The sequence below is a fragment of the Streptomyces sp. NPDC047869 genome (assembly GCF_040704065.1).
GTDB lineage: Bacteria > Actinomycetota > Actinomycetes > Streptomycetales > Streptomycetaceae > Streptomyces.
The window spans coordinates 1-56,765 of record NZ_JBEYRK010000020.1 but is presented as its reverse complement, the minus strand read 5'-3'; the positions used below and the strand labels follow the sequence as shown (position 1 = coordinate 56,765).

Sequence of the window (56,765 nt, the reverse complement as noted above, 5' to 3'; positions counted from 1 at the left end):
GGGCGTGTGCGGCCCGGCGGCGACGCCGGTTTGGCCGTTCGGGGCGGGGGTACTCCGCCGCACACCGGGGCCGGGGTGCCGCGGTCGCGCGGTTGCGTGAGAATCGAGGAACGCCGACGGGAGGAGCGAGTCGTGGGCGTACGCACCTGGATCGACTCCTGGCCGGTCTACCGCCAGCTCACGGGCCCGGACCCGCTGGGCCGGGGGGCCGCCGCCAAGAGCGGGCGCAGCGCGCGGCTGGAGCCCCGGGTGGCCTCGGCGGACCGGGTGGTGAAGTCCGTCTGCCCGTACTGCGCGGTGGGCTGCGGGCAGAACGTGTACGTCCAGGACGAGAAGGTCACCCAGATCGAGGGCGACCCGGACTCCCCCATCTCGCGCGGGCGGCTCTGCCCCAAGGGCTCCGCCAGTCTGCAGCTGACCACCGGGAGCGCGCGCGAGCATCACGTGCTGTACCGGCGGCCGCACGGCACCGAGTGGGAGCGGCTGGACCTGGACACGGCGATGGACATGATCGCCGACCGGGTCGTCGAGGCGCGGCGGGCCGGCTGGCAGTGGGAGGCCGACGGGAAGCGCACCCGGCGCACCCTCGGCATCGCGAGCCTCGGCGGAGCGACGCTCGACAACGAAGAGAACTACCTGATCAAGAAGCTGTTCACCGCGCTGGGAGCGATCCAGATCGAGAACCAGGCGCGTGTTTGACACTCCTCCACCGTTCCCAGTCTGGGAACCTCGTTCGGACGCGGCGGCGCGACCACCTTCCAGCAGGACCTGCAGAACTCGGACTGCATCGTCATCCAGGGCTCGAACATGGCCGAGTGCCATCCGGTCGGGTTCCAGTGGGTGATGGAGGCGAAGGCGCGCGGCGCGAAGGTGATCCATGTCGACCCGCGGTTCACCCGGACCAGCGCGCTGGCCGACATGCACGTGCCGCTGCGCGCGGGCTCGGACATCGCGTTCCTCGGCGGGATCATCAACCACGTCCTGCGGGAGGAGAAGTACTTCCGGGACTACGTGCTGGCGTACAGCAACGCCTCGGTGATCCTTCGGGAGGACTTCCGGGACACCGAGGACCTGGACGGCGTCTTCTCGGGCCTGGACACCGACAGCCGCTCCTACGACAACACCAGCTGGCAGTACGAGGGCATCGAGGTGCAGGCGGCCTCGGGCCAGCGCGACCAGGAGTACGACAAGCGCACCGGCGGCAAGGGCTCCGGCCAGAACTCCGTCATCGAGGCGGCGACCGGTGAGGCCCACGGCTCCGGCGGGGCGGTGATCCCCGAGGGCGAGCCCGAGCGGGACGAGACGCTCACCCATCCGCGCTGTGTCCTGCAGGTGCTCAAGCGGCACTACGCCCGCTACACGCCGGAGCTGGTCGAGGAGGTCTGCGGGGTGCCGCGGGACCTGTTCCGGCAGGTGTGCGAGCTGGTCACGGAGAACTCCGGACGGGACCGCACCACGGCGTTCGCCTACGCGGTCGGCTGGACCCAGCACACGGTCGGCGCGCAGTACATCCGGGCGGCCGCCGTGCTGCAGACGCTGCTCGGCAACATCGGCCGCCCGGGCGGCGGCATCCTCGCGCTGCGCGGGCACGCCTCCATCCAGGGCTCCACGGACATCCCGACCCTGTACAACCTGCTGCCCGGCTACATCCCGATGCCGCACGCCCACGAGAACCAGGACCTGGACGCGTTCGCGGAGGCGGAGGCAGCACACAAGGGCTACTGGGCCAACATGCGGTCCTACCTGGTGAGCCTGCTCAAGTCCTACTGGGGCGACGCGGCGACGCAGGAGAACGACTTCTGCTTCGACTACCTGCCGCGGCTGACCGGCGACCACTCCGCCTACGAGACGGCCATGGCGCAGATCGACGGTGTGTGCAAGGGCTACTTCCTGGTCGGGGAGAACCCGGCGGTCGGCAACGCCAACGCCAAGGTGATGCGCATGGGCATGGCCAACCTGGACTGGCTGGTGGTGCGGGACTTCTCCCTCATCGAATCGGCCACCTGGTGGAAGGACGGCCCGGAGATCGAGACCGGGGAACTGCGCACCGAGGACATCGGCACCGAGGTGTTCTTCCTGCCGGCCGCCGCGCACACCGAGAAGGACGGCAGCTTCACCAACACCCAGCGGCTGCTGCAGTGGCACCACCTGGCCGTGGAGCCGCCCGGCGAGGCGCGCAGCGACCTGTGGTTCACGTACCACCTGGGGCGGCTCGTCCGGCAGAAGCTGGCCGGGTCCACCGACGAGATGGACCGGCCCGTGCTCGACCTGGCCTGGGACTACCCGACGAAGGGCCCCATCGCCGAGCCGGACGCGGAGGCCGTGCTGGCCGAGATCAACGGCTTCGACGCCGACGGAGATCCGCTCTCCTCCTACGAGCAACTGAAGGACGACGGATCCACCTCCTGCGGCTGCTGGATCTACTGCGGGGTGTACGCGGACGGCGTCAACCAGGCCGCGCGCCGCAAGCCGGGCCGGGAGCAGGACTGGGTGGCGGCCGAATGGGCGTGGGCCTGGCCGGCCAACCGGCGCATCCTGTACAACCGCGCCTCGGCGGACCCGGAAGGCAGGCCGTGGAGCGAGCGGAAGGCGCTGGTGTGGTGGGACCCGGACAAGGGTGAGCGGGGCGAGTGGTCCGGGCACGACGTGCCCGACTTCAAGAAGGACATGGCGCCCGATCACGAGCCGCCCGAGGGCGCGACCGGACCGGAGGCGCTGTCCGGCCGGGACCCGTTCATCATGCAGGCCGACGGCAAGGCGTGGCTGTACGTGCCGTCGGGGCTCACCGACGGGCCGCTGCCCACGCACTACGAGCCGCAGGACTCCCCGTTCCCGAACCTGCTCTACGGCCAGCAGCGCAATCCGGTGCGGCAGTTGATGCCGACGCTGCCGGACAACCGCTACCAGCCGAGCGGCAACGAGCCGGGCTCGCAGGTGTTCCCCTACGTGGCCACCACCTACCGGCTCACCGAGCACCACACGGCGGGCGGCATGTCCCGCTGGCAGCCGTATCTCGCGGAACTCCAGCCGGAGTTCTTCTGCGAGGTGTCCCCGGAGCTGGCCGCCGAGCGGGGTCTCGGGCACACCGGCTGGGCGACGATCGTCAGCGCGCGCGGGGTGATCGAGGCCCGGGTGCTCGTGACCGACCGGATGGCGCCGCTGCGGGTGCAGGGCCGGACCCTGCACCAGGTGGGCCTGCCCTACCACTGGGGCCCGAACGGCTACAGCACCGGGGACGCGGCCAACGAGCTGCTGCACCTGTCCCTGGACCCGAACACGCACATCCAGGAGGCGAAGGCGTTCGCCGTGGACATTCGTCCGGGGCGCCGTCCGCGGGGTCCGGCGTCGCTGGAGCTGGTGCGGTCCTACCGGGCCCGGGCGGGGGTCGACGAGCACACCGGAACGGAGCCGTAGCGGCGGCTCACCCGGGGCCGCGGAAGGCCGCTCAGCGGAGCACGATCGAGTGGTCCCCGCGGGGCATCAGTTCCCCCACGACCGGGGCTCCGGGCACCTCGCCGGCGACGAGCAGCCCGCCCGAGGTCTGCGCGTCCGCCAGCAGCAGCCGGGTGTCCGCGTCCGTGGCACCGAAGTCGGTGTACGGCGCGACCCACTCCAGGTTGCGCCGGGTGCCGCCGCTGACGTAGCCGTCCCGGACGGCCTCCCGGGCGCCGTCCAGGTACGGCACCGCGGCGGTGTCGAGCACGGCGGTGACGTCCGAGGCCCGGGCCAGCTTGTGCAGATGGCCGAGGAGCCCGAAGCCGGTGACGTCGGTGGCGCAGGTGGCGCCGGCGGCCAGTGCGGCGGCGGAGGCGTCCCGGTTGAGGGCCGTCATCGTGGTGATCGCCTGCTCGAACCGCTCCCCCGTGGCCTTGTGCCGGTTGTTCAGCACGCCGAGGCCGAGCGGCTTGGTGAGCGACAGCGGCAGGCCGGGGCGGCCCGTGTCGTTGCGGAGCAGCCGTGCGGGGTCGGCGAGTCCGGTGACGGCCATGCCGTACTTGGGTTCCGGGTCGTCCACGCTGTGCCCGCCGCCGATGTGGCAGCCCGCCTCGGTGGCGATGTCCAGGCCGCCGCGCAGCACCTCGCGGGCCAGCTCGAAGGGGAGCCGGTCGCGGGGCCAGGCGAGCAGGTTGACGGCGAGGACGGGCCGGCCGCCCATGGCGTAGACGTCGGACAGCGCGTTGGCGGCGGCGATGCGCCCCCAGTCGTAGGGGTCGTCGACGACCGGGGTGAAGAAGTCGGCGGTGCACACCATGGCGGTGTCCTGCCCGGGAAGCGTGACGACGGCCGCGTCGTCCCCGGTGGCGAGGCCGACGAGCAGCGGGCTGTCGCCGCCGGTCAGCGGCGCGCCGAGGCCGCTGACCACCTCCTCCAGCTCACCGGGCGGGATCTTGCAGGCGCAGCCGCCGCCGTGGGCGAACTGCGTGAGGCGTACGGACGCTTGGCGGGTCGGTGTCATGCGTGTCTCCCGGGGCACTAGCCTGGTCGAGCGGTGGAGGCGTGTGGGTGCCTGGTGGCCCTCCCGGTCTTCAAAACCGAGGTGCCCGAGGATCTCGGGCAGGCGGGTTCGATTCCCGTCCGCCTCCGCTCCGCGGCCCGGGCCGGCAGCGCCGTCGCTGGTCGTCGACGCGTTCCGTGTACCCCTGGGCGTCCAGGTACTCCAGCAGCGGCACGGCCACCCGGCGCGTGGTGTCCAGGGCCCGCCGGGCCTCGCTCAGCGTGAACGGCTGCGGCAGCCGGCGCAGTACGGCCGCGGCCTCGGTGTCCGCGCCGGGCAGCAGCACGATGCCGTCGGCGATCCGCAGCAGGGCGCCCGCGGCCACGGCGGCGGCCAACTGCTTTCCGTTCAGGCCGAGTCGGGTCAGCCGGTCGGCCTCGGGCGCGCGGAAGGGCGCCCGGTTCAGATCCCCGCGCACGGCGTCCACGGCCGCCCGTACGGGCGGCGGCAGGGCGGGCCGGGCGGCGTCGGCGTCGTACAACCGGCCCTGCCGGTCCCGGAGCCGGGGTGCGGCCCGGACGAGGGCGTCCACCAGGGCGCGGTCGGGCAGGCCCAGCAGCCGGCGGGCCGCCTCGGCGGGGAGGCCGGGTTCCAGCGGGTGCGCCGCGGCGTACCGGCCGACCTCGGCGGCCAGCCGGTCCCCGAGGTCCGTCCAGTGCGCCTCGTCGGCCAGCCAGTCCCCGGCCACGGGTCCGGCCGGCGGCGGGGCGCCCATGGCGAGCAGGTCGGGGCGCCGGATCAGACCCCGGCGGCGCAGTTCCGCGGCGCCGTCCGGCTGCCCGGTCATCCCGGCGAGTTCGGCGGCGCGGCTACGGCCGGCGCCGCGCCGGGTCAGCCGGGGCGGGCGTACGTCGAGGACGGTGACGCCGCAGGGGGTGCGGCTGCCGCCGGGTTCGCGGAGCACCGCCCGGTCGCCGATCCGCAGGGGCAGTTCACGGTGCAGGGTGAGCCGAGCGGTGTCCTCGCCCAGGGGGCGGACGGTCACCGGGACGGCGGCCGTGCCGATGTGCAGGACGACCGAGCGGGGCAGGTCGCGGACGGTCTCGCCGGTGACCCGGACGTCGGCGGTGCCGGTCGTCAGCCAGCGGTCCGGGGTCAGCAGCGTCTGGCCGCGCCGCAGTGCGCCGGCTGCCGGGCCGTGCACGTTGACGGCGACCCGGGCCACCGCCCCGGCCTCCGTCCGCTCCTCGTGCAGGGTCTGCAGGCCGCGCACCCGCAGAACGTGACCGTCCCCGGTGACGAGCCGGTCGCCGACGCGCAGGGTGCCCGCGCCGAGCGTGCCGGTGACCACGGTGCCGTGGCCACGCACGGTGAACGCCCGGTCCAGCCACAGGCGTACGTCGGCCCCGGTGTCGGGCACGGGCAACGCGGCGGTCAGCCGGGCGAGTTCGGCGCGCAGATCGTCCAGTCCGGCCCCGGTGACCGCGCTGACCGCCACGGACGGCACCTTGCCGAGGGAGGTGGCGGCGAGCCGTTCCACGGCGTCCGCGCGCACCGGTTCGGGGTCGGCGAGGTCGCAGCGGGTCACCGCGAGGACGGCGTGCCGGACGCCGAGCGCGTCGAGGATCGCCAGGTGCTCCTGCGACTGGGGCTGCCAGCCCTGGTCGGCGGCGACGACGAACAGCACGGCGGGCACCGGGCCGGCACCGGCGAGCATGGTCGCGACGAAGCGCTCGTGCCCGGGTACGTCGACGAAGGCGAGGTGCTCCCCGTCCGGTTCGAGCCGCGTCCACACGAAGCCGAGGTCGAGGGTCAGGCCCCGGCGGCGCTCCTCCTCGTAGCGGTCCGGTTCCATGCCGGTGAGCGCCCGCAGCAGGGTGGACTTGCCGTGGTCGACGTGGCCGGCGGTGGCGAGGACGTGCATGCCGCCTACCCCTCCGCGGCCGGGCGGGCCGCCCGTACGGCCCCGGCCAGCCGGTCGTCGTCCTCCGGCGGCACGGCCCGCAGGTCGAGCAGGCAGCGCCCGGCCTCCAGCCGGCCGACCACCGGGACGCGGCCGGTGCGCAGTGCCACGGCGTACGGCTCGGGCAGCGAAAGCGCGGCGCTGGGCAGGGTGACGCCGGGCGCTCCTCCCCCGCCGACGGTGGCGGCGCCGGCGACGGCCCGGGCGTCGATCCCGTCGGCGCCGAGAGTCGCGGCGAGCCGGTCGGCGCGGTCCCGCAGGCCGGCCGGGTCGGCGGTGAGGGCGGTGGCGGTCGGGGTGGGCGGTCCGGTGAGCGTGGCCTCCAGGGCGGCCAGCGTGAGCTTGTCGACCCGCAGGGCACGGGCCAGCGGGTGCCTGGCCAGGGTGCGCACGAGGTCGGCCCGGCCCAGCAGCAGCCCGCACTGGGGGCCGCCGAGCAGCTTGTCGCCGCTGGCGGTGACGAGGGCGGCTCCGGCGCGCAGGGCCGTGGCGGCGTCCGGTTCCTCGGGCAGGTCCGGGTGCGGGGCGAGCAGTCCGGAGCCGATGTCGACGACGACGGGCGCCGCGAGCGCGGCCAGTTCACCGATCTCCGCGCCGCGGGTGAACCCGGTGATGCGGAAGTTGGAGGGGTGCACCTTGAGGATGAAGCCGGTCCCGGGTCCGACGGCGGCGGCATAGTCGGCGGCGGTGGTGCGGTTGGTGGTGCCGACCTCGCGGAGCCGGGCACCGGTCGAGACGAGCAGGTCGGGAAGGCGGAAGCCGTCGCCGATCTCCACCATCTCGCCCCGGCTGATGACGATCTCCCGGCCGGCCGCGAGGGCGGTGGCGGCCAGCACGAGCGCGGCGGCCCCGTTGTTGACGACGTGCACGCCGCCGGCGGCGGGGACGCGGTCGGCGAGCGCGGCCAGGGCGGAGCGGCCGCGCCGGGCCCGTACCCCCGTCGCCAGGTCGAGTTCGACGTCCGTGGGCCCGGCGGCCGCCGCCACCGCCTGCCGGGCCGCCGCCGACAGCGGCGCCCGGCCGAGGTTGGTGTGCAGCAGGACTCCGGTCGCGTTGATCACCGGCCGGAGCCCGCCGGCCGTGCCGGGGAGCAGGGCGACGGCGGTGTCACGGACCTGTTCCGGGGTGATGCCGCCCGCACGCGCCCGGTCCTGCGCTCCCCGTACCGCCCTCTTGACCACGTCCTCCCCGAGCCGCCGCGCGGCCCCGGCCAGCCAGGGGTCGCGCAGCAGCGCGTCGGTCCGCGGAATCCGGCGCCGCGCGTCGCCGCCGTCGCCGGGACGCGTGGCCGCCGGCTCCGACGGCCCGGGGGCGCCTGCCGTGTCCGGAGGGCTGCCCGGAGTACCGGAGCCTGATCCGGGCCCCGCCGTGCCGCCGGGGCCGCCTCCGGTGGTTCCCGGGTTCCGGTCGTCCCTGCCGGGTGCCACCCGCTGTTCCATGCCGCCCCTGTTCCTCCGGCCCTGCCGTGCCCGCGCGGGCATCGCTCATCGTCTCCCAGTGCCCTGGCCCGGCCGTTCGACACGCCGGGTGCGACCGGCCGTGTCACGGGCCGCCGCCGGGTTCCCGCGGCCGGTCGCGGGATCGCGGGGGCGGCCGGGGCGGGGGTGCCTCGCCCGCGGTGAGGTGCGCCAGCACCTCCACCAGTTCCTTGCAGGCCTGTTCCACGGAGCGCCGGGTGTTGCGCTGCTCGGTGATCACGGCGGACAGCAGCAGCGCGGTGAGCGCCATCGCCCCGTTGAAGGCCTGGAGTTTCGCCATGACCTCGATCCGGTTCAGCCCGGCGAAGGCGCCGACGGCGTCCGTCGCCGCGATGGTGGCCAGCACGGACGTCAGCAGGGCGCAGAGCATGCTGCCCGCGAGCTGGAAGCGCAGCGCGGCCCAGATGATCAGCGGATAGACGAGGAAGAGCAGGCTGATCGAGCTGTAGGCGGCCAGCGGCACGATGGCGCAGGCGACGACGGCCAGCGCGGCGGCCTCCTTCCAGCGCCTCAGCGGCGGGGGCCAGCGAGTGCGTCGCAGCAGCAGGAGGACCGGGGTGACGAGCAGGACGCCCATGGCGTCGCCCACCCACCAGGCCAGCCAGACGGTCCAGAAGGCGTGCGGCGCCAGTTTGTCGGTGAGGACGAGGACGCCGACGCCGAAGGTCGCGCTGATCGTCGTGGCCGCCAGCGCGCCGAGGAACACCAGGGCGAGCCCGTCGCGCAGCCGGCTGATCTCGGGGCGGAAGCCGGACCGGCGCAGCAGCAGTACCGCGACCACCGGTGCCACCGTCTGGCCGAAGAGGATGCCGACCACGTCCGGGCCGGGGGTGCCGAGGGACCAGGTGGCGAGGAGCGCGCCGACCGTGATGGCGGGCCAGCAGCCGAGACCGAAGAACAGCAGGGCGGCCACGGCCACTCCGGTGGGCGGCCAGATCGGGGTGACGACAGCGCCCTCGACGGCCAGTTCGCGCATGAGTCCGAGGCGCGCCGACCCGTAGTAGCAGGCGGCGACGGCCAGAAGCTGGACGGCGTAGCCGCCCGGCCGGCGCAGATCCTGGTAAGGCACCACAGCAGCCATCTCACACCGGCGGCCCTCCGTGTGCGAGGCGAAAGGCGTCCGGTCCCGCTCTATGGCTGAACGCCGGGCCGCCGCCGGGACCCCCCGCCCACCGCGTCCCGCCAGTGCGGTCCGGGCCCGTCGAGGCCCACCACCAGGACGGCGGCGTCGTCCTCGTGCCCCACGCTCTCGGCGCCCTTGATCACCGCGGCGGCCAGCGCGTACGCCTCCAGCCCGGCGACGGCGGCGATGCCGGCGAGCCGGACCACCTGGTCGAGGCCGTCCTCGATGTTCAGCGAGGGTCCCTCCACCACGCCGTCGGTGAGCAGTACGAACACGCCGCCGGTGGTGAGCCGGTGCGTGGTCACGGGGTACGTCGCACCCTGCTGGATGCCGAGCGGCGGGCCTCCCTCGTCGTCCGCGACGCCGGATTTGCCGTCCGCGGTGGCCCAGACGAAGGGTATGTGCCCGGCCCGTGCGCTCTCCATGACGCCCGTGGCGGGGTCGAGCCGCATGAAGGTGCAGGTGGCGAACAGTTCGATGCCCAGCGAGAGCAGCAGCTCGTTGGTCCGGGCGAGGACCTCGCCCGGCTCGGTGCTGACGGAGGCGAGCGCCCGCAGCGCGGTCCGCACCTGGCCCATGAAGGCGGCGGCCTCGATGTTGTGGCCCTGCACGTCCCCGATGGACATCCCGATGCGGCCGTCGGGCAGGGTGAAGGCGTCGTACCAGTCGCCGCCCACGTTGAGGCCGTGGCAGGCGGGTGTGTAGCGCACCGCCAGGTGCAGGCCGGGCGCGGTGGGGAGGTCCGGCGGGAGCATGCCGCGCTGCAGGGCGATGGCCAGTTCGACCTGGGTGCGCTGCAGCTCGGCGCGCTCGCGTGCCTGGGCGGTGAGCATCCCGAGCCGGATCAGCAGCTCGTCGCCATCGTCCGTGGTGCGCTTGCGGGGCATCGATCACATCCGGCTGGGCGGCAGCCTTTCAGGCTAAACGCCTAGATTTTACCCATTCGCGGCGATTCTCCCCAGAGCAAGGGCCACACGATCCGTGCGTCCCCCGCGATCCGCGCGATCAGCGGACCTCCGAGTCGATACCCGTCACGAACGCGGGGCCCAGCGGCGCCGTCCGCTCGTCCAGCCCGGCGCCGCGCAGCGCGGAGTCCGCGAGCCGGCGGGCCTCCTCCTCGGCGTGCGGGCCGGTGTCCGCCTCGACGGTCAGGCGGAGGGTGAAGGTGTTGTCCTCGTTGACGTTGAGTACGTCCAGGTCCTCGGTGCTGCCCATCCGCGTGGTGTGCGGATCGGCGGGCCGCAGCGCCCGGCTCAGCCGAGCACGGGCCTCGTCCCCGACTCCCGTCGTGAAGGTACCGGGCACGGTGATGACGTAGGTCGTCATGACGATCCTTTCCTCGGACTTTCCCCGCCTACCCCGTTTCCCGGCCTTCGCACGGGCGCGCCACGGCGCCCCCGCCCTGCCGGTTCAGACCCATCCGTCCAGCGCGGTCATGAACCCCTCGAAGTCGTCCCGGTAGAGAGTGTGACCGGCGTCCGGCACCCTGCGCACCTCGAAGCCCCGCCGCGCCAGCTCGTCGGCCATGGCGGGTGGTACGAGACTGTTCGCGCCGGGCAGCACCACCAGTGACGGCACCACCGGGCGCGCCGGGGTCCGGCTGACCGCGTAGGTGTCGGCGAGGGCCAGGGCGGTCGCCGCGTCCCAGTCGGCGATGGTCGCCAGCTCCACGTCCACGTCGGCCTCCTCCCAGCGCGGGTTGAAGCCCCGGATCACCGTGCGGGTGACGTGCTTGAAGTCGGCGAAGCCGGCGGCGGCCGACACCGCGTGCCCGGGCAGTTCCCACGCCGGGTCGCAGTAGACGGCCCGCTTCGGTGCCAGCCGCTCCACCGCGAGGGCGAGGGCCATGCCGCCGAGCGAGTGACCGATCGCCAGCTCGGGGCCGTCCGGCACGGTCTCCACGAGATCGTCCGCCCAGCTGTCGGCACCGTACTCGCCCCGGCCGCTCGCGCCGTGGCCGCGCAGGTCGACGCCGATGACCCGGTAGCCCCGGTCGGCGAGCACCGGCGCGACCCGGCGCCAGGTCCGGTGGTCGGACATGATCCCGTGGATCAGCACCGCGACCCGCTCTCCGGTCCCCCACTCTCGGGTGTGCAGCTTCATCGGCTCGCCTTTCTCGTCCGGGCGCCGCAGGATCCTGCCACCGAAGCGGCGGCCGATCCACCGGGGGCCACCGGGGGCCACCGGGAATCCACCGGTCCACGGGGCACCGGGGCGTCCATCGGGTGCGGCCGGTACTGCCGGTACTGCCGGTACGGCTCACAGCGGGGAGTGGGCCACCACGGTCACGTAGGCGCCGTAGAGCAGGGACACGACGGCCAGGGCACCGCCGACGAGCAGGGCCTGGGCCGGCCGCACCCGCCAGGTGCGGGCGAGTGCGCGGGCCGGCGGGATCAGCAGCGGGAAGACCGGCAGCAGGAAGCGGGGCTTGGACGAGAAGGAACCCGAGCCGCCCAGCACCAGCAGCACCAGCACCCCCGCGAACACCACCAGGGCCAGCGGGGCGCGGTCCAGGCAGAGCAGCCCGAACAGGACCACGCCGACCAGGACGAGCAGCAGCGCGGTGGGGTAGACGACACCACCGCCGTACAGGAACAGCAGCCGGAGGAAGCGCACGGCGCCGGCGCCGAAGTCGAAGCGCGACTCCCAGGCGCTCTGGACCGTGAAGTAGCCCCGGAACAGGTCACCGGTCCGGGCGCCCACCCACAGCACATAGCCGAGCCAGCCCAATGGGGCGAGGAGGACACCGGCCCACAGGGCGGCGGGCGCCCGGCCGCGCCGGCGCAGCAGTTCTTGCGCGGCGGCCACCCCGAGGGCCGCGGCGACGGCGAACCCGGTCGGCCGGGACAGTCCGGCCAGCGCGGCGAGCGAACCGGCCCACAGCCAGCGGCCCTTGAGCAGGCAGTACAGGGACCAGACCGCGAGCGCGGCGAACAGGGACTCGGTGTAGGCGATGGTCAGCTCGACGGAGTGCGGCAGGACGGCCCACAGGGCGACCAGGGCGGTGGCGGCGGCCCGGCCGTACAGGTGGTGGCCGATGAGGTAGAGGCCGTACGCGGCCACGCCCGCGGCGGCCCAGGCGACCAGCAGCCCGGCCTGTCCGGGAGTGCACGGGAGCACCGTCAGCACGACCCGGACGAGCCCGGGATACAGGGGGAAGAAGGCCCAGTCGGTCTGCACCGCGCCGGACGGGGTGATCCAGATGAGGTGCCCGTAGCCGTGGGTGGCGATGTGCAGGTACCAGCGGGAGTCCCAGGAGTGGGCGAGGCTCCTGGTCAGGGCGTGCCCGGCGAGGTGATCGGCGGCGACCGCGACGAGGATCCCGGCGAGCCGGACCGCCGCGAACAGCGCGAGGGCCGCCAGGGCGCCCTCGGGCATCCGGTGCCGGGCCACCCGGGGCGGTCCCGGACGGCGCAGGGGACCGGACGGGGCGGCCGGATCGGGCCGGGGTACGGAAGACGTGCTCACGCCGTCGACCTTGGCCAGAGCGGTGCGGGCGTGCAATGCGCGACCCGCGTGTCCCGGTCTCTTCCACCCTGATTCAGGAACGGAGGGGGTCCCCTGTCGAAGGACCCCCGGAAAGATCGAAGTAGGGTGTGGTTACCATATGAGCGCTGCCTAGCTCGAAAGATAGATCTGTGACTGTCAACGACGACTCGTTCACCAACTGGATGCACCGCGAGGAAACAGCGGAGTCCATGATCCCGATCATCGGAAAGCTGCACCGCGAGCGGGACGTGACCGTCCTGCTGCACAGCCGCTCCCTGGTGAACAAGTCGGTGGTCAGCATCCTGAAGACGCACCGCTTCGCCCGGCAGATCGCCGGTGAGGAGCTGTCGGTCACCGAGACCATGCCGTTCCTCCAGGCCCTGACCACCCTCGACCTCGGGCCCTCCCAGATCGACCTCGGCATGCTGGCCGCCACCTACAAGGCCGACGACCGCGGTCTGAGCGTGGCGGAGTTCACCGCGGAGGCCGTCGCCGGCGCCACCGGTGCCAACAAGATCGAGCGCCGCGAGCCGCGCGACGTCGTCCTGTACGGCTTCGGCCGCATCGGCCGCCTCGTCGCCCGGCTGCTGATCGAGAAGGCCGGCTCGGGCAACGGCCTGCGGCTGCGCGCCGTCGTCGTCCGCGGCGGCGGGGGCCGTGCCGCCGAGGATCTCGTCAAGCGCGCCTCGCTGCTGCGCCGCGACTCCATCCACGGCCAGTTCCAGGGCACCATCACGGTGGACGAGGACAGCAGCACGATCGTGGCCAACGGCAACGCGATCAAGGTCATCTACGCCGACGACCCGTCGCAGATCGACTACACCGAGTACGGCATCCGGGACGCCATCCTCATCGACAACACCGGCAAGTGGCGCGACCGCGAGGGCCTGTCCGAGCACCTGCGCCCCGGCATCGACAAGGTCGTGCTGACCGCGCCCGGCAAGGGCGACGTCCCGAACATCGTGCACGGCGTCAACCACGACACGATCAAGCCCGACGAGCGGATCCTGTCCTGCGCGTCCTGCACCACCAACGCGATCGTCCCGCCGCTGAAGGCCATGGACGACGAGTACGGCGTGCTGCGCGGCCACGTGGAGACCGTCCACTCGTTCACCAACGACCAGAACCTGCTGGACAATTACCACAAGGCCGAGCGCCGCGGCCGCTCCGCGCCGCTCAACATGGTGATCACCGAGACCGGTGCCGCCTCGGCCGTGGCGAAGGCGCTGCCCGACCTCAAGGCGCCGATCACCGGCAGCTCGATCCGCGTTCCGGTGCCGGACGTCTCGATCGCGATCCTCAACCTCCAGCTGGCCCGCGAGACCACCCGCGAGGACGTCCACGACTACCTGCGGAACGTGTCGCTGACCTCGCCGCTCAAGCGCCAGATCGACTTCACCACGGCGCCCGACGCGGTCTCCAGCGACTTCATCGGCTCGCGCCACGCCTCGATCGTGGACGCCGGCGCCCTCAAGGTGGAGGGGGACAACGCGATCCTCTACCTCTGGTACGACAACGAGTTCGGCTACTCCTGCCAGGTCGTCCGGGTCGTGCAGCACGTCTCGGGCGTGGAGTACCCGACGTACCCGGCGACGGCGGTCTGACGCCGGCACGCCTTGCGCATGACGGCCGCCGACCGGGTTCCCGGCCGGCGGCCTTCGTGCTCGAAGCTCCCGGTCAGGCCTTCGGCGGCCGGGCGCAGGCGCCCACGGCGCACGCGGTGAGCCACTGGTCGAAGTCGGCGTCGTAGCGGGTGCCGATGCCGTCGTGGTACACGCCGTATCCGCCGGCGTAGTCACCGGCGCGGAAGCGGGCGAGCACGCGCTGGACGTCGTCCGGGTGCCGCTCGGCCATGTAGCGCACGGCGAGGTAGCCCCAGGGGTAGGTGCGGGTCACGTCGCTGTTGCCGTAGGTGCTCTCGAAGAGGGTGCTCAGGCGGTACGTGTGCTTCGCCGCCTCCTGGACCGCCTGGCCGTAGTCCAGTCCCCGGTAGCCGTAGGAGACGTACTCGGCGAGGCCCTCGATCCACCACACGTCCGGCACCGAGGTCTGCTCGCCGAAGTCGCCCGGCATGTCGTCGCGGGCGTCGAGGAAGTGCGTGTACTCGTGGTTGAGGTTCCAGACGCGGGCGGCGAAGCCGTCGTCCACGTCCTTCTGGTACATGATCGAGGTCGGCCGGTTGGCCGGGTCGGACGGGTCTCCGCCGAGGGTGATGCCGCCGTTGTCGGTGCTGACGCCGTAGATCGCGCCCGCGTACGTCCGGTAGTCGGCGCGGCTCGCGAAGACGACGAGCTGGATGGTCGATGCGTACTGGCCGGGTATCGGGCCGTCGGCCCTGACGATGCCGCGGAAGTAGGCGCCCTGGTTCAGCACGCTCGCACACACGGCGTCCAGCTCTTCCGCGGTGAGGGCCTGGGCGCGGACGGTATGGGCCGCGTCGCAGCTGTGGGTGACCGGCAGGGCGGCCTCGGACAGCCTGCCGGGCAGGTCGCAGACGTCGTAGTAGGAGCAGCCCGTGCCGTCGTAGGAGCCGGCCTGTGTGGCGACGGCCACCCAGAGTCCGGCCGTCGGACCGGTGATCCGCGACCGGTCCAGCAGGTCCCTGGTCAACGGCCGCACGATGGCCCGCAGTTCCGGGTGCTCGACGTAACGGGCCAGGTTCATCCCGGCGTTGGTGTCCAGGAAGGCCAGATCGGTGCCGAGCAGGTCCATGTGGCCCAGCGCGAAGTCGTGCAGGGCACCGGTGACGCGCGGGTCGGCGGCGACCGCAGTCACGTACCGGGGGTTCCAGTTGCCGCGCCACAGCGGTGTGTGGACGTCGTTGACGGCCCTGACCATGCTGTCGACCGCGTCGTACGAGCCGTCGTAGGCCTCCAGCAGCCGCCGGTACACGTACAGATAGCGGTCCTGCTGATCGGCGCTGTCGGTGAGGATCACGCTCTCGCCGAGGAGGTCGCCGTTGACCGCCGTGACGTCCCGCGAGTGGCGGCGCGCGAAGAAGGCGTCCAGGCCCGCGGTGGTGGCGGCGGTGAGGCGGGAGGTGTACGGGCCCACGTCGCCGGGGTGGTTGAACTGCACGTAGTAGCCGGCGCGCAGGAAGAGGACGAGCTGCAGCAGGCCCGCCGAGTTGTCGCCCTGGTACCGCCCCGCCGCGCGCGTGAAGGCCCGGGCGACGCTCAGCATCTGCGGCTGACGGAAGACGTCGCGGGCGTCGGTGCCGGTGACGGAGAACAGCGTGTTGACGCAGTCCGCGGAGGAGGCCGTCACGAACGCGACGAGTGCCGCGCCGGTGCGGCCGCCGAAGTCGCCGGGCGCGCAGGAGGCGGCCTTCGCACCTGTGTGCGGGAGGGGTTCGGCTTCGCGGGTGAAGGGCGTTGCCTGCGGCGGCAGTTGGGCCGGGCTGAGCGGCCGCGCCCGGCCGGGAGCGGGACGTTCGGTGGCGCCGGGGGCCGGTCCGGTGGGCGGCGGTGCGGCGATGTGTCCGGCGGGGGCGGCCGGGGGTCCGGGTAAGGCCTGGGCCGGGGCCGACAGCAGGCCGGCCACGGTGGCGCAGACGGCGGCGGCACAGGCCAGCCGCCCGGGCAGCGCGAAGCGATGGCGCATCGGGATTCCTCCACGAAGGGGTGCGCCTCTGTGGGGTGTCGAGGCGTGGGAGGAATGTCTCAGCGCACCACCCCGGTAACAATGGCGTGTGACATAGCACATGGCACCGTGTGCCCATAACATCCCGATGCCTCACGGGGACAGCGGCCCGCTACGTCCCGGCGATGCTCCAGGTCCGGGCGGCCCACGCCCTCAAGTGCGGCGCCCCGGCGACCAGTTCGCGGTAGGCGCCGGTGGCCGACTGCATCAGCGCCTCCACGAGGTCGTCGCCGACCGCGTCGGGCCGCCAGGCCAGTACATAGCGGCACCACAGCGGTGATCCGGCCAGGGGCTTCACCGCGACGTGCGGGATCGGGCGCAGGGTGGGCTGGACCAGGGACACCCCGAGCCCGTCGGCGATCATGCTCTGGAGCTGCGCCTGGTCGCCGAGGAACTCGTGCACGGTGACGGGGGTGAACCCGGCGGCGGCACAGGCGTCGTAGAACACCCCGGGCCAGCCGGCCCCGTCGTCCGGTGTGACGAACCACGGGTCCCCGGCCAGGTCGGCGAGCTGCACCTGGGCGCTCTGCCGCAGGCGGTGACGGGCGGGCAGGGCGACGAACGTCGGCTCGGTGACGATGCCGCGGTGGCGCACGGCGGGCGAGTGCGCCAGTTCCCGGCCCGGGTAGTCGGCGGCTATGGCCGCGTCCACCGCCCCCTCCTCCAGCAGTTCCACGATCCTTGAGGAGGCGTAGACGCTGGTCACGCCGACGGACAGGTCCGGCAGCCGGGTACGGACACGGGACACGGCGCCCGAGAGCATCGGTGAGTTGGTCGCGGCCACGCGCAGGGTGCGGGCCGGGCGGGCGGCGGGCGGCCGGTGGCCGATGGCGTCTGCGCGGGCCAGCACGTCCCGGGCCTGGGCGACGACCTCGGCGCCGTACGGAGTGGTCCGCACCCCGCTCGCACCGCGCTCGAAGAGCGGCTCGCCCAGGTGCCGCTCGATGCGCCGGAGCTGGGTGCTGACGGCGGGCTGCGAGTAGCCGAGCTGCGCGGCGGCGCGGCCCACGCTTCCCGCGTCCGCGATCGCGCACAGCACCCGCAGGTGCCGAAGCTCCAGCTCCATCGATCCGCTCCCCGTCCCGGCCGTCCCCGTCCACAGTCGGCGCCGGTCCACGGCCGGCCCCGGTCGATTGTCCACCCCTCGGGACACGGGCGCCCACCACCTCCCCCGACGCCTGTACGGGAGACGTCGCCTCGGCTACAGCACTTTCCTGTTTGCCTATAGTAATTAGGCAAGCGCATAATGACTTCAGCCCAAGAGGAGGAAGCTGATGGTGCGCGCAGGTCTGACCACGGAACGTCTGGTCCGGGCGGGGGCGGAGCTGGCCGACGAGGCCGGCTTCGAGCAGGTGACGGTGTCGGCGCTGGCCCGGCGCTTCGACGTCAAGGTGGCCAGCCTGTACTCGCACCTGAAGAGTTCCCAGGACCTGAAGACCCGGATCGCCCTGCTCGCGCTGGAGGAGCTCGCCGACCGCGCCGCCGAGGCGCTGGCCGGGCGGGCCGGCAAGGACGCCCTTCGCGCCTTCGCCGACGCCTACCGCGACTACGCCCGGGAGCACCCCGGCCGTTACCAGGCGGCGCGGTTCCGGCTCGACCCGGAGACGGCCGCCGCGAGCGCGGGCGGCCGGCACGCGCAGATGACCCGGGCGATCCTGCGCGGCTACGACCTGGCCGAGCCCGACCAGACCCACGCCGTCCGGCTGCTCGGCAGCGTGTTCCACGGCTACGTCGATCTGGAGGCGGCCGGCGGCTTCAGCCACAGCGCCCCCGACTCCCAGGAGTCGTGGACCCGGATCCTGGACGCCCTCGACGCGCTGCTGCACGAGTGGCCGGCCCCCTGAACCCCGAACTCCCCGGCAAGACAGGCGCATACGATGACTTCCACCCCGTCCGACTGGATCACCACCCCGCTGACCGCCGGCCTCGTGCGCGGCGCCCTCGACCTGGAGCGCACCGAGCACGGACTGCTGCCGCACCGGCTGCCCGCCCGGGCCCGGGCCCAGTGCGCCGATCCGCAGCTGCGGATGGCGGAGTCGCAGCCCTCCGGCGTACGGCTGGCGCTGCGCACCCGCGCCACCGCCGTCGAGCTCGACACCCTGCCCACCAAGCGCGTCTACACCGGCGCGCCGGCGCGCCCGGACGGCGTGTACGACCTGCTCGTGGACGGGCGCCCGGCGGGCCGCGCCGTCGCCGCCGGCGGGAACACCCTGACGATCGACATGACGGCCGGCACCGCCGAGCAGCGGCCCGGCCCGGTCGCCACGGTGCGCTTCACCGGCCTTCCGGAGCGGGTGAAGGACGTCGAGATCTGGCTGCCGCACAACGAGACCACCGAGCTGGTCGCGCTGCGCACCGACGCGCCCGTCGAACCGGCGCCCGACCGGGGCCGCCCGGTGTGGCTGCATCACGGCAGCTCGATCAGCCACGGCTCCGACGCCGCGAGCCCCACCACCACCTGGCCGGCGCTGGCCGCCTCGCTCGGCGGGGTGGAGCTGGTCAACCTGGGCCTCGGCGGCAGCGCCCTGCTCGATCCCTTCACCGCACGCGCGCTGCGCGACACGCCCGCCGACCTGATCAGCGTCAAGCTCGGCATCAACCTGGTCAACACGGATCTGATGCGACTGCGCGCGTTCGGGCCGGCCGTCCACGGCTTCCTCGACACCGTTCGTGAGGGTCACCCCGGCACACCGCTGCTGGTGGTCTCGCCGGTCCTGTGCCCCATCCACGAGGACACGCCGGGGCCGAGCGTGCCGGACCTGTCCGCCCTGAGCTCCGGGCGGCTGCGGTTCCGGGCCGCCGGGGACCCGGCGGAGGTCGCGCGGGGCAAGCTCACCCTGCGCGTCGTCCGGGAGAAGCTGGCCCGGATCGTGCGGGAACGGGCCGCCGAGGACCCGTGGCTGCACCACCTCGACGGCCGTGAGCTCTACGGAGAGGCCGACTTCGCCGAACTGCCGCTGCCCGACGGTCTCCACCCGGACGCCGCCGCGCACCGCCGGATCGGCGAACGCTTCGCCTCGCTCGCCCTCGCCCCGGGCGGCCCGCTCGGGCGCCGGGACCGCTGACCGGCGCCGCCGGGCCGTTGCCTCACACCAGGTGGGCGAAGACGACCAGGTTGTCGGTGTAGTCCCGCACCGTGTGGTCGTAGTCCCCCGCGCAGGTGATGAGCCGGACCTCGGGGCGGTCGGTGTCGGCGTACACGCGGTCGCTGGGGAAGGCGTCCTTGGCGAAGGTCTCCGTGTCGTCCACGACGAACTCCGCCTTCCGCCCGTCGGCGCGGTCCACGGTGAACCGGTCGCCGCGCCCGAGTTCGTAGAGGTTGGCGAAGACGGCCGCCGACGTCACCGTGTCCACGTGGCCGGCGATGATCGCGGTGCCCTTCTCGCCGGGTGTGACGCCGTCGACGTACCAGCCGACGAGGTTGGTGTCGGCCGCCGGGGGTGGCTGGAGCTGCCCGGTGGAAGCGAGGGAGAGGGGGGTGAAGGGGGCGTCCACGGAGATCTTCGGGATGACCAGACGGGTCGGCGTGGCCCGGGGCAGCGACCGCTCGGCCTGATCAGTGCCCGGCTGTTCCGCACCGGGCTGTTCGGTGCCGGCCGGTGTGCCGGCGCTCACCGTCGTGCCGCCGGGGGCCTGCGGGACGTCGCCGTCACCGCGGTGGCCGCCGAAGACGCTGACGGCGATGAAGACGATCGCCACGCCCCACAGGGTCAGCCGCCCGCCGCGGCCGGCGTTCTGCGCCGCCCCGTCCTGCTCGGTGGAGGCCGGTGCCGAGGGGCCGGGCGGGGAGGGGTCCGGGGAAGAGGGGTCTGCTGCCATCGGACATCACCTCACTCGGGCACGGCAGCACAGGCGTCGGGCTCCTCCGGGGCGCGGGCCGCCGGCGCGGGAGCGCCGGCGGCGTACGCGGCCCCGAGAGGAGAGGGGGCCGGTCAGGACGCCGGCTCGCCGGCCTTCTTGCGGCGCAGCGCGTACATGCCGGTGGCGCCTACGGCGAGCACGGCCAGGCCGCCCGCGGTGACACCGGGAGAGGCGAGGGCGCCGCCTCCGGTGTGCATGCCGCCGCGCGGCTTGTCGCGGTCTCCGCCGCCCCAGTCGTCCTTGCCTCCTCCGCTGTCCTTGCCGCCCCAGTCGTCCTTGCCGCCGCCGTCCTCCTTGCCGCCGTCCTCCTTGCCGCCGCCGTCCTTGCCGCCGCCGTCCTTGCCGCCGCCGTCTTCCTTGTCGCCGCCCTTGCCCTTGTCCCGGTAGGTCTCGGGGTCGAACCTGCTGTCGTCGCCGGAGCCCCAGTCGTCGCCACCGCGGACCGTGGCGAGCGCACCGCCGCCCGTGTGCATTCCGCCGCGCGGCCCGTCGTGGCTGCGGCCGCCGTCGTCCTCGCTGCTGTAGTCGTTGTCGTGGTCCTTGCCGGAACCCTTGCCGGATCCCTTGTCGTGGTCCCGGCCGGAACCCTTGTCGTAACCGCTGTCGGAATCGCTGTCGTGCTCCTTGCTGTACGAGGAGTCGTCCCGGCCTCCGCCGTCCGCGGCCGGGGCGGCGAAAGCCGCACCGGGCGTGGCGAAGGCCAGGGCGGCGGATGCGGCCGCCGTGGCGAGAAGAATGCGGGCAGAGCGCATATCGGTGTCCTTCCGCCGTGGCCGGGCAGCGGATACGTCATCAGCTGTGTGGACCCGGTCTCGACATGAACCACCGTCAGCCAGGGCGTGACGGCGCACCATCCGGGCGGCCCAGCCGGGTCATCGCGCCACCCGTCTGTCCCAGCGACACGCCGGAGCACCCCCCGTCCGGGGCACCGCTCGTCACCCGGCCGCGCGCCGGCCGGCCCGCGGCCCCCGGCACGGTGTCCCCCGTCCGGGCCGATCCCGCCGCGGTGCGACGGTGGCATGCATGACGGGAATCCGACGACGCATCACATGACGGCGGCGCACCCGTTCCCCGGCCCGCCGAGAAGGGAGCCGCTCCATGCCCCGCGCCACGCCGACCGGAGGGCACCCGGTCCGCCGTCTCCTCGCGGCCTCGCTGGGCGCGCTGATCGGGGCAGTCGCGGTCGCGGCACCGGCCCGGGCGGACGTGGGCGATGTGACGGTGCATCCGATCACCACCACGGCCGGCACCCTTCCCGCCGGCATCACCACCGGGCCCGACGGGGCACTGTGGTTCGCGGGGCCGGGCGCCGGCCGCATCGGGCGGATCAGCGCCGCGGGCGACGTCACCGACTTCCCCACCTCCGGACCCGACAGTCTCCCCCTCGACATCACGGCCGGCCCCGACCGGGCACTGTGGTTCACCGAGGCGCAGGCGAACCGGATCGGCCGGCTCACCACCTCCGGCCGGCGCACGGAGTTCCGGGTGCCGACGCCGGACGGCTTCCCGGCCGGGATCGCGACCGGGCCGGACGGCGCCCTGTGGTTCACCGAGCAGCACGGCAACAGGATCGGCCGGATCACCACCTCCGGCCGCGTCACCGAGTATCCCGTGCCGACCCGGGACTCCGCCGTCCACTCCATCGCGGCGGGCGCCGACGGCGCGCTGTGGTTCACGGAGCCGGCCGGCGGCAGGATCGGGCGGATCGGCGTCACCGGGCGGATCACCGAGTTCACGCTGCCCCGCGGCGGCGCTTTCCCCGACGCGATCGTCGCCGGACCGGGCGGCATGTGGTTCACCATGTCCGGCCCGGACCCGGTCGGCCGGATCGACTCGTTGGGGAAGGTCACCGGGTTCCGGCCACCCGATCCGGACAGCGTGCCGGCCGGCATCACGCGCGGGCCCGACGGCCTGGTGTGGTACGCCGACCAGGCCGGCCGGATCGGGCGGATCGACGCGGACGGCGCGATCACCTCCTTCCCGGTGCCGGGCGGCGCGGACGGGGTGCCGTTCCGCGTCACCGCGGGCCCCGACGGGGGCGTGTGGTTCACCGAACTGCTCGGCAACGCCGTGGGACGGGTCCGGGCCCTGCCGCGCCGGCCCCGCGGCGCCGGGACCCGATCCGTCCGGGCGCCCGGGAGCCTCTTGTTGTGACCGGCGTCATGGAGCAGGCTGTGCGACGGTTCGGCGCGGGCCGGGGGACGGTGGATCCCACGGGGCGACGTGGCGGGAGGACGCGGTGGTGGACACGACGGCACGGGACATGTGGGAACGGTTCGAGCCGGTGCACGATCTGGTGTACTTCGCGCCCGAGGCGCGGCGGGCGGCGGACGCGCTCGGGATGCGCGGGTACTGGATGGGGTACTTCGCGCTGCGCGCCGCCCCGTTGGGCCCGGTGGCCCCGTGCGTGGTGACGAGTTCCTTCTACGTCTTCCACCCCGGCCGGGTCGCCCGCGCGCTGCCCGACGCCTGGAAGTACGCGGCTCCGGCGGAGGTGCTGGCGGCCCGCGGGGAGGCCATGGACGCGGCGATGACCCGCCTGTTCGGTTCGCAGGCCGCACGGTCCGCGGAACTCGCCGAGGCGGCCGACCTGGCGTGGGAGGCGGCGTCGGCGGCGGACACCACGGGCCGGGTGCTGGCCGCGGCGAACCAGGCGCTGGAACGGCCCGGGCGGGCGACCGCGCGGCTGTGGCAGGCGGTGACGACGCTGCGGGAGCACCGGGGCGACGGGCATGTCGCGGTGCTGGTGAGCCTGGGGATCGGTCCGCTGGAGGCCATGGTGCTCAAAGCGGCCGCCGGTGAGTCGGACGGGCCGTTCCTGCGGGAGACCCGGAAGTGGGAGCCGGCGGACTGGACGGCGGCCGAGGACGCCCTGCGCGAGCGCGGGTTCCTGGCCGCGGACGGTTCGCTGACCCGCGCGGGCGTCGCGGGCCGGGCGCTCGTCGAGCGGCGGACCGACGAGGCGGCCGGGAGTCCGTGGCGCGCGCTGGGCGCGGAGCGCACGGCACGCCTCGCCGGGCTGCTGGAGCCGCTGGCCCGCGCCGTCGGGGAGTCGGGGCTGCTGCCGCCCGGCAACCCGGTGGGGGTTACCGTGCGGGAGTCCGCGGGGCGGTGACAGCCGCCGGCCTGCCCGAATACGGCTGAAACCGGCCGGGGCAATGGCCGAAGCGTCCTCAGAAAGGGCTCATCCACGGGTCGTACGCTGAGCCCGTGGTCAACCGAGACGAGGAACCAGGGCGGGTGGCGTACCGGCTCACCGGGCGCCGGGTCACGGCCGCGCGGGCGCCGTCCGGGTCGCCGGCCGAAGTGACGCTCGACGGCGGCACGGTGGTGATGGTCAAGCGCGGTGACGCCCCGGGCGCGGTGCGCGCCGAGGTGGCCGGGCTGCGCTGGCTCGGCGAGGCGGACGCGGTGCGGGTGCCGGCGGTGCTCGGCCATGACGAGCGGTGGATGGTCACCGAGCGGGTGCCGACCGGGCAGCCGGACGACACGGCGGCGCTGCGTTTCGGCCGCGCCCTGGCCGCCCTGCACGCCGCCGGAGCACCCGCGTTCGGCGCGCCGCCGCCCGGCGGACCCGCGGACGCGTACATCGGCGCCGCGCCCATGCGCAACGAGCCGGCGGCCGGCTGGCCCGAGTGGTACGCCGAACAGCGGGTGCTGCCGTATCTGCGGGCCGCGGTCGACGCCGGCACCCTGCGGCGCGAGGAGGCCGCCCCGTTCGAGCGGGTGTGCGAGCGGCTGCCGGACCTCGCGGGGCCGGCCGAGCCGCCCGCCCGGCTGCACGGCGACCTGTGGAACGGCAACGTGCTGTGGGGCGCGGACGGGGAGGTACGGCTCATCGATCCGGCCGCGCACGGCGGGCACCGCGAGACCGACCTGGCGATGCTCCGGCTCTTCGGCTGCCCACGGCTGGACCGGGTGCTGGCCGGCTACACGGAGGCCGCGCCGCCGGCGGACGGCTGGCGGGGCCGGGTCGCCCTGCACCAGCTCTTCCCGCTGCTGGTGCACGTGGTGCTGTTCGGACGCGGATACGCGGATCGGGCCGTCGCCGCGGCACGCGAGGCCCTGGCCGGATGAATCCACGGCGACAGCGCGCAGCCTCGCGGCCGCCGCCGGCGTCCTAGTAGCTGACGCCCGAACGGCCTTGCTCCTGACCATGGTTACGGAGCGTAAGGAAACCAATCACCCGTTCGATTCGTATAAGGACGTGAAAGCCGAATCAGGGAGAGACCAATGCAACCGTTCACGCTCAACTACGCGCGCCCCGCTGTGCAGTTGGACGTCACCACTCCGTACGCGTACGACTCCGGACTGCAGTTGAACGTCCTCCCGGACGGGCGGATCGCCGCCACCGACCACGCCACGCTGAGAGCATTGGGGACAACGACCTCGACCGCCGGGTCCAAGACGCACTTCGACGACTGACCGCGGGCCCACGGAAGATGACCGTGCTCATCCTGACCAGTGAAGAGGACGTGACGGCGGACATGGTGGTGCTCCGGCTGCGCCAGGCCGGTGTGCCCGTGGTCCGGCTGGATCCCGCCGATCTCACCAACGGGGTCGCCCTGTCGGGCGAGTTCGTGCACGGCGCCAGTCGCGGGCATCTGTCCGTCGGCGGGCGTCTGGTGAGCATGAGCGGCCTGCGCTCCGTCTGGGTGCGCAGGCCGGGGGAAGCGGCCGCCCGCGCCGTCCAGCCGTCCGCCTGGCTGACGGAGGAGTCCGCCCAGGCCCTGTACGGCATGCTGCGCTCCACCGGCGCACGCTGGATGAACCATCCGGACGCGGCCCGCCGCGCCCGGCACAAGCCCTGGCAGCTGCGGCTCGCGCAGGACAGCGGCCTCGCCGTGCCTGCGACGCTGATCACGACGTTCCCGCAGGCGGCCCGGGAGTTCGCCGAGCGCTTCCCGGACCTGGTGGTCAAGCCGGTCTCCGGCGCGCATCCGCAGGAGCCGCCGCGGGCGGTGCCCACCAGCCGGGTCGCGCCGGACACGGACTTCGCGGCCGTCGCCTTCGGCCCGACCCTGCTGCAGCGGCGGATACCGAAGCGGGCCGACATCCGGCTCACCGTGGTAGGCGACCGGCTGCTGGCCGCGCGCAAGCCGGCCGACCCGGACGCTCATCCCGACGACGTGGACGTGCGCTTCGCGCCGTCGGTCTCGCCCTGGCTCCCGGCGGAGGTGCCGCCGCGGGTCGGCGAAGCCGTCCACCGCTATATGAATGACGCCGAACTCGCCTATGGTGCCTTCGACTTCGCGGAGGACACGGACGGGATCTGGTGGTTCCTGGAGTGCAACCAGTCGGGCCAGTTCGGCTTCGTGGAGATGGACACCGGCCAGCCGATCGCCGAGACCATCGCACAGTGGCTGGCGGGCGACGGCGAGCCGGCGGTGCCGGACGCGGGCGGCGACCGGGACGCGGCGTCGTGACGCCGTCGGGCCCGGTCCGGAGAAAGGAAGACGACATGCGCATCGGACTGCTGGGAACCGGTCCGTGGGCCCAGGCGGCCCACGCCCCCGCCCTCGCCGGGCACCCCGGTCTGGACTTCACCGGTGTGTGGGGCCGCCGCCCGGAGGCGGCCACCGAGCTGGCGGCGCGGTACGGGGTGCGGGCGTACGACGACGTGGACGCGCTGCTCGCCGACGTGGACGCGGTCGCGATGGCGGTGCCGCCTTCCGTGCAGGCGGAGCTGGCGGTCCGGGCCGCGCGGGCGGGCCGTCATCTGCTGCTCGACAAGCCGCTGGCGGCGGGGGTGCCCGAGGGGCGGGCTGTCGTCGAGGCGGTGGACCGGGCCCAGGTGGCCTCCGTGGTGTTCCTCACCACCCGCTTCCAGAAGGAGCCGGAGGCCTGGATCGAGGACCAGGCCGCCACAGCGGGCTGGTTCACGGCGCGGGCACAGTGGCTGGGGGCGGTGTTCACCAGTCACAGTCCGTTCGCCCACTCCCCCTGGCGGCGGGAGAAGGGCGCGCTGTGGGACGTGGGGCCGCACGCGCTCTCCCTGCTGCTGCCGGTGCTCGGCGATGTCCGGCAGGTGGTGGCCGCGGCGCACGGCCCCGCCGACACCGTGCACCTGGTCCTCGACCACGCCACCGGCGCGTCGAGCACCCTCACCCTGAGCCTGACGGCCCCGCCGGCGGCGGCCGGGGCCGATCTCGAGCTGCGCGGCGAGGCCGGGACGGCGGTGCTGCCGAGGAGCTCCGAGGGCGCGGTCCCCGCCCTCGCCCGCGCCGCCGACGCACTCCTGGCCGCGGCCCGCACCGGCCGCCCCCACCCGTGCGACGCCGCCTTCGGTCTCCGCGTCACCGAGATCCTCGCCGCGGCCGAGGCCCGCCTGGCCGGCCACTCGGCCGACTAGTCCGGCCGCTCACCGCGCCCGGCGGCTCGCCGATCGCGGGGGCGGGCTCGTCGGGAGCGGGCAGCGAATCGCCCCCTGGGCCGCCCGGTCGGGCGGCGCCGCGGAGGGAGGTGAGGGGCTCGGGGGCGGCGTAGCGTGGGAGTGTGATTCGGGTGCGCGGCGGGGCGCCGCGTCGCAATGCGGAGGATCGCGGCTGGCTGCGGGGGGCGCCGCCGCCGCGGTGGGTGCGGGTGCTGCCGGTGGTGCTGCTCGTGGCGGTGACCGCGGCCACCCTCGTCACCCCGGAGGCACGTGATCTCGGGTTCCTGCTGGGCGCGATCCCGCCGCTCGCGGTCCTGTCGTACGGGCCCTGGGCGACGGCCGCGCTCGGCGGCGCGGTCGTCGTGGTGCTGAACGTGCCGGCCACGCATCTGAACCGCCCCGGCAACACCGACCTGCTCACGATCGTGTTCGTCGCCGTGCTGAGCGTGTTCGTCTCCTACGTGCGCAGTCACCGGGACGCCCAGCTGGCCGTGGAGCGGGCGATCGGGGAGGCCGTGCAGCGGGCGGTGATGCCGCCGCTGCCGGAGCGGGTCGGGCGGATCGGCTGCGCCGGCTTCTACCGGGCCGCGCAGGACGGGACGCTGGTGGGCGGCGACTTCTTCGACGTGCGGGACGGGCCCGGCGGTGTCCGCGCGGTGATGGGTGACGTGCGGGGGCACGGTCTGGCGGCGGTGGCGACGGTGGTGTCGCTGCTGGGCGCGTTCCGTGAGGCGGCCCTGGACCAGCCGGACCTCGAGGCGGTCGCGGCCCGGATGGACCGAAGACTCGGGGTGGACGCGGCCGGCGACGGGCAGACGGAGCTGTTCGCCACCGCCGTGCTGCTGGAGTTCACCCGCGACACCGGCGCGGTGCGGGTGGTGGCCTGCGGTCATCCGCCGCCCGTGCTGCTGCACGACGGGCAGGCCCGGGAGGCGGCCGTGGCCCCGGGTCCGCCGCTGGGCATCGGGCTGGTCGGTCTCGATCCGCCGAAGGAGGTCACCCTCGGCCTCGCCCCGGGCGACCGGCTGCTGCTGGCCTCGGACGGGGTCTGGGAGGCGCGGAACGCCGACGGCGCCTTCTATCCGCTGCCCGAGCGGCTCGCCCCCCTGGCCGCGGCCGCCCCCGGCGAGCTGCCCGGCGCGGTGTGGGCGGATCTGGCGCGGACCGGCTACGAGGTCCGCGACGACGCCACCATGCTGGTGCTCGCGCCCCGGGCCGCCTGACCGGGGCCCGGCCCGTCACGCGACGTGCCGCACCGGTCAGCCCACGTCCCAGAGGAACCGGTGGGTGTGGATCCCGAAGTAGGGGAAGGACTGGATCTCGCGGACGCCCTCGGCGGGCCGGACCACGTCGTTGACGAAGTCCAGCAGATCCTTGGGGCCCGGCGCGACCACCTCCACGAACAGGTCGAAGCCGCCGGCGGTGAGCACCGAGTAGACCACCTCGGGGCGTGTGGCGAGCGCGTCGGCGACGGTCCGCGGGTCGCCGTCGACGCCGATGCCGAGCATGGCCATCGCCTGCCCGCCCATCGCCATCGGGTCGGTGACGCCGACGACCTGGACGGCCCTTGAGTCCAGCAGGCGCTGCAGCCGCTGCCGGGCCGCGGAGGCGGACAGGCCGACCCTGGGGCCGAGGTCGGCGTAGGCGATGCGGCCGTCGGTCTGCAGCTCGCGCAGGATGGCGCGGTCGATGTCGTCCATCTGGGCCGGCCGTCCTCTCATCGCGCCAGTTCGGCCAGGGCCGCGGCGAAGACCTCGGTGTGGGTGTCGACGTCCTGCTCGGTGGTGTCGGGGCACATGAGCGCCATGTTGTGGAACGGGGTCAGGAGGATGCCCCGGTTGGCGAGGTAGAGGTGCAGGAAGTCCTCCAGCTCAGAGTCGGCGGCGGCCGCGGACCCGGTGCCGGTGCGGGGCGCGGGGGAGGTGAAACGGTACTCGGTGCGGGCGCCGAGCCGGCTGACGGACCAGGGCAGCCGGTGGGCTTCGATGCCGGCCCGGACGCCGGCCTCGAAGCGTTCGGAGAGCCCCGCCATGCGGGCGAAGGCCTCGTCGGTGAGCACGTGCTCCAGGGTGGCGCGGGTCGCGGCGACCGACAGGGCGTTCCCGGCGAGGGTGCCGCCGACGCCGCCCATGTCCACGAGGTCCAGGTCGTCGCGGCCCAGCAGCCGCTCGGCCAGTTCGGCGGACAGGCCGTACGCGCCGGCCGGGATGCCGCCGCCGATCGCCTTGCCGATGGTCAGCAGGTCGGGGTCGAGGTCCCAGGCGGCCGTGCAACCGCCTGGTCCGGCGGAGAAGGTGTGGGTCTCGTCGTTGATCAGCAGCACGCCGTACCGCCTGGTCAGTTCGCGGACGCCGGCGAGGTAGCCGGGCTCGGGCAGCACGATGCCGATGTTGGTGAGCGCGGGTTCCATGAGCACGGCGGCGACGTCGCCGTGGGCCAGTTCGCGTTCCAGCCCGTCGAGGTCGTTGAACTCGGCGACCCGGCTGGTCAGGGTGACGTCGCAGGGGGCGCCGACATTGCCGGGGCGGTCCGTGCCCCGGCCGTCGGGACCGACGACGATCAGCGACTCGTCGACGCTGCCGTGGTAGCAGTAGCTGTTGACCAGGATCTTCGGGCGGCCGGTGACGGCCCGGGCGAGCCGGATCGCCCACCGGTTGGCGTCGGTCGCGGTCAGCGAGAAGCTCCAGCGGGCCAGGCCGAAGCGCCGGGTCAGCTCGGCGCCGACCCACTCGGCGTCCTCCGTGGGCAGCATGGCGGTGGCCCCGCCCAGCGTCCCGTACCGGTGCTGGACCGCCTCGGCGACCGGGGCCGGCGAGTGACCGGCCATCGCGCCCGTGTCACCGAGGCAGAAGTCGATGTACTCGTGCCCGTCCACGTCGGTGACCCGGGCACCGCGTGCCCCGGCGAGGTAGCGGGGGAAGGCGCCGGCGGTCTTGTTCATCCAGGTCATCGGCACCCGGCCGAAGAGGTGGTCGGCCCGGGCGTAGGCCGCCCGGGAGCGCGGGTTGCGGCGTTCGGCCTCGGCACTCTCGCGGGCCAGGAGGGCGTGCAGACGCGTGCGGTCCATGGAGTACCTCGTACGTGCTGGGCGACTGAACAGCGGGAGCGTACGGCTGAAATGATGATCTGAACAAGGCCTGACGCTCGAATCGGTTGCCGCCGCGCTCGATTCCGCCGGCGCTCGGCGAGCGGGCGCAGGGGTGCCGGGCGCGCCCCGTAAACGCCAGGCTGCGCCACCCCTTCCGCCAGATAGAAATATCTACCAGCATGCATATGCCGGGTTGGCGTGCGCGCGCACCGAGTGCCCGGTCATGACCGTTTCCCGCGCCGCGGGCGACGAGCGAGAATCACCCGGAGCAGTGCATGACGAACGCGATGTGGATGCGGGGCGTGGAGTGGCTCGCCGCGGCGGCGGCCGACCCGCGGGCCTGCAAGTGGGCGTGGGATCACGGCGACGGCATCTCGGTCCTGGAGGCGGGCCGTTTCTGGGACGTGCTGAGCGTGCCCGACCGGCTCGGCCTGCTCACCCTGGACCTGCTGTGGCGGCCCGCGCTGCCCGTCCCCGGCCCGACCCTGGTGGACACCGCCGCGGGGCGGGTCGGGTTCTTCCTGCCGCCCGACCCGGCCGGCGGCTGGGTCGGCGCCGGTCTGCGGTACGCCACCAAGGGGTCCTGGGTCGCCGTGCCGCCGCCGTACCGGTCCGCCCGCTCGCTGGAGTGGCTGATCCCGCCGGACGGCACCGGCGCGCTGCACACGCCCGGCACCCTGGAGACGGCGCTGCGGCAGGCCAACGGCGTGCTGGCGGTGACCGCTCCCCTGTGCGGGCGTTAGCGGACCGCCCCGAAGGCCGCCGCTCCACCGTGAGTTGGGCGGGGCCGGCGTCCGCGACGCCGCCGTCCGGCCGACGGGCGGGGTGCGGCAGGCGCCCCTATGCTGAGCAGGCAGGGCTCCGACGTCTCGCCCACCGCACGTCCGGCTCTCACGTGGTTGGAGTCGCCCATGTCGCATTCGCTCGCACGCCTGCGCAGGGGGGCCGCGGTCGCCGTGGCGGTGGGGACACTGACGGTACCGCTCACCGGTGCTCAGGCCGGGGCGGCGCAGGCCGCCGTGCCCGCCGCGTCCGTCACCGGATCGCCGAGCCCCTCTCCCTCGGGTCCGGACGCCGTCCGCGCCCTCACCCCCGATGTGACCCGTCGGCTCGACGCCGCCGTGCGGCAGGTGATGCGCACGGCGAACGTGCCCGGCGTGACCGTCGGCATCTGGACGCCGGACCGCGGCAGTTACGTCCGCTCCTTCGGCGTGGCCGACAAGAGCGACGGCCGGAGGATGGCGCCTGACATGTACGTCCGGATCGGCAGCGAGACCAAGACGTTCACCGTGACGGCGCTGCTGCAGTTGGTGGACGAGGGGAAGGCCGGCCTCGACGACCCGATCGGCAAGTACGTCGACGGGGTGCCGAACGGGGACCGGATCACCCTGCGCGAGCTGGCCGGGATGCGCAGCGGGCTGTTCAACTACTCCGAGGACGACGGCTTCTTCAAGGCGCTCACGTCCGATCCGCAACGCCCCTTCACACCTGAGCAGTTGCTCGACTACGCCTTCAAGCATCCGGTGATGTTCCCGCCGGGGCAGAAGTTCTACTACAGCAACACCAATCTCATCCTGCTCGGCCTGGTCGTCGAGAAGCAGAGCGGTCAGAACCTCGGGGACTACATCCACCGGCACATCCTCGTCCCGGCCGGGATGAAGGACACCTCGTTCCCGTCCGGCGCGGAGTTCCCCTCCCCGCATCCGCAGGGCTACACGGACCAGACGGCCGACGGCAAGGTGCAGGGCACGGCCGACTGGAACCCGTCGTGGGGGTGGGCGGCCGGCGCCATGATTTCCACCCTTGGGGATCTGCGGACCTGGGCGCCCACTGTGGCGACCGGCCGCTTCCCGGACGGCCGGCGGATGATCAGCCCGGCCGCGCAGGCGCAGCGGCTCGTCACACCGCCCACCCCGATCCCGGGCGCCGGATATGGGCTGGGGATCTTCGACGTGCAGGGGTGGATAGGCCACAACGGCTCGCTGCCGGGCTACGAGACCCTGACCGTCTACCTGCCCGAGGCGCGGACGACCCTCGTGGTGGCCCTCAACACCGACATCGGCCACGACAACCAGGAACCGAGCACCCTGTTCGGGCAGGCGATCACGGAGATCGTCTCCCCGGGTCATGTCTTCGACCTGCCGGCCGAACCCGCCGCACGGTGAGACCGGGCGGCGGAGAAGGGGGCGGGGCCCCGACCGGTCCCCCGTGCCGGTCGTGCCCCGCGGACCCCCGACGTTACGCGCGGGACGCGGCGACGGGTACCGCGCCCGTGCCCTCACCGAGGCGCCGGGGACTCACTCGTGCACAGCCGAGTCCGGTTGGCCCCGGTTCGCCCCGCCGAGGCCGGGGACGGTGAGGGCGCCGGTGGCCAGGTGGGCGAGGACGACCTCGTACAGATCGCTCCCGCCGGCCAGCAACTGGCGCTCCAGCACGGGTTCGGCGGCCCGGACGTGCTCGCGCACGGTCTGGGCGTGGACGCCCAGTTCGCGTGCCGCGCGTTCGGCGTTGGCGTCGGCGGCGAGCCAGGCGCACAGGGTGCTGCGCAGATCGCGGCCGTCGGCGTCCAGGCGGCCGAGGAGATCCATGGCCCAGCCGCGCAGCGCGGGCGGGGCGAGCAGGTCGCCGAGCCGGACGCCGGCCGGCGGGCCGGGTGCCGTGCCGCCGGGGTCGTACGGGCCGCCCGCCGCCTCGGAGTTGAGTGCGAGCCGGACGGCGGCTCGGGCGGTGAGGCCGGCGAAGTCCGTGCCGATCAGCGTCTCGACGCGGTCCATGCGGGCGCGGACGGTGTTGCGGCTGACGCCGAGCACCTTCGCCGCGCTCACGGCGGTGAAGTCCAGGCCGAGACGGGTGGTGGCGAGGAGTTCGGCGCGGGTGTGGTGGGGCAGGGTGTCGAGCGGACGCAGCACTCCGGCGGACCAGGCGCGCAGCCCGGCCGGGTCCATGAGGCGCTCGGGACGGGTCCGTTCGGCGTAGACGGCCGTCCGGTCCGGGCGGAAGCGGGCGACGGCGAGGGCGCTGACGGCCTGGCCGTAGGCGCCGGCGGTGCGGGCGAGGCGCTGGCGCAGGCTGCCGCCGAGGAAGATGCCGGACCGGCCGTCGATCAGGGATCGCAGCCGCTGCCCCGCCGCGGGTTCGGGGCTGACGACGATGACATGGCCGTCCATCGCGGGGCAGCGCACCACGAGTGCCTGGCCGTCGGTGGCGTCGGCACAGGCGTCGGCGAGCGCGTCCCGCTCGGCCGGGGCGCTCTCGATCACGTACACCCGGGCGGTGTCCCCTTCGAGCAGGCCCGGCCACAGGCCCGCGGCGACCCTGCGGGCGGAGACGATGTCCTCCACCATCAGCAGCTGCAGGATGGCGAGCCGCAGGTCGGCCGTGGCCCGGCGCAGCCGGCGCCCGGCGTGGGCCAGCTCCCGGTGGCGCAGCAGGAGTTCGAGCACGCCGGCGGCGCGGTTGACGAGGTCGGCGGCGCGCGGGTCGAAGGGTCCGCCGCGGACCACGGCCAGCACGGCGCCCGCGCCCTGGTCACGGTGGCGTACCGCGACCATGCGGACGTGGCGCCCGCCGTCGTCCAGGGCGGCGGAGGAGACCCGGCCGCCGCCCATGTCGGCGAGCACGGCGGCGTCGAGCGGTACCGCCTCGCCCGCGAGGAGGCCGCCGTGCGCGTCCTGGAGGCACACGGTCGCCCGCAGGGTCTGTCCCAGCCAGGTGGCCAGCCGGTGCGGGTCGCGGGCCGCGGGGCGCAGATGGTCGAGCAGTTGCCCGGCCCAGTCGGCGGCGTACGGCTCCTCGGCGTGGGGGCCCTCTTCGGCTCGGCCGGCCACGTCGTGCCCCTCCTCGTTCTCGCGTCCTGCCTCGGGTTTCGGACGTGGACGTTACCCGATGCGCCGCTTCGCGCCGCCGGCGGCGCGAAGCGGACATGGCTCCGCCGGCGGTCCGGGGGGTGGACCGCCGGCGGAGGCGCCGCAGCCCGGTGGCGGGGGGAGGCCCCGGGCGGCTCTTCCCTCGCATGCCCCCTGATTCCCGTCCTACACCTGGCGATTTCCGGGGAATTCCGGTGCGGGCCCGTCAGCCGCCCGCGGAGGTCCGGTCGCCGGTGTCCGCGCCGGGCACGGGGCGCATTCCGGCCGCCGCGAGAAGCGCGCCCAGCGGGCAGAGCACGCCGGTGACCACGGCGGACGTGTGCAGCCCTGAGCGCGGCGCGGGTACGGGCCGCCCCGGCGGGATCGCGACGCGGGGGCGGGACGCGTACGGGTCCGGCCGGACCCGTACGCGTCAGTGGGCGGCGGAGTGCAGCCGGTGCGTCAGTGAGACGAGCGAGCCCAGGGCGGAGCCGGGGGCGTCCAGTTCGCCCTCGGGATATGACCTCATACCTATGTCAAAACGCGCGTGCGGATGCGTCCGCCACGGCGGGCGCGGCCGGGCCGCGCCCGCGGCACCCCGGGAAGGGCATTAAGCTCGGCGGATGGCGAAGTACTTCGACGTGCACCCCGAGAACCCGCAGCCGCGCAGCATCGGCCAGATCGTCGACGCGGTGCGTTCGGGGGCGCTCATCGCATACCCGACCGACTCCTGCTACGCGCTGGGCTGCCAGATCGGCAGCCGGGACGGCATGGACCGGATCCGTTCGATCCGCCAGCTGGACGACCGGCACCACTTCACGCTGATGTGCCGGGACTTCGCGCAGCTCGGCCAGTTCGTGCGCGTCGACAACGACGTGTTCCGGGCCGTCAAGGCGTCGACCCCGGGCAGCTACACCTTCATCCTCCCGGCCACCCGCGAGGTGCCGCGCAAGCTGCTGCACCCGAAGAAGAAGACGGTGGGCGTGCGCATCCCCGACCATGTGGTCACCCAGACCCTGCTGGCCGAACTGGGCGAGCCGCTGCTGTCCAGCACCCTGCTGCTGCCGGACGAGGCGGAGCCGATGACCCAGGGCTGGGAGATCAAGGACCGGCTCGACCACGTGGTGGACGCGGTGGTCGACTCGGGGGACTGCGGCACCGAGCCGACCACGGTGGTGGACTTCTCCGGCGGAGAGGCCGAGATCGTCCGGCGGGGCGCCGGGGACACGGCACGCTTCGAGTGACGGGCCGGCCCTCCCGGCCTTGTGGATCCTGCCTGGCAGCATGGGGCGTGCACGCGAGGCCGACGGGCACCTGTGCCCCTCTCGGCCGATCCACCCCGGGAGGCTCCACATCATGACCGGCGTACAGGGTAGCGACGTCGACATTCCGACCGCGGACGGCGTCGCCGACGCCTATCTCGCCCATCCCGCCGACGGGCGGCCGCGGCCGGGAGTCCTCTTCTACCAGGACGCGTACGGGCTGCGCCCGCAGCTTCGCTCGATGGCGGACCGGCTCGCGGGCGCCGGCTACACGGTGCTGGTGCCCAACGTCTTCTACCGGCACGGCCGCACCCCGATCGGGGAGGTCCCGGAGTTCATCGACACCGCGGCCGACCCGACCATCTGGCAGCGGATCGGCCCGGTCATGGCCTCCCTCACCCCGGACCGGACCCGGCGCGACGCGGACGCCTACCTGGACTGGCTGGCGGGCAGCCCCCTGGTCGCCGACGGCCCGGTGGCGCTGACGGGCTACTGCATGGGCGCCCGGCTGGTCCTGCGAACGGCGGCCACCCACCCGGACCGGGTCGTGGCCGCGGCAGGCTTCCACGGCGGACGGCTCGCCACCGACGCCCCCGACAGCCCCCACCTGGGCGCCGGAAACATCACCGCCGAGCTGTACTTCGGCCACGCCGACCAGGACCGGTCCATGCCCGAGGAGCAGATCCGGCGCCTGACGGACGCGCTCACCGCCGCCGGCGTACGGCACACCTCCGAGGTCTATCCGGGGGCCGGGCACGGGTACACGCAGGCGGACACCACCGCCTACGACCGGGAGGCCGACGAACGGCACTGGGCCGCCCTGCTCGCCCTGCTGGAACGCGCGTTCTGAGGTCCGCCGCGGCGTCCGCCCCGGCGCGGACGCCACCCGGATCCTGTCCAAATCATTGACATGCACGTGATCGGCCGTAACGCTGAGAGCGCTCTCAGAACAGGTACGGACCAAGCTACGTACCACCCCGACCCCACACGGAGGTGGAGAGTGCTCCCCAGTCACACGCGTCCCGTGCTGCCCCTGGCGGCCGCGGCGGCCCTGGTGGGCGGCGTGCTCGCGCTCGGCACACCGGACCGCGCCGGCGCCGCCGTCGCGGACACCATCCCACTGAAGATCACCAACAACTCGGGCCGTTCCGGGCCCGTGTACGTGTACGACCTCGGCACCCAGCTGTCCTCGGGACGCCAGGGCTGGGCCGACGAGAGCGGCGCCTTCCACGCCTGGCCCGCGGGCGGCAATCCGCCGACCCCGGCACCGGACGCGGCGATCACCGGCCCGGCCCCCGGACAGTCGAAGACGATCCGGATACCCAAGTTCTCCGGCCGGATCTACTTCTCCTACGGCCAGAAGCTCGACTTCCGGCTGACCACCGGCGGCCTGGTGCAGCCGGCCGTGCAGAACCCCTCCGACCCCAACCGCAACATCCTGTTCAACTGGTCGGAGTACACGCTGAACGACTCGGGTCTGTGGCTCAACAGCACCCAGGTGGACATGTTCTCGGCGCCGTACGCGGTCGGAGTGCAGCGCGCGGACGGCAGCGTGAGCACCACCGGCCACCTGAAGTCCGGTGGCTACAACGCGGTGTTCAACACCCTGCGCGGTCAGTCGGGCGGCTGGTCCGGCCTGGTCCAGACGCGTTCCGACGGCACCGTGCTGCGCGCGCTCTCCCCGCTGTACGGGGTGGAGACCGGGGCCCTGCCGGCGAGCGTCATGGACGACTACGTCAACCGGGTGTGGCAGAAGTACTCGACGTCGACCCTGACCGTCACGCCGTTCACCGACCAGCCGAACACCAAGTACTTCGGCCGGGTGTCGGGGAACGTCATGAACTTCACCAACTCCTCCGGCGCGGTGGTCACCAGCTTCCAGAAGCCGGACGCCTCCAGCATCTTCGGCTGCCACAAGCTGCTGGACGCGCCCAACGACCAGGTGCGCGGCCCCATCTCCCGTACGTTGTGCGCCGGTTTCAACCGCTCCACGCTGCTGAGCAACCCCAACCAGCCCGACACCTCGGCGGCGAACTTCTACAAGGACGGCGTGACCAACCACTACGCGCGTGCCGTCCACTCCCAGATGGCCGACGGCAAGGCGTACGCCTTCGCCTTCGACGACGTCGGCAACCAGGAGTCGCTGGTGCACGACGGCGGTCCGCAGCAGGCGTATCTGACGCTGGATCCGCTGAGCTGAGACATGGGACGGTCCCGCACCCCGGAGGAGCTCCGGGGTGCGGGACCGCTTCGTGCTGTGATCAGCCGGTCGTCAGGGCGGTGTCGTCCACGACGAAGCTGGTCTGCAGGGAGGAGTCCTCCACGCCGTTGAACTTCAGCGTGACCGTCTGGCCCGCCAGCGAGGAGAGGTCGAACGACTTCTGGCTGTAGCCGGAGGCCGCGTTGGCGTTCGAGTAGGTGGCCAGGGTCTTCGAACCGGCGGTCACCGTCAGCTTGTCGTACGCGGTGGTGCCGCTCTCCGAGGTGTCGATGTGCAGGTAGAAGGTCAGGGTCGCCTTGCAGCCCGCGGGGATCGTCACCGACTGGGACACGGTGTCGGTGTGCGAGGTGCCGTAGCCGTCGAGCCAGGCCTTGTACGAGCCGCTGTGGGCGGCCTCACCGGTGTCGGTGGTGATGGCACCGCTCGTCGCGGTCCAGCCGGTGCTGCCCGACTCGAAGCCGGGGTTGGCCAGCAGCTGGGACGAGGAGCAGCCGCCGCCGGTGGTGCTGACCGTCCAGCCGAAGGTCGCGGTGCCGGTCGCGCCGGTGGAGTCCTTCACCGTCACCGTGGTGCTGGAGGAGCCGGCGGTGGTGGGCGTACCGGAGATCAGACCGGTCGAGCTGTTGATCGACAGGCCGGCCGGCAGACCGGTGGCGCTGTAGGTGAGGGCACCGCTGTTGGTGCTGCTCGCCTGGACCTGGAGGCTGACCGCCGTGCCGACGGTGGCGCTCTGGCTGCCCGGGTTGGTCACCGTCACGCCGCTGCTCGGCGGGTTGATGTGGCTGCCCACGTTGATGCCGGCGAAGGCGTTGCCCACCCCGGCGTACTCGGCGGAGTTCGTGCCGTACAGCGAGGCGGCCGCGTTCAGGGCGGCGGTGCGGGCACCGGCGTAGTTGGTGCTCGACGTCATGTAGGTCGTCAGCGCCTTGTACCAGATCTGCAGCGCCTTGGCGCGGCCGATGCCGGCGACGGCGACGCCGTCCGAGGTCGGGCTGTTGTAGGTGACCCCGTTGATCACCTTGCTGCCGCTGCCCTCGGACAGCAGGTAGAACATGTGGTTCGCGGGGCCCGAGGAGTAGTGGACGTCCAGGTTGCCGACGCCGGAGTACCAGCTGTCGGCGGAGCCGCCGTCCTTGCTGGGCTTGTCCATGTAGCGCAGCGGGGTGCCGTCGCCGTTGATGTTGATCTTCTCGCCGATGAGGTAGTCACCGACGTCGGTGGAGTTGTTGGCGTAGAACTCCACGCCCGTGCCGAAGATGTCGGAGGTCGCCTCGTTCAGGCCGCCGGACTCGCCGCTGTAGTTGAGGCCCGCGGTGTTCGAGGTGACGCCGTGGCTCATCTCGTGGCCGGCCACGTCGAGCGACGTCAGCGCGTGGGTGTTGGACGTGCCGTCGCCGTAGGTCATGCAGAAGCAGCTGTCGTCCCAGAACGCGTTGACGTAGCCGCTGCTGTAGTGGACCCGGCTGTAGGCGGCGACACCGTCGTTGCGGATGCCGCTGCGGCCGAAGGTGTTCTTGTAGAAGTCCCAGGTCTCCTGGGCGCCGTAGGCGGCGTCGGCGCCGGCGGTCTGGGTGTTGGAACCCGACCCGGTGCCCCAGACGTCGTCCGAGTCCGTCATCAGCGAGCCGGTGCCGGAGGTGCCCCCATTGAGGGAGTACGTCTTGTGGCCGCCGCGCGTGGTGTCGTAGAGCTGGTACGTCGAGCCGGACAGCGTGGTGCTGAGGCTGACCGAGCCGCTGTACTGGGTGTTGCCGGTACCGGTCTGGATGGCCTGGTAGCGGTGCAGCTCCTTGCCGGTGGTGGCGTCGGTGATGACGTGCAGCGCGCTGGGCGTGCCGTCGTCCTGGAGGCCACCGATCACCGTCTCCCAGGCGAGCTTCGGGGTTCCGTCGCCGGCCCAGATCACCTTGCGGGCGCTGTCGGTGGTGGCCTTCTTGGCGTCGAGGGCCTTCGCGGCCTTCAGGGCCTTGGTCTCGGCGGCGCCCTTGGTGAAGGTCGCGGTGGTGGAGGCGACCTTCACGGTGTGCTTGTTGTTGAAGGTCGTGCTCACCGTGCCCTTGGCCACGGAGGCCGGCGGGGTGTGCACCACGACGTCGCCGCCGAGGACGGGGATCCCGGCGTAGGTGCGCTCGTAACGGGTGTGCAGGGTACCGTCGTTGTCCTTGACGACGTCCTTGACGACCAGCTTCTCCTTGGCGCCGAGACCGAGGGAGCGGGCGGTCGCGGCGGTCTTCTGCTGGGCGCTCTTGACCAGCTTGGCGTGCTGGGCCGGGGAGAGCTTGGCCTCCAGGCCGCCGGTGCGCAGGTGGCCGGCGTGAGGGGCGGAGGGCTTGGCGGCTGCCGGCACCGACTGGATGCCGACGGCGAGGAAGGCCGCGGTGGAGACCAGTGCGGCTCCGGCCATGGCCCGTCTGTGGGGAAGACGACTCACTCGATTTCCTCCTGCTGCGGCCGCCGGGTAGCGGCCGGTGAAGACCCGGGCAGACGGGTGTGCTGTCCGGGACGAGCTGAACTGTGTGGGGAGCGCGGTGCTTGCACGCGAAACCGACTGCGTGCTGGGGGAGAATGACAGTCTTGACTCGCGCATGTCAGCAGCGTCAGAGGCAATTCGAGGGTTTTCCCTACCCTGCCCCGGCGGCGGCCGGGCGGGCCCGAACGCTCTCGCCGGGCCGGATCGGCGCATCGTGCGGCGCGGAGCGCGGTGAACACGGCATCGGTGACACCGATACGCGAAGTAGCCTGATTTTACCAGTACTTGACGCCAGGTCCCACCCTTCAGGCGTTCACAGGACCGTTGTTACCGTGCTCGCGTGTCTGAATCCTCACGCGATACCGCCCGGGGCGCCGGCTGGGGCCCCTCCGAACCCGGTCTCTACCAGCGGCTGATGCCCGTTCACGCGGAAAGGCTGTCCTGGCTGAATCCGAGGGTCCTGTGGGCCGCCCGCAACGGGGTGCTCGCGTCATGGTTCGGCGACCCGACCGGCCGTACCCGCGCCCGCCTGGTGGCCGGGCAGGCGGCTGCCGGGGCGCCGGCGGACAAGGTCGTGCGGCGGGACGTGCCGGACCGCTTCTCCTTCATGGTCGTCGGGGACACCGGCGAGGGCGGCGCCTCGCAGTACGCCACGGTGCCCGGTTTCCTGGAGGTGGGCCGGGACACGGAGTTCGCGGTGATCGCGAGCGATGTCATCTACCCCGTCGGCAGCGCGGACGACTACGGCACCAAGTTCTTCCGGCCGTACCAGGACTATCCCGCCCCCGTCTTCGCGGTACCGGGCAACCACGACTGGTACGAGGATCTCGGCGCGTTCATGCGGGTCTTCTGCGCCGACGCTCCCCCGCCCGCCCCGGAGCCGCGGTCCCGCCCGCTCAGCGGTGCCTGGTGGCGCACCCTGCTGTGGCACCGGGCGCGCCCGTACGACGGTCAACGCCTCTTCGAGGCACGGGCGTTGCGTTCGGCGCCGGAGCAGCGCGCCGTGCAGCCCGGACCCTACTGGGCGATCGACGCCGGACCGGTGCGGATCGTCGGCATCGACACCGGACTGCTCGGCACGCTCGACGCCGAGCAGGGCGCGTGGCTGCGGGAGGTGTCCCGGGGTCCGAAGCCCAAGATCCTGATCACCGGCTCGCCGCTGTACGTGGACGGCGAGCACCACCCCTGCGCCATCGACGGCGGCGGCACGGTCGACGACGTCGTGCGCGCCCCGGAGCACCACTACGTGGCCGCGATCGGCGGCGACATCCACAACTACCAGCGCTATCCGGTCGACGTGGACGGCCGCACCGTGCAGTACGTGGTCTCGGGCGGCGGTGGCGCGTTCATGCACGCCACGCACACCATCCCCCGGGTGTCCGTCGCGAACGTCACGGAGCGGGAGTTCCGCTGCTACCCGCTGCGCGGCGACTCACTGGCCTTCTACAGCCGGGTGTACGCCCGGCGGCTGCGGCTGCGCCGCTTCTTCACCCTCACCGAGGACGAGGCGACGGCGGTCGTGGCCGAACGACTCGGAATCGAGCCCGGCCGGGCGCCCGGTCCGCAGGTCCGGATCACCCGGCGGGTCCGGCTGGTCGCGAGCCTGCTGGGCGCGGGCCGCCGCCCCGACCGGGCCTCCCGGTTCCGGCTGCCCGTCCGCAAGCTCTACACCCAGCTCTTCTCGCCGGGTTCGGTCACGTACAGCCCGCCGTTCTTCAAGTCCTTCCTGCGCCTGGACGTCACCCCGGAGGCGGTGCGGCTGCGCTGCTTCGCGGCGACCGGCAACCGCGCCCAGGAACTGGATCCGCCGGTCGAGGACGAGGTCACGATCCCGCTGACGTGAGTCACAGGGGGGCGGGCGCCGGGCCGGCGGCCGGCCCCCGACTCACCAGCGGCCCGCCTCCGTGCCGGTGACCGGCTCGGACGGCCTGCCGTCCACGCCCACCGGGACGTCGCCCGCGAGCATCACCCGGTGCATGATCCGGGGGAACTCCAGGTGGGCGTTGTCGCTGGGGGCCAGGTGGATGGTGGCCCGGTTGTCCCAGAAGGCGACGCTCCCGGGCTCCCAGCGGAAGCGGACGGTGTACTCGGGACGCACCGCCTGCTCGAGCAGCATCTCCAGCAGGGCCGCGCTCTCGGGGCGCGAGACCCCGGTGATCTGCTCCAGGTAGTAGCCGTTGACGTACAGCACGCGCTCGCCCGTCTCCGGGTGCACCCGCACCAGGGGGTGCACCGAGGCGACCTGATGGTCCAGCAGGTGGCGGAGGTAGGCGTCGTCGCCGGGGCGCGGCTGGTAGCCCACGCCGAGCCGGTGCTCGGCGCGCAGCCCGTCCACGAAGGCACGGACCGGCGCCGAGAGCCCGGCGTAGGCGGCGGCCAGATTGGCCCAGGTGGTGTCGCCGCCGTACGGCGGCACGGTCTCGGCGCGCAGGACGGTCGCGGCCGGCGGGTCGACGCGGGCGCCGTGGTCGCAGTGCCAGCCGCGCAGCAGGGTGTGCCGGCGCCGGCGCAGCCACTCCTCCTGCTCCATGCCGAACCCGCCGCCCAGCTCCAGCCGGTCGGCGGTGGTCTCCACCTCGGGGAAGTCGGCCGGCGAGGCGCTGCCCCGCCGGCCGAGGACGACCGGCTCGCCGAACCGGCGGGCGAAGGCGACGTGTGCGGCGTGGTCCAGCTCCTGCCCCCGGAAGAACACCACCTTCCAGCGCAGCACCGCCTCCCTGATCACGGCGGCCACCGCGTCGTCCAGCGGGCCGGCGAGATCGACGCCGGTGATCTCGGCGCCGATGTGCCCGGCGACCGGGCGCACCTCGACGCCCTCGGTCCGTACCGCCCGCCCGGTGTGCTCCGCCGTGGCCCTGTGCGTCGTCATGCGCGCTCCGTTGCTCGTCCGAACCGGCTCCACGACCGATCGTGACACCGGGGCCCCGTGCGCCGCGAGCCTCCCACGTCCGCGCCGCCCGCTTCCCTCGGCACGGCCGACCGGTCCTCCCTCCCGCTACGGCTCGTCGGCTGGTTCCCGCGCGGCGGCCGGGCGGGGCGCGGCGAGGCTGCCCAGGATGTCCAGGAGTTCGGCGCCGCGGCTGCCGGGCTCGGCGTGGAAGACCACCAGGGTGAGTCCGCCGGTGCCGTCCGCGGTCAGTTTCTCCGAGTGCAGGTCCAGGTCGCCGACCAGCGGGTGGCTCAGTCTGCTGAGCCGGCCGCGCCGGGGCCGCACCTCGTGCCGGGCCCAGAGCGTCCGGAAGCGGTCACTGCGCAGCGAGAGATCGCCGACCAGGTCGCGCAGCCGCGGGTCGTCGGCCCCGGATCCCGCGTTCGCGCGCAGCGCGGCCACGCCCTCCTCGGTGAGGTCGTCCCAGTCCCGGCGCAGGGCGCGCTCGGCGGGGTCGAGGAAGACGGCCCGCAGCAGGTTGACGCCGGGCCGGTAGTTGGGGGTGAGGGCCGTGGCGAGGGCGTTGGCGGCCAGGCAGTCGGTGTAGCGGTTCTGGATGTAGGCGGGGTTGCGCGGCCAGCCGTCGATGAGGCGCAGCAGGCCCTCCGGCACCCGCTCCCGGTGGCCTGCCGGCCCGGTGCGTGACCGCGGCCGGGTGTCGCGGGGCCGGTCCTGGGCGAGGCCCAGGAGGTAGGAGGTGGCGTCGGCGTCCAGCCGCAGCACCCGGGCGATGGCCTCGAGGACCTGCGCCGAGGGGTTGCGGTCGCGGCCCTGCTCCAGGCGCAGGTAGTAGTCGGAGCTGATGCCGGAGAGCGTCGCGACCTCCTCGCGGCGCAGCCCCGGCACCCGGCGCAGTCCCGAGCCGGGCAGCCCCACGTCCTCCGGCCGGACCTGGCCACGGCGGGCGCGCAGGAACTCGCCGAGCGCGTTCGTACCGTCCATGACACCACCGTACGGCGGCACCCGCGGCGGTGACTGGTCCCGTCACTCCCAGGAACGCGGGGGCACTGCCGTGCGGGGTGCACCGGGCGCAGGGTGGAGACGTGCCGGCCGTCCGGCGGCACGCCGAACGGCACGAGAGGCACGACATGACCGCACAGCTCGGCGGCACCGTCACCCCCGCGGACGGTCTGACCCTGACCCGCATGGGCTACGGCGCCATGCAGCTCGCCGGACCGCACGTCTTCGGCCCGCCGAAGGACCGGGCCCGGGCCGTGGCGGTGCTGCGCACCGCGGTGGAGGCGGGCATCACCCACATCGACACCGCCGACTTCTACGGCCCCGTCGTCGTCAACGAACTCATCCGGAAGGCGCTGCACCCCTACCCGGAAAGCCTGCGCATCGTCACCAAGGTCGGCGCGCGGCGCGGCGCGGACGGCGGCTGGATCATGTCCCGGCATCCGGCGGACCTGAAGGCGCAGGTGTACGACAATCTGCGGCACCTGGGTCTGGAGACGCTGGACGTGGTCAATCTGCGGCTCGGTGACGTCGACACCCCGAACGAGGAGCCGGTGGCCGAGATGTTCGGCGCCCTGGCCGAACTGCGTCAGGAGGGCCTGATCCGGCACCTCGGACTGAGCGCCGTGTCCCTGGCGCAACTGGAGGAGGCGCAGGGCATCGCTCCCGTGGTCACCGTGCAGAACCTGTACAACCTGGCGATCCGGCGGGACGACGCCCTGGTGGAGCGCACGGCGGCGGAGAACATCGCCTTCGTGCCGTACTTCCCGCTCGGCGGGTTCACCCCGCTGCAGTCCGACGCGCTGTCGAAGGTGGCCGCGCGGCTCGGCGCCTCGCCGCAGCAGGTGGCCCTCGCCTGGCTGCTCGGCCGCTCGCCGAACATCGCGCTCATCCCCGGCACCTCCTCCCCGGACCACCTGCGCGAGAACATCGCCGCCGCCTCGCTGGTCCTGCCCGAGGACGCGGTGGCCGAGCTGGACGGCGTGGCGGGCTGACCCGGCCCGTACCCGGGTACCCGGGTGCGCCCGAGGCGGACGGACGGAGGGAGCCGCACGTGGCGACGGAGGACCGGGACCGGCTGCGTACGTACCGCGGCAGGCGCGACTTCGAACGGACCCGCGAGCCGTCCGGCGGGGCGGCGGCCGCGGACGGGCGGCCGCGGTTCGTGGTGCAGATCCACGACGCCCGCCGGATGCACTTCGACTTCCGGCTCCAGGTGGGCGACGTGCTGAAGTCCTGGTCCGTCCCGAAGGGGCCGTCGACGGATCCCGGGGACAAGCGGCTGGCCGTGCCCACCGAGGACCATCCGCTGGAGTACGAGGACTTCGAGGGCGTGATCCCGCAGGGCGAGTACGGCGGGGGCACGGTGATCGTGTGGGAGCACGGGACGTACGAGCCGCTCAGCCACGACCGCCGGGGGCGGCCGCTGGACTTCGCCGAGTCGCTGGAGCACGGGCACGCCACGTTCCGGCTGCACGGCGCCAAGCTGCACGGCGACTGGGCCCTCACCCGGTTCCGCGGCGGCCCGGACGAGGAGGAGTCCTGGCTGCTGGTGCGCAAGGGCCCCGCGCAGGCGAAGGGGCACGGCACCCCGGATCCGCGCCGGGCCCGTTCGGTGCGCACCGGGCGCACTCTGGCCCAGGTCGCCGCCGACGCCGGCGAGGGGTGACCGGCGGGACTCCCATCCGGCTCGGGGAGACCGGCCGGTGACGCCGTGTGCGGACCACCGGGCGCCGCGTCGGGAACACCCGCTGCCGCAAGCGGAACACCGGGTGCCGCGACCGGCCCACTGGTCGCCGTAACCGGATCACCTGGTTCCGCCCCCAACTCCCGCCTTGTGCCTCTATGTTCGCGGCGGTAACCGCTCGCGACCCTGGAGGCTCCCGCATGCGCACCGCACTCCGCACCGCCCTCATCGGCGTGGTGACCGCCACCGCGTTCCTCGCCTGCCCCGCCGCGGGGGCCACCCCGCCGGGCCCCGGGGTGACGGCCCGGACCCTCGTCCAGAGGACGGTCGGCGGCACCGACTACACCCTGCGCGAGATCACCATCCCGCCCGGCCAGGGCACCGGCTGGCACTACCACGACGGTCCGCTGTACGGCGTGGTGAAGCAGGGCACCCTCAGCCACTTCGACTCCGGCTGCGCCTCGGACGGCGTGTACCGCGCGGGCTCGACGATCCAGGAGCCGGCCGGCCCGGACCGTGTGCACATAGGCCGCAACCTGGGCAGCACCCCGGTCGTCCTGGAGGTGCTCTACGTACTGCCGCACGGCGCCCCGTTCTCCGAGGACGCGCCGAACCCGGGGTGCTCCTTCGAGTGATCAGGTGCCGGGCAGCGGCTGCTGTGCCCAGATCGTCTTGCCGCTGCCCGTCTGCCGGCTGCCCCAGCGCTGGGTGAGCTGGGCGACCAGCAGCAGTCCGCGGCCGCCCTCGTCGTAGGCGTGCGCCCGGCGCAGATGCGGCGAGGTGGAACTGGCGTCGGAGACCTCGCAGATGAGCGCGCCGTCGCGGATCAGGCGGAGCTGGACGGGCGGTTCGCCGTAGCGGAGGGCGTTGGTGACCAGCTCGCTGACGACGAGTTCGGTGACGAACGCGATCTCCTCGAGGCCCCAGTCGGTCAGCCGTTCGGTGGCCGCCTGCCGGAAGGCGGCCACCGCGGCCGGGTCCGGCGGGACGTCCCAGGTGGCCACCCGGTCGGCGCCCAGGGCGCGGGTGCGGACCAGGAGCAGGGCGACGTCGTCGGTGGGCTGCTCGGGCATGACGGCCTTGAGGACTTCGTCGCTGAGGGCTTCGAGGGAGGCGGCGGGTGCGCCGAGGGCGCGGCGCAGTTCCTCGGTGGCGCGGTCGACGTCCCGGTCGCGGTCCTCGACCAGGCCGTCGGTGTAGAGGGCGACGACCGAGCCCGCGGGCAGGTCGAGTTCCGTCGCCTCGAAGGGCAGGCCGCCGACGCCGAGGGGCGGCCCGGCGCTCATGGGTACGAACTCGGCGGTGCCGCCGGGCAGCACGACGGCCGGGGCCGGGTGGCCGGCCGCGGCCAGGCTGAGCCGGCGGGAGACGGGGTCGTAGACGGCGTAGAGGCAGGTGGCGCCGAGTTCGGCGACCTCCTCGCCGGTCCCGCCGGAGGTCAGATGGATGACCAGGTCGTCCAGGTGGGTGAGGAGCTCGTCCGGGGGCAGGTCGACGTCGGCGAGGGTGCGCACCGCCGTGCGCAGCCGGCCCATCGTCGCGGAAGACTGGATGCCGTGGCCGACGACGTCCCCGACGACCAGCGCGACCCGGCTGCCGGAGAGCGGGATCACGTCGAACCAGTCGCCGCCGATGCCGGCCAGCGAGCCGCACGGCAGATACCGGTGGGCCACCTCGACCGCGGCCTGCCCCGGCAGACCGCTCGGCAGCAGGCTGTGCTGGAGGGCGTGGGCGGTGTCGCGCTCCCGGGCGAAGCGGCGGGCGTTGTCGACGCAGACGGCGGCGCGGCTGGCGAGTTCCTCGGCGAAGACGGCGTCGTCGGGGCCGTAGGCGTCCGAGTGGTACTTGCGCACGCACACCGCGGCGCCGAGGGTGATGCCCCGGGCGCGCAGCGGCACCGCGATCATCGAGTGGACGCCCTCACGGTAGGGCCGGCCCTCCGGGGAGCGCGCGTTGCGGTCCGCGAGCCAGCGGTCGAACGCCGGCTCGCCGGCCTGGGCCAGCACCGCCCGGCCCTCGCGGAGGGCGACGGCCGGCGGGGTGGACGGCCGGTACTCCTCCGACTCCCCCGGCATCAGTGCCGCGCCCCGGTTGCCGGCCACGACGGAGCGGTGGGCGACGCGCCGCAGCTCGGTGCCGCTCTCGGGGGCCTCCGGCGGCTCGTGCGCGCCGAGCACCCAGTCCAGCAGGTCGACGGTGGCGAAGTCGGCGTACTGCGGGACGAGGAGTTCGATCAGCTCCTCGACCGTGCGCACGACGTCCAGGGTGGTGCCGATGCGGGTGGCGGCCTCGTTCAGCAGGGCGAGGCGGCGCCGGGCCCAGTACTGCTCGCTGCTGTCGAAGGCGGCCAGGGCCACCGCGGTGGGCTCCCCGGAGCCGTCGCACAGGGGCCACATCTCGATGCTCCAGGCGTGTGCCCGGTGCGATGCGGGGGCGCCGGTGAAGCTCTCGTAGCGGACAGGCCGGCCGGTCTCGGCCACCTCGCGCATATGGCGCACGAACCCCCGGGTGTGCTCGCTCTCCGCCACGGTGTCCGCGTAGAAGCGGCCGACCAGCGCCTCCTCGGGCATCCCCATCAGCCGGCAGGCGATGTCGTTGACGTACAGGTAGCGCTGTTCGAGGTCGAGGACCGACATGGCCATGGAGGCCTGCTGGAAGGCCTCGCCGACCAGGACCGGGCCGGTCGGGTCGGCAGTGATCACGTGCCCGGCCGGTGCGCCGTCGGCGCCGAGCAACGGGCAGACGCTCACGGCCACCCGGACCGGGTGTCCCTCGCGGTGGCGCAGGGTGAGGGTGCCGGTCCCGGCGGCCAGGACGCCGCCGGGCGGTTCCCCGGCGAGCAGCTCGGCCGCGGGCCGGCCGACGACCTCGTCCGCCGCGCGGCCCGTGAGCAGCCGCGCGCCCTGGCTCCACCCGGTCACCCTGGCCTGGGCGTCGATGACCACAGCGGCCGCGGCTCGCTCCATATGCCCCAGGATGATCCGAATACTCCGGTCCATCAAGCGCGGCAGCGGACCGGATCAGTCCCGGGGGGCGCGCAGCGCGGCCAGGGCACGGTCGGCGTGGGTGTTCATACGCAGTTCGCTGCGCACCACCTCCAGGATCGTGCGGTCCTGGCCGATGACGAAGGTGACCCGCTTGGTCGGGGCGAGGGTGAAGCCCCGCCTGACCCCGAACCGGTCACGCACCGTGCCGTCGGCGTCCGACAGCAGCGGCATGCCGAGGGTGTGCCGTCCGGCGAACTCCTGCTGGCGTTCGACGCTGTCGCCGCTGATCCCGACCGGGCGGGCGCCGACGGCCGCGAACTCGGCGGCGAGGTCCCGGAAGTGGCAGGCCTCGGCGGTGCAGCCGGGTGTCAGGGCGGCAGGGTAGAAGAACAGCACGATCGGGCCGTCGGCCAGCAGCCCGGTGAGGCTGCGGACGGTGCCGGTCTCGTCCGGCAGCGCGAAGTCCTCGGCCTTGGCGCCCACTTCCGCACGTTCGGTCACGACCGTCCCTCCCCGTTCCGGGCCACGCCGCGGGCCCACAGCACCAGGGGCACCTGCAGCGGCAGCCGCGCCAGGGCGGCGTTGCGCTGGGGCGCGGGCCGGTGGCGCCAGTCGACGGCCATCTTCACGTTGGCGGGGAACACCCCGACGAAGAAGGCGGCGGCCGCCCTGGCGGCCAGGGGGCGCGTCCGGCGCGCGGCGACACCGGCCGCCAGGGCCAGCTCCACCGCTCCGCTGCCGTACGTCCAGGCCCGGGGCGAGCCCGGCAGCGCTCGCGGGACGAGGTGGTCGAACTGGCGGGGTACGGCGAAATGGGCGGCCCCCGCGGCGGCCAGCAGGCCGGCGAGCAGCAGGGGTGAGCGTTCGGACCGGGGCACGGTTCCTCCTCTGGTGACCTGCCGCCGGATATTACTCGACAGTAGTCGTGGCCAGGGCCGCTTCCGGCGGGCGGGGACGGGAAATTGCGCGGTGCCGCACCCGGAGCGTGGGTGCGGCACCGTACCGGCCGGCACCGGGGCCGCGGGTGCGGCACCCGGCGCGGTCAGCCCGCGGCGATCAGCCGCTGCTCGGTGCCGGTGCGCTCCGGCCGCCGGGCCGAGCGCAGGGCCGCGATGCCGATGAACACCATCGAGGAGACACCGGCCAGGGCGAAGGCGGCGAAGCCCCAGTCGCCGTTGCCGGCGGCCAGCAGCTGGCCACCGAGCCAGGGCCCGAAGACGGCACCGAAGCGGCCCATGCCGGAGGTCCAGCCGACGGCGGTGGCGCGGCTGTCCGGGGTGGAGCGGATGGAGACGGTCGCGTAGATCATGGTCTGGGCGCTGTTGAGGAAGACGCCGGTGAGGAATACGACCAGGAAGGTCACGCCCAGCGGCATGCGGACGCTGAGCAGGAAGACGCCGGCCGCGGTGAGCGCGAACCAGATCGCGGAGACGCGCGGGGCGCCGAACCGGTCGGAGGCGCGGCCGGCGATCAGCATGCCGACGATGCCGCCGAGGTTGAACAGGACCACGAAGGTCAGGGCGGAGCCGAGGTTGTAGCCCTCGCCGCGCATCAGGGTGGGCAGCCAGGTGGCGACGCCGTAGACGAGGAGGAGTCCGCCGAAGGAGGCCAGCCAGTAGAGCAGGGTCTGGATCCACTCGCCGCCGCGGAACAGGTTCAGCAGGGCGCCGAACCGGTCGGCCGGGGCCGTTCCGGTGGCCTTCCGCGCGGGGAGTCCGACCTCGTAGCGGGCGGCCAGCTCGCGGGCCTCCGCGTCACGGCCCTTGGCGACCAGGAAGCTCAGCGACTCGGGCATGGCCTTGATCAGGACCGGGACGTACAGCAGCGGCACGACGCAGACCCAGAACGCGGCGCGCCAGCCGGCCGGCTCGACGAGCCACTTGGCGACGTAGGCGGAGAGGATGCCGCCGGCGTGGTGGGCGGTCATCAGTGCGCCGATGGTCAGGGCACCCCGGCCGCCGCGGGCGTAGTCGGAGACCAGGGAGATCGCGGTGGGCAGCAGGCCGCCGAGACCGATGCCGGCCAGGGTGCGGCCGAGGCCGAAGACGGCGACGGAGCCGGAGAGCGCGCATATCCCGGAGGCCAGCGAGAAGAGCGCGACGCAGGCGACCATGAGCTTCTTGCGGCCGACCCGGTCCGCGACCGTGCCCGCCGTCAGGGCTCCGATCAGCATGCCGAAGGTGGCGTAGCTGCCGAGGTCGCCGGCCTGGCCCGGGGTGATCCCGAGCGCCTTGCTCTCCAGCATGTGCGGCAGCACCGAGCCGTAGATGAACATGTCGAGGCCGTCGAAGAGCACGGCGAGCCAGCACAGACCGACGACCAGCAGGGCCAGTCTGCCGCCGCGAGCGGACGGGGCGAGGGAGGAGGACATCGTTGTTTTCCTCTCGTCCAGGAGGCGTTCCCTGGAGGGGATCAGTGATGGGGCCCCTGTCCGGGCGGAGCGGGGGACTCGCCGGGGACGCGGGGAGGGCCGACGCGGCTCGTTGCGGCTGACCCGTGATGCGCTAGACGGTAGGGACCCCGTTCCTAGAGTGTCAACGTTTTTGTCAACAATCTCATCCGGCGACCGGATACCCTGCATCTGACCAGCGGCTATACGCGCAGGGGGGTGGGTCGCGCACGGTGTCGTGCGCGACCCACCCCCCTGTGGCGCGGCCCCGGCTAGGCGACCGGCGGCGTGCCGTGGGTGTGGAACGACGCGATGGTCCTGAGCCCCCACGCCTGCCCCTTGGCCCGCTCGGCCTCGGTCCAGGTGACGAGCGGCCAGTCCGGCGCCAGGACCAGACGGGTCAGCGGGTTGCACAGCTCGACGCGGTTGCCGCCCGGCTCGTAGACGTACAGGAAGAACGTCTGCTGGATGGCGTGCTTGTGCGGGCCGGTCTCGATGAACACGCCGGTGTCGATGGCGAGGTCGGCGGCGCGCAGGATGTCCTCGCGGGTGTCGGTGGCGAAGGCGATGTGGTGCAGCCGGCCGCTCGACCCCGTCCAGTCCTCCGTGTAGACGACGTCGTACGACTTGTTCGTGAAGGTGAGCCAGCGGGCCGCGATCCGGCCGGTGTCCAGCCGGATCTGCTCGGTCGGCCGGGCGCCGAGCACGTGTTCCTGGAACTCCGCGCTCGCCTGCACGTCGGCGGCGAGGAAGTTGACGTGGTCCAGGCGGCGCACGCCCACACCCCGGTTGGGTTGGGCCTGCGGCTGGTTCTTCAGCGCCGGCCTCAGCTCGTCGGGGGCCCGGTAGTGCTCGCTCTCCCAGTACAGGGCGTGCTCGTGGCCGTCCGGGTCGGTGGTGACATACAGCTTGCCGAGGCCGGGTTCGTCCTCCGTCCAGTGGCCGGTGCCGCCCGCCGCCTCGACGGCCGCGACCCTGCGCCGCAGGGCCTCCTCGCTGGCGGTGCGCAGCGCGAGCCGGCCGAGGCCGGGCTGCTCGCGGACGGTGAGGACCAGGCTGTGGTGCTCGTAGTCGTCGAAGGTGCGCAGGTAGACGGTGTCGCCGTCCTGGCCGTTGACGGTGAGTCCGAGGTAGTCGGTGAAGAAGGCGACACTGGCGTCCAGGTCCGGGGTGAAGAGCTGGGCGTGGCCGATATGGGTGATGTCACCGAGGGGCGGAGCCATCGTTGCCTCCTTGAGGTTGTGCGGGGACGGTGCCGGACGGCCGGGGGAAGACCGTGCCGTCGAAGATCTTGCGGGCGGTGCGGACGACGGCGGTGCGGCGCACCGCCGGCGGCCGGGCGCCGGTGTCGACGTCCGTGTCGATGTCCAGGAAGCCCGTGGGGTGTTCGATGCGGACCCGCTCGCCGGACGCGGGCGGCCGGGCGATCCCCTCCCCCACCCCGCCGGGCAGCCGGAGCCCGGCGGCCACGCTCGCGGCGCCGAGGACGCCGATGGAGGTGTGGCAGCGGACGGGGATGAAGGTGCGGGTGGTGACCGCGCCGCCGGTGCGCGGCGGGGCCAGCAGGGTGAGCTTGGGGACGGTGGCGTTCTCGACGTCGCCGAGCCCCATCAGCCGCCCGGCCGCCAGCCGGATCTCCCTCAGGCGGTCGGCGAGCGCCAGGTCCTCCTCCAGGTCCTTGGGCTGTTCGTATCCGGTGACCTTCAGCGCGGCCGCCGGGACGAGCACGGCAGGCATCCCGTTGTCCACGCAGGTCACTTCGACACCGGCGACGGTGTCGCGGACCCGTCCGGTGGGCAGCAGCGGGCGGCCGGCGGCCGGGAACTCGATCACCACGGGCGCGGCGCCGCCGGGCACGCCGGAGATCTCGGCGGTACCGGTGTAGTCGACGCGGCCGCCCGGGGTGGGGAAGGTGGCGACGGCCCGCTCCCCCGTGTTGAGCATGCGGACGCGTACGGCGGTCTCATCGTCGCCGGGGGCCACGAGCCCCCGCTCGACGGCGAACGGGCCCACGGCGGCGAGGATGTTGCCGCAGTTCTGACGGCCGCTCACCTCGGCCCGGTCGACGGCGACCTGGAGGAACAGGTAGTCGACGTCCGCGTCCGGGTCCTCGGAGGGCGAGACCACGGCCACCTTGCTGGTCAGCGGGTGCGCGCCGCCGAGCCCGTCGATCTGGCGCGGGTCCGGGCTGCCCATCACCCGCAGCAGCAGGTCGTCGCGTGCGGCGGGGTCGGCGGGCAGGTCCTCGGCCAGGAAGCAGGCGCCCTTGGAGGTACCGCCCCGCATCAGCGTGCAGCGCACCTCCGCGGGCCCGGTCACGCGCCGGTCCCTTCGCGCGCGTAGTCCTCGTACGGCGTCCAGGTGACGCCGAGGCGCGCGAGTTCCTCCCGGAGCCCGTAGCGGTCCAGGCCCAGTTGGCCCTCGACGAAGGCGGCGCGGGAGGCGGCCTCCTTGGCCTCGCGGGCCTCGGACGCCTCGGCGGCCTCGCGGGCCCTCTCGCGCGGGACGACGACCACGCCGTCGTCGTCGGCGAGGATCACGTCGCCCGCGCGGATCACCTGGCCGCCGATGGCCACCGGTACGTTGACCGAGCCGCCGGTCGCCTTCACGGTGCCCTGCGCGGACACGGCCGCCGACCAGGCGGGGAAACCGAGTTCGCGCAGTTCCTCGGTGTCGCGGATACCGGCGTCGATGACCAGGCCGCGCACGCCGCGCCGCTTCAGCGCGGTGGCGAACAGTTCGCCGAACATGCCGTCGGTGGAGGGCGAGGTGGTGGTGACGACAAGGATGTCGCCCTCGCCGCACTGCTCCACGGCCGCGTGGATCATGAGGTTGTCGCCGGGCCACGACAGCACGGTGACCGCCGTGCCCGCGACGCGGGTGCCCTGCTGGATCGGGCGCAGGTGCGCGGGGAGCAGCCCGGTGCGGCCCATGGCCTCGTGCACGGTGGCCACGCCGTGGCCGGCCAGCGCCGCCACGTCCTTGGCGTCCGCCTTCGGCGGGCCGGTGACGATCACGCCGCTCATGCCAGCTCCTTCGCGATCTGCGGGTAGGGGCGCATGTAGGCCTCGGCCATGGTCTTGTGCGGCAGGCCCAGGTTGGGTCCGGCGTTGCGCTTGAGCTGGACGCCGCGGCGCACGGCGAGGTCGGTGTAGTAGTCCCACAGGTGCTGCTGGGCGCCGAGGCATTCCATCGCCTTGCGCTTGGTCTCCCACACCTCGGTGATGTCGAGCAGGACTTCGGGCCGGAAGCCGCTCATCTCGGGCTGGTGGGGCTCGAAGTAGAAGACGGGCGGGGCGCCGATGATCTCGCCGGGGCCGGGGTAGCCGATGGCCTGGGCGAGGACCCTTGCCTCGAGCGCCATGCGGTTGGCGGCCGGGTGATCGCCGTTGTACGGGTCCTCGACCGGGTGGGTGAGGACGACCTCGGGCTGGGTCTCCCGGTAGACGGCGACGAGCCGGTCGGTCAGCTCGGCGCCCGCGACGAGGGGATAGTCGCCGGCGTCGAAGAAGCGGACCTCGGCGCCGAGGGTGGCGGCGGCCTGCTCCGCCTCCTCCCGGCGTATCGCCTTGATCTCCACGAGGGTCTTCCCCTCGCGCCATGCCTTGGCGGACTCGCCGCGTTCGCCGAAGGTCAGACAGGCGATGGTGACCTTCTCGCCGCGGGAGGCGGCGAGGGCGATGGCGCCGCCCGCACGCCACACGAAGTCCCCGGCGTGCGCGGTGACGACGAGTGTCGAACGTGGGGACGGTGTGGGCGCGTTGGCGTGCGTCATTGCGGAATGTCTTCCTCTTCGGGTCCGGGCACCGCCGGGCGAGCCCTGCGGCGCCCTCGCCTCGTGGACAGGCGCGCGCCCGCCCCCGTGTCCCGCGCGCGACGCGTCAGTCGGTGAGCGCGCCGATCACACTGGCGAGGTGGGCGCGGACGGCCGCTTCGGCCGCCTGCGGGTCCCTGGCCCTGATCGCCTCGATCATCGCCAGGTGCTCGTTCAGGGATTGCTGCGGACGCCCCGGCCGGAGCGCCAACTGGAAGCGGTGGCGGACCAGTTGGGCGTTCAGCCGCTCCAGCAGCTCGACGGCGGTCTGCTGCCCGGAGATCTCCCGGATCCGGTCGTGGAGCCGGTGGTTGAGATCGGAGTACGTCACCGGCTCCCCGTCGGCGACGGCCTTCTCCATCGCCGCGCCGAGGTCGGCCAGTTCGGTGAGCTGCCCGTCGCTGGCGGCGACGGCGGCCTTGGCCGCGCACAGTCCTTCCAGGACCATGCGGCACTCCGTGATCGCGACCGCTTCCTCCACGGTCACCACCCGCACCCGTGATCCGCGGTTGCGGATCCGCTCGACCAGTCCCTGGGCCTCCAGATCGATCAGTGCCGCCCGGATGCTGGCCCGCGTCACACCGAACTGCTCGGCGAGTTCGTTCTCCACCAGCCGCTGGGCCGGTGCCATCTCGCCGTGCAGGATCGCCTGCCGCAGCTGCGCGAGCGCATGCTGTTTGGCCTGCTCCCCGGTGGTCGGACGGGCTTCCTTCGGCATCGTTGCCCTCCCTGAGTGAGTGCCTATCGAACCTAAAACTAGCCCAACAAGATTGTCAACAATTTTGTTCGCGTCTCCGGGTCGCACCGCTCTCCCGGTGCGTCTCCACGGGGATTCAGCGGACCCGGGTGACCGGGGCGAGCCAGAGGCCGACGATGGCGTCGGCGAGGCCGGTGGCGACCTTGCGCACCACCGCCCGCCGCCAGGTGCTGTTCACCAACCTCGCGTCCATCGCGTTCGGCTTCTCGATGTTCGCGATGGCGCTGGTCCTGCCGCAGCTTCTGCAGCTGCCCGCGCAGACCGGCTACGGCCTCGGCAAGTCCATCATGACCGCAGGGCTCGTGATGGCCCCGCAGGGTCTGGTGATGATGGCGACGGCCCCCGTCTCCGCCCTGATCACCCGGTCCCGCGGCCCGAAGATCACGCTGATGACCGGCGCGGTCGTCGTGGCCGCCTGATACGGCCTCAACATCGTGCTGACGAGCGAGGTCTGAACCTGGTCCTCGTGCCCTGCGTCATCGGCGCCGGCGTCGGCTTCGCCTACGGCGCCATGCCCGCGCTCATCATGGGCGCCGTGCCGGCTCGGAGACGGCCGCCGCCAACAGCCTCAACACCCTGATGCGGTCCATCGGCACCTCGGTGGCCAGCGCGGTCGCGGGCGTGGGCCTCGCCCAGATGACGGCCAGCCTCGGCGGCCACACCCTGCCGTCCGGGAACGGCTTCAAGGTCGTCCTGGCGCTCGGCGCGGGCTTCGCCGTCCTCGCCTTCCTGCTCGCCTCCTTCCTGCCCCGCCACCGCCCGGCCGACCCGGTCGGGGCGCCGGCGTCCGCCGGCGCGCCGTCCGCCGAGCCGGTGGGCTGAGGACGGCCGGACCGGCCCCGGGGCCCGTTCAGGGGAACCGGGGCCGAAAGGCGCGTGAGGGCGGCGGGAGCGGTCGACACCTTCAGCCGTGAACGCCCTGACCCTGCCGCTCGTCGCGCCCATGCTCGCCACCCCCGGCCCGCTGCCGCCCGCCGCCCAGGACGAGCGGTGGGCGTACGAGACCAAGCAGGACGGCCAGCGGGTGATGGTCTATCTGCCCGGCGACGGCAGCGTCCTGCTGCGCGCCCGCTCCGGCGAGGACATCACCGGCGCCTACCCCGAACTCCGGCCGCTCGGCACCGCCCTCGGCGCCACGCCCGCCGTCCTGGACGGCGAGGTACTGGCCCTGGACGAACTCGGGCGCTCCGACTTCCAGTTGCTGCAGAGCCGGATGGGGCTCGCGCACTCCCCCGCCCGGGCGGCCCGCCGCGCCGCCCAGGTGCCGGTCCACCTGGTGCTGTTCGACGTCCCGTACCTGGAACGCCCCCTGCTCCGGCTCCCCTACACACGGCGGCGGGCGCGGCTGACGGAGCTGGGCCTGACCGGACCGCACTGGTCGACGCCGGCCGCGGTGACCGGTCACGGTGCCCAGGCCCTCCGGGCGACTCGGGAACACGGCCTCGAGGGTCTGGTGTGCAAGCGGCTGGACTCGGTGTACGAGCCGGGAGTGCGCTCCCGCTCCTGGATCAAGATCCGGAACATGCGCAGCGAGGACGTGATCATCGGCGGCTGGCTGCCCGGCAAGGGGCGGCTGACCGGACTGCCCGGCGCCGTTCTGGTCGGCCAGCGCGCCGGTGACCGGCTGCGCTACGTCGGCGGGGTGGGCACCGGCTGGAGCGAGGCGGAACGGACGGAACTGGCCGGGCTGCTGCGGGCCGCGGCGAGCAGCCGGTGCCCCTTCGACCCGGTGCCGCGCGTCGCGGGCGCCCAGTGGGTGCTGCCCCGGCTGGTCGGCGAGGTCAGCTACAGCACCCGCACCCGGGCCGGGATGCTGCGCCAGCCCTCGTGGCAGCGGCTGCGCCCCGACCTGGCCGCCGAGGAGTCGTCGGCGGACCTGCCGGAGGACCTCGGCTAGACGCAATACCGGTGACTTTGTTGGGGTCTGGTCGTTGGATGGGTTGTGCCAAGGCCGGGTCAGGTGAAGTCGTCGGGGGTTGGTCGGTTCTCGGATCG

Annotated in this window: 47 protein-coding genes, 1 tRNA gene and 2 pseudogenes; 23 read left to right on the top strand and 27 right to left on the bottom strand. The window is 73.6% G+C overall.

What is annotated here, in order from left to right; all coding sequences use genetic code 11:
* The first annotated feature begins 132 nt into the window (after nucleotides 1–132).
* A complete protein-coding gene (gene fdh / locus AB0924_RS24705) occupies nucleotides 133–3,414 on the top strand; it encodes a formate dehydrogenase (protein WP_366912539.1) in 3,282 nt (1,093 codons plus the stop codon).
* A gap of 31 nt (nucleotides 3,415–3,445) precedes the next feature.
* Here fdh and selD read toward each other — a convergent pair whose 3' ends face one another.
* On the bottom strand, nucleotides 3,446–4,456 hold the full coding sequence (selD, locus tag AB0924_RS24700; RefSeq protein ID WP_366912538.1) for a selenide, water dikinase SelD: 1,011 nt from the start codon (nucleotides 4,454–4,456) through the stop codon (nucleotides 3,446–3,448).
* Nucleotides 4,457–4,491: 35 nt separating this feature from the next.
* On the opposite strand from selD, the gene AB0924_RS24695 reads away from it, so the two are divergent.
* Nucleotides 4,492–4,584 (top strand) — tRNA-Sec (locus tag AB0924_RS24695).
* Nucleotides 4,585–4,619: 35 nt separating this feature from the next.
* Here the strand turns inward: AB0924_RS24695 and selB are convergent.
* From selB to AB0924_RS24660, 7 genes and pseudogenes are all read right to left on the bottom strand, one after another.
* Nucleotides 4,620–6,359: pseudogene (gene selB / locus AB0924_RS24690) on the bottom strand (selenocysteine-specific translation elongation factor); the annotation flags it as partial.
* Nucleotides 6,360–6,364: 5 nt separating this feature from the next.
* The gene (gene selA / locus AB0924_RS24685; RefSeq protein ID WP_366912537.1) at nucleotides 6,365–7,837 is read right to left on the bottom strand and encodes an L-seryl-tRNA(Sec) selenium transferase; all 1,473 of its coding nucleotides are present in this window, start codon (nucleotides 7,835–7,837) and stop codon (nucleotides 6,365–6,367) included.
* 103 nt (nucleotides 7,838–7,940) lie between these two features.
* On the bottom strand, nucleotides 7,941–8,948 hold the full coding sequence (locus AB0924_RS24680) for an MASE1 domain-containing protein (protein ID WP_366912536.1): 1,008 nt from the start codon (nucleotides 8,946–8,948) through the stop codon (nucleotides 7,941–7,943).
* 59 nt (nucleotides 8,949–9,007) lie between these two features.
* Entirely contained in the window at nucleotides 9,008–9,886 is an 879-nt protein-coding gene (locus AB0924_RS24675; RefSeq protein WP_366912535.1) for a PP2C family protein-serine/threonine phosphatase, read from the bottom strand.
* A gap of 118 nt (nucleotides 9,887–10,004) precedes the next feature.
* Nucleotides 10,005–10,325: a hypothetical protein gene (locus AB0924_RS24670; protein WP_358932765.1), complete on the bottom strand. Its 321-nt coding sequence runs from the start codon at nucleotides 10,323–10,325 to the stop codon at nucleotides 10,005–10,007.
* Between the two features lie 84 nt (nucleotides 10,326–10,409).
* Nucleotides 10,410–11,102: an alpha/beta hydrolase gene (locus AB0924_RS24665; RefSeq protein WP_366912534.1), complete on the bottom strand. Its 693-nt coding sequence runs from the start codon at nucleotides 11,100–11,102 to the stop codon at nucleotides 10,410–10,412.
* A 156-nt stretch (nucleotides 11,103–11,258) separates the two neighbouring features.
* Entirely contained in the window at nucleotides 11,259–12,467 is a 1,209-nt protein-coding gene (locus AB0924_RS24660) for a hypothetical protein (protein ID WP_366912533.1), read from the bottom strand.
* A 170-nt stretch (nucleotides 12,468–12,637) separates the two neighbouring features.
* Between AB0924_RS24660 and AB0924_RS24655 the strand changes: the two genes are divergently transcribed.
* A complete protein-coding gene (locus AB0924_RS24655) occupies nucleotides 12,638–14,092 on the top strand; it encodes a glyceraldehyde-3-phosphate dehydrogenase (protein WP_358932771.1) in 1,455 nt (484 codons plus the stop codon).
* A gap of 73 nt (nucleotides 14,093–14,165) precedes the next feature.
* Here AB0924_RS24655 and AB0924_RS24650 read toward each other — a convergent pair whose 3' ends face one another.
* The gene (locus tag AB0924_RS24650) at nucleotides 14,166–16,091 is read right to left on the bottom strand and encodes a collagenase (RefSeq protein WP_366912532.1); all 1,926 of its coding nucleotides are present in this window, start codon (nucleotides 16,089–16,091) and stop codon (nucleotides 14,166–14,168) included.
* Between the two features lie 151 nt (nucleotides 16,092–16,242).
* Nucleotides 16,243–17,196, bottom strand: coding sequence for a LysR family transcriptional regulator (locus AB0924_RS24645; RefSeq protein WP_366912531.1), 954 nt, complete (start codon nucleotides 17,194–17,196; stop codon nucleotides 16,243–16,245).
* 208 nt (nucleotides 17,197–17,404) lie between these two features.
* On the opposite strand from AB0924_RS24645, the gene AB0924_RS24640 reads away from it, so the two are divergent.
* Nucleotides 17,405–17,974, top strand: coding sequence for a WHG domain-containing protein (locus tag AB0924_RS24640; protein ID WP_366912530.1), 570 nt, complete (start codon nucleotides 17,405–17,407; stop codon nucleotides 17,972–17,974).
* Between the two features lie 33 nt (nucleotides 17,975–18,007).
* Nucleotides 18,008–19,195: a GDSL-type esterase/lipase family protein gene (locus AB0924_RS24635; RefSeq protein ID WP_366912529.1), complete on the top strand. Its 1,188-nt coding sequence runs from the start codon at nucleotides 18,008–18,010 to the stop codon at nucleotides 19,193–19,195.
* A gap of 22 nt (nucleotides 19,196–19,217) precedes the next feature.
* On the opposite strand, the gene AB0924_RS24630 is transcribed toward AB0924_RS24635, so the two are convergent.
* Together AB0924_RS24630 and AB0924_RS24625 are read right to left on the bottom strand one after the other, a co-directional pair.
* Nucleotides 19,218–19,949: a class F sortase gene (locus AB0924_RS24630; protein ID WP_366912528.1), complete on the bottom strand. Its 732-nt coding sequence runs from the start codon at nucleotides 19,947–19,949 to the stop codon at nucleotides 19,218–19,220.
* A gap of 113 nt (nucleotides 19,950–20,062) precedes the next feature.
* The gene (locus tag AB0924_RS24625; RefSeq protein WP_366912527.1) at nucleotides 20,063–20,743 is read right to left on the bottom strand and encodes a hypothetical protein; all 681 of its coding nucleotides are present in this window, start codon (nucleotides 20,741–20,743) and stop codon (nucleotides 20,063–20,065) included.
* A gap of 346 nt (nucleotides 20,744–21,089) precedes the next feature.
* On the opposite strand from AB0924_RS24625, the gene AB0924_RS24620 reads away from it, so the two are divergent.
* The 7 genes from AB0924_RS24620 to AB0924_RS24590 all read left to right on the top strand — a co-directional run bounded on the left by AB0924_RS24620 (nucleotide 21,090) and on the right by AB0924_RS24590 (nucleotide 27,587).
* Nucleotides 21,090–22,145 (top strand): hypothetical protein, encoded by a 1,056-nt coding sequence (locus AB0924_RS24620; RefSeq protein ID WP_358932786.1) that lies wholly within the window; start codon nucleotides 21,090–21,092, stop codon nucleotides 22,143–22,145.
* An 88-nt stretch (nucleotides 22,146–22,233) separates the two neighbouring features.
* Nucleotides 22,234–23,106, top strand: coding sequence for a hypothetical protein (locus AB0924_RS24615; RefSeq protein WP_358932788.1), 873 nt, complete (start codon nucleotides 22,234–22,236; stop codon nucleotides 23,104–23,106).
* Nucleotides 23,107–23,201: 95 nt separating this feature from the next.
* Nucleotides 23,202–24,068: a fructosamine kinase family protein gene (locus AB0924_RS24610; RefSeq protein WP_358932790.1), complete on the top strand. Its 867-nt coding sequence runs from the start codon at nucleotides 23,202–23,204 to the stop codon at nucleotides 24,066–24,068.
* A gap of 156 nt (nucleotides 24,069–24,224) precedes the next feature.
* Nucleotides 24,225–24,416 (top strand): putative ATP-grasp-modified RiPP, encoded by a 192-nt coding sequence (tgmA, locus tag AB0924_RS24605; RefSeq protein ID WP_020938095.1) that lies wholly within the window; start codon nucleotides 24,225–24,227, stop codon nucleotides 24,414–24,416.
* A gap of 17 nt (nucleotides 24,417–24,433) precedes the next feature.
* Complete coding sequence (gene tgmB, locus AB0924_RS24600; protein WP_358932793.1) at nucleotides 24,434–25,417, top strand: ATP-grasp ribosomal peptide maturase; 984 nt, start codon at nucleotides 24,434–24,436, stop codon at nucleotides 25,415–25,417.
* Nucleotides 25,418–25,452: 35 nt separating this feature from the next.
* The gene (locus AB0924_RS24595) at nucleotides 25,453–26,343 is read left to right on the top strand and encodes a Gfo/Idh/MocA family oxidoreductase (RefSeq protein ID WP_358932795.1); all 891 of its coding nucleotides are present in this window, start codon (nucleotides 25,453–25,455) and stop codon (nucleotides 26,341–26,343) included.
* A 143-nt stretch (nucleotides 26,344–26,486) separates the two neighbouring features.
* Nucleotides 26,487–27,587, top strand: a complete 1,101-nt coding sequence (locus AB0924_RS24590) for a PP2C family protein-serine/threonine phosphatase (RefSeq protein WP_358932797.1) — start codon at nucleotides 26,487–26,489, stop codon at nucleotides 27,585–27,587.
* A gap of 36 nt (nucleotides 27,588–27,623) precedes the next feature.
* On the opposite strand, the gene AB0924_RS24585 is transcribed toward AB0924_RS24590, so the two are convergent.
* Together AB0924_RS24585 and AB0924_RS24580 are read right to left on the bottom strand one after the other, a co-directional pair.
* Nucleotides 27,624–28,064 (bottom strand): Lrp/AsnC family transcriptional regulator, encoded by a 441-nt coding sequence (locus AB0924_RS24585; RefSeq protein ID WP_358932799.1) that lies wholly within the window; start codon nucleotides 28,062–28,064, stop codon nucleotides 27,624–27,626.
* Between the two features lie 17 nt (nucleotides 28,065–28,081).
* On the bottom strand, nucleotides 28,082–29,431 hold the full coding sequence (locus AB0924_RS24580) for a transaminase (RefSeq protein ID WP_358932801.1): 1,350 nt from the start codon (nucleotides 29,429–29,431) through the stop codon (nucleotides 28,082–28,084).
* A gap of 296 nt (nucleotides 29,432–29,727) precedes the next feature.
* Here AB0924_RS24580 and AB0924_RS24575 point away from each other — a divergent pair, with 296 nt between their 5' ends.
* Both AB0924_RS24575 and AB0924_RS24570 read left to right on the top strand, forming a co-directional pair.
* Nucleotides 29,728–30,195 (top strand): hypothetical protein, encoded by a 468-nt coding sequence (locus AB0924_RS24575; protein ID WP_358932803.1) that lies wholly within the window; start codon nucleotides 29,728–29,730, stop codon nucleotides 30,193–30,195.
* A 168-nt stretch (nucleotides 30,196–30,363) separates the two neighbouring features.
* Complete coding sequence (locus tag AB0924_RS24570; protein ID WP_366912526.1) at nucleotides 30,364–31,617, top strand: serine hydrolase domain-containing protein; 1,254 nt, start codon at nucleotides 30,364–30,366, stop codon at nucleotides 31,615–31,617.
* Between the two features lie 132 nt (nucleotides 31,618–31,749).
* Here the strand turns inward: AB0924_RS24570 and AB0924_RS24565 are convergent, their stop codons facing one another.
* On the bottom strand, nucleotides 31,750–33,279 hold the full coding sequence (locus AB0924_RS24565; RefSeq protein ID WP_366912525.1) for a helix-turn-helix domain-containing protein: 1,530 nt from the start codon (nucleotides 33,277–33,279) through the stop codon (nucleotides 31,750–31,752).
* A 641-nt stretch (nucleotides 33,280–33,920) separates the two neighbouring features.
* On the opposite strand from AB0924_RS24565, the gene AB0924_RS24560 reads away from it, so the two are divergent.
* The 3 genes from AB0924_RS24560 to AB0924_RS24550 all read left to right on the top strand — a co-directional run bounded on the left by AB0924_RS24560 (nucleotide 33,921) and on the right by AB0924_RS24550 (nucleotide 36,759).
* On the top strand, nucleotides 33,921–34,541 hold the full coding sequence (locus AB0924_RS24560; protein WP_358932809.1) for an L-threonylcarbamoyladenylate synthase: 621 nt from the start codon (nucleotides 33,921–33,923) through the stop codon (nucleotides 34,539–34,541).
* A gap of 112 nt (nucleotides 34,542–34,653) precedes the next feature.
* Nucleotides 34,654–35,409 (top strand): dienelactone hydrolase family protein, encoded by a 756-nt coding sequence (locus AB0924_RS24555; RefSeq protein WP_358932811.1) that lies wholly within the window; start codon nucleotides 34,654–34,656, stop codon nucleotides 35,407–35,409.
* Nucleotides 35,410–35,559: 150 nt separating this feature from the next.
* Entirely contained in the window at nucleotides 35,560–36,759 is a 1,200-nt protein-coding gene (locus tag AB0924_RS24550) for a glycoside hydrolase family 64 protein (RefSeq protein WP_358932813.1), read from the top strand.
* A 61-nt stretch (nucleotides 36,760–36,820) separates the two neighbouring features.
* Here the strand turns inward: AB0924_RS24550 and AB0924_RS24545 are convergent, their stop codons facing one another.
* Nucleotides 36,821–39,184 carry a M4 family metallopeptidase gene (locus AB0924_RS24545; RefSeq protein ID WP_358932815.1) on the bottom strand — a complete coding sequence of 788 codons (2,364 nt, stop codon included), beginning with the start codon at nucleotides 39,182–39,184 and terminating at the stop codon, nucleotides 36,821–36,823.
* Between the two features lie 406 nt (nucleotides 39,185–39,590).
* Here AB0924_RS24545 and AB0924_RS24540 point away from each other — a divergent pair, with 406 nt between their 5' ends.
* Nucleotides 39,591–41,093, top strand: a complete 1,503-nt coding sequence (locus AB0924_RS24540) for a metallophosphoesterase (RefSeq protein WP_358932817.1) — start codon at nucleotides 39,591–39,593, stop codon at nucleotides 41,091–41,093.
* Nucleotides 41,094–41,135: 42 nt separating this feature from the next.
* Here the strand turns inward: AB0924_RS24540 and AB0924_RS24535 are convergent, their stop codons facing one another.
* Nucleotides 41,136–42,119 (bottom strand): TauD/TfdA family dioxygenase, encoded by a 984-nt coding sequence (locus AB0924_RS24535; protein ID WP_358932819.1) that lies wholly within the window; start codon nucleotides 42,117–42,119, stop codon nucleotides 41,136–41,138.
* A gap of 126 nt (nucleotides 42,120–42,245) precedes the next feature.
* Nucleotides 42,246–43,121, bottom strand: coding sequence for a helix-turn-helix transcriptional regulator (locus AB0924_RS24530; protein ID WP_366912524.1), 876 nt, complete (start codon nucleotides 43,119–43,121; stop codon nucleotides 42,246–42,248).
* Between the two features lie 146 nt (nucleotides 43,122–43,267).
* On the opposite strand from AB0924_RS24530, the gene AB0924_RS24525 reads away from it, so the two are divergent.
* The 3 genes from AB0924_RS24525 to AB0924_RS24515 all read left to right on the top strand — a co-directional run bounded on the left by AB0924_RS24525 (nucleotide 43,268) and on the right by AB0924_RS24515 (nucleotide 45,458).
* Nucleotides 43,268–44,131, top strand: a complete 864-nt coding sequence (locus AB0924_RS24525; protein WP_366912523.1) for an oxidoreductase — start codon at nucleotides 43,268–43,270, stop codon at nucleotides 44,129–44,131.
* A gap of 59 nt (nucleotides 44,132–44,190) precedes the next feature.
* Complete coding sequence (locus AB0924_RS24520) at nucleotides 44,191–44,805, top strand: DNA polymerase ligase N-terminal domain-containing protein (RefSeq protein WP_366912522.1); 615 nt, start codon at nucleotides 44,191–44,193, stop codon at nucleotides 44,803–44,805.
* Between the two features lie 218 nt (nucleotides 44,806–45,023).
* The gene (locus tag AB0924_RS24515) at nucleotides 45,024–45,458 is read left to right on the top strand and encodes a cupin domain-containing protein (protein WP_358932827.1); all 435 of its coding nucleotides are present in this window, start codon (nucleotides 45,024–45,026) and stop codon (nucleotides 45,456–45,458) included.
* Here AB0924_RS24515 and AB0924_RS24510 read toward each other — a convergent pair whose 3' ends face one another.
* The 9 genes from AB0924_RS24510 to AB0924_RS24470 form a co-directional block, all read right to left on the bottom strand.
* On the bottom strand, nucleotides 45,459–47,789 hold the full coding sequence (locus tag AB0924_RS24510) for a SpoIIE family protein phosphatase (RefSeq protein WP_358932829.1): 2,331 nt from the start codon (nucleotides 47,787–47,789) through the stop codon (nucleotides 45,459–45,461).
* Nucleotides 47,790–47,843: 54 nt separating this feature from the next.
* Nucleotides 47,844–48,311: a peroxiredoxin gene (locus tag AB0924_RS24505; protein ID WP_358932831.1), complete on the bottom strand. Its 468-nt coding sequence runs from the start codon at nucleotides 48,309–48,311 to the stop codon at nucleotides 47,844–47,846.
* Entirely contained in the window at nucleotides 48,308–48,688 is a 381-nt protein-coding gene (locus AB0924_RS24500; protein WP_358932833.1) for a hypothetical protein, read from the bottom strand. The genes AB0924_RS24505 and AB0924_RS24500 overlap by 4 nt, the downstream gene beginning before the upstream one ends.
* Nucleotides 48,689–48,852: 164 nt before the next feature.
* Nucleotides 48,853–50,181, bottom strand: coding sequence for an aromatic acid/H+ symport family MFS transporter (locus AB0924_RS24495; protein WP_366912521.1), 1,329 nt, complete (start codon nucleotides 50,179–50,181; stop codon nucleotides 48,853–48,855).
* A gap of 290 nt (nucleotides 50,182–50,471) precedes the next feature.
* A complete protein-coding gene (locus AB0924_RS24490) occupies nucleotides 50,472–51,422 on the bottom strand; it encodes a VOC family protein (RefSeq protein ID WP_366912520.1) in 951 nt (316 codons plus the stop codon).
* Nucleotides 51,403–52,518: a 4-oxalomesaconate tautomerase gene (locus tag AB0924_RS24485; RefSeq protein WP_366912519.1), complete on the bottom strand. Its 1,116-nt coding sequence runs from the start codon at nucleotides 52,516–52,518 to the stop codon at nucleotides 51,403–51,405. Before AB0924_RS24485 ends, AB0924_RS24490 begins: the two co-directional genes overlap by 20 nt.
* Entirely contained in the window at nucleotides 52,515–53,225 is a 711-nt protein-coding gene (locus tag AB0924_RS24480) for a 4-carboxy-4-hydroxy-2-oxoadipate aldolase/oxaloacetate decarboxylase (protein ID WP_358932841.1), read from the bottom strand. Before AB0924_RS24480 ends, AB0924_RS24485 begins: the two co-directional genes overlap by 4 nt.
* Nucleotides 53,222–53,974 (bottom strand): PIG-L deacetylase family protein, encoded by a 753-nt coding sequence (locus AB0924_RS24475; protein WP_366912518.1) that lies wholly within the window; start codon nucleotides 53,972–53,974, stop codon nucleotides 53,222–53,224. The genes AB0924_RS24480 and AB0924_RS24475 overlap by 4 nt, the downstream gene beginning before the upstream one ends.
* 106 nt (nucleotides 53,975–54,080) lie before the next feature.
* Complete coding sequence (locus tag AB0924_RS24470) at nucleotides 54,081–54,731, bottom strand: GntR family transcriptional regulator (protein ID WP_358932845.1); 651 nt, start codon at nucleotides 54,729–54,731, stop codon at nucleotides 54,081–54,083.
* A gap of 167 nt (nucleotides 54,732–54,898) precedes the next feature.
* Between AB0924_RS24470 and AB0924_RS24465 the strand changes: the two are divergent.
* Together AB0924_RS24465 and AB0924_RS24460 are read left to right on the top strand one after the other, a co-directional pair.
* Nucleotides 54,899–55,592, top strand: a pseudogene (locus AB0924_RS24465) (MFS transporter); the annotation flags it as partial.
* A gap of 97 nt (nucleotides 55,593–55,689) precedes the next feature.
* Complete coding sequence (locus AB0924_RS24460) at nucleotides 55,690–56,667, top strand: ATP-dependent DNA ligase (RefSeq protein ID WP_366912588.1); 978 nt, start codon at nucleotides 55,690–55,692, stop codon at nucleotides 56,665–56,667.
* Nucleotides 56,668–56,765: the final 98 nt, after the last annotated feature.

Bases quoted from the DNA above. Each gene is read 5' to 3' on its own strand.
- selD (WP_366912538.1), bottom strand. From the start codon at position 4,456: ATGACACCGACCCGCCAAGCGTCCGTACGCCTCACGCAGTTCGCCCAC.
- selA (WP_366912537.1), bottom strand. From the start codon at position 7,837: ATGGAACAGCGGGTGGCACCCGGCAGGGACGACCGGAACCCGGGAACC.
- AB0924_RS24675 (WP_366912535.1), bottom strand. From the start codon at position 9,886: ATGCCCCGCAAGCGCACCACGGACGATGGCGACGAGCTGCTGATCCGG.
- AB0924_RS24670 (WP_358932765.1), bottom strand. From the start codon at position 10,325: ATGACGACCTACGTCATCACCGTGCCCGGTACCTTCACGACGGGAGTC.
- AB0924_RS24665 (WP_366912534.1), bottom strand. From the start codon at position 11,102: ATGAAGCTGCACACCCGAGAGTGGGGGACCGGAGAGCGGGTCGCGGTG.
- AB0924_RS24650 (WP_366912532.1), bottom strand. From the start codon at position 16,091: ATGCGCCATCGCTTCGCGCTGCCCGGGCGGCTGGCCTGTGCCGCCGCC.
- AB0924_RS24645 (WP_366912531.1), bottom strand. From the start codon at position 17,196: ATGGAGCTGGAGCTTCGGCACCTGCGGGTGCTGTGCGCGATCGCGGAC.
- AB0924_RS24640 (WP_366912530.1), top strand. From the start codon at position 17,405: ATGGTGCGCGCAGGTCTGACCACGGAACGTCTGGTCCGGGCGGGGGCG.
- AB0924_RS24635 (WP_366912529.1), top strand. From the start codon at position 18,008: ATGACTTCCACCCCGTCCGACTGGATCACCACCCCGCTGACCGCCGGC.
- AB0924_RS24630 (WP_366912528.1), bottom strand. From the start codon at position 19,949: ATGGCAGCAGACCCCTCTTCCCCGGACCCCTCCCCGCCCGGCCCCTCG.
- AB0924_RS24625 (WP_366912527.1), bottom strand. From the start codon at position 20,743: ATGCGCTCTGCCCGCATTCTTCTCGCCACGGCGGCCGCATCCGCCGCC.
- AB0924_RS24620 (WP_358932786.1), top strand. From the start codon at position 21,090: ATGCCCCGCGCCACGCCGACCGGAGGGCACCCGGTCCGCCGTCTCCTC.
- tgmA (WP_020938095.1), top strand. From the start codon at position 24,225: ATGCAACCGTTCACGCTCAACTACGCGCGCCCCGCTGTGCAGTTGGAC.
- tgmB (WP_358932793.1), top strand. From the start codon at position 24,434: ATGACCGTGCTCATCCTGACCAGTGAAGAGGACGTGACGGCGGACATG.
- AB0924_RS24595 (WP_358932795.1), top strand. From the start codon at position 25,453: ATGCGCATCGGACTGCTGGGAACCGGTCCGTGGGCCCAGGCGGCCCAC.
- AB0924_RS24585 (WP_358932799.1), bottom strand. From the start codon at position 28,064: ATGGACGACATCGACCGCGCCATCCTGCGCGAGCTGCAGACCGACGGC.
- AB0924_RS24580 (WP_358932801.1), bottom strand. From the start codon at position 29,431: ATGGACCGCACGCGTCTGCACGCCCTCCTGGCCCGCGAGAGTGCCGAG.
- AB0924_RS24575 (WP_358932803.1), top strand. From the start codon at position 29,728: ATGACGAACGCGATGTGGATGCGGGGCGTGGAGTGGCTCGCCGCGGCG.
- AB0924_RS24570 (WP_366912526.1), top strand. From the start codon at position 30,364: ATGTCGCATTCGCTCGCACGCCTGCGCAGGGGGGCCGCGGTCGCCGTG.
- AB0924_RS24560 (WP_358932809.1), top strand. From the start codon at position 33,921: ATGGCGAAGTACTTCGACGTGCACCCCGAGAACCCGCAGCCGCGCAGC.
- AB0924_RS24555 (WP_358932811.1), top strand. From the start codon at position 34,654: ATGACCGGCGTACAGGGTAGCGACGTCGACATTCCGACCGCGGACGGC.
- AB0924_RS24545 (WP_358932815.1), bottom strand. From the start codon at position 39,184: ATGGCCGGAGCCGCACTGGTCTCCACCGCGGCCTTCCTCGCCGTCGGC.
- AB0924_RS24535 (WP_358932819.1), bottom strand. From the start codon at position 42,119: ATGACGACGCACAGGGCCACGGCGGAGCACACCGGGCGGGCGGTACGG.
- AB0924_RS24530 (WP_366912524.1), bottom strand. From the start codon at position 43,121: ATGGACGGTACGAACGCGCTCGGCGAGTTCCTGCGCGCCCGCCGTGGC.
- AB0924_RS24525 (WP_366912523.1), top strand. From the start codon at position 43,268: ATGACCGCACAGCTCGGCGGCACCGTCACCCCCGCGGACGGTCTGACC.
- AB0924_RS24515 (WP_358932827.1), top strand. From the start codon at position 45,024: ATGCGCACCGCACTCCGCACCGCCCTCATCGGCGTGGTGACCGCCACC.
- AB0924_RS24510 (WP_358932829.1), bottom strand. From the start codon at position 47,789: ATGGAGCGAGCCGCGGCCGCTGTGGTCATCGACGCCCAGGCCAGGGTG.
- AB0924_RS24495 (WP_366912521.1), bottom strand. From the start codon at position 50,181: ATGTCCTCCTCCCTCGCCCCGTCCGCTCGCGGCGGCAGACTGGCCCTG.
- AB0924_RS24490 (WP_366912520.1), bottom strand. From the start codon at position 51,422: ATGGCTCCGCCCCTCGGTGACATCACCCATATCGGCCACGCCCAGCTC.
- AB0924_RS24480 (WP_358932841.1), bottom strand. From the start codon at position 53,225: ATGAGCGGCGTGATCGTCACCGGCCCGCCGAAGGCGGACGCCAAGGAC.
- AB0924_RS24475 (WP_366912518.1), bottom strand. From the start codon at position 53,974: ATGACGCACGCCAACGCGCCCACACCGTCCCCACGTTCGACACTCGTC.
- AB0924_RS24470 (WP_358932845.1), bottom strand. From the start codon at position 54,731: ATGCCGAAGGAAGCCCGTCCGACCACCGGGGAGCAGGCCAAACAGCAT.